Source organism: Bradyrhizobium sp. 132 (genome assembly GCF_023074185.1).
In the GTDB taxonomy this organism is placed as follows: Bacteria; Pseudomonadota; Alphaproteobacteria; order Rhizobiales; family Xanthobacteraceae; genus Bradyrhizobium.
Genome location: NZ_JADPKY010000071.1, coordinates 112,017 through 162,919, shown reverse-complemented (window position 1 = coordinate 162,919; position 50,903 = coordinate 112,017). Strand labels below are relative to the sequence as shown.

50 protein-coding genes and 1 tRNA gene (1 of these 51 only partly in view) are annotated in these 50,903 nt (G+C 64.3%); 25 read left to right on the top strand and 26 right to left on the bottom strand.

Going from position 1 to position 50,903, the window contains the following annotated elements; all coding sequences use genetic code 11:
- Nucleotides 1-1,271: 1,271 nt before the first annotated feature.
- From IVA74_RS11940 to mnmA, 4 genes are all read right to left on the bottom strand, one after another.
- Nucleotides 1,272-1,348 (bottom strand) — tRNA-Met (locus tag IVA74_RS11940).
- Nucleotides 1,349-1,587: 239 nt separating this feature from the next.
- Nucleotides 1,588-1,944 carry a hypothetical protein gene (locus tag IVA74_RS11935; protein WP_247343316.1) on the bottom strand — a complete coding sequence of 119 codons (357 nt, stop codon included), beginning with the start codon at nucleotides 1,942-1,944 and terminating at the stop codon, nucleotides 1,588-1,590.
- 45 nt (nucleotides 1,945-1,989) lie between these two features.
- Nucleotides 1,990-2,628, bottom strand: coding sequence for a class I SAM-dependent methyltransferase (locus tag IVA74_RS11930; protein ID WP_247343313.1), 639 nt, complete (start codon nucleotides 2,626-2,628; stop codon nucleotides 1,990-1,992).
- 238 nt (nucleotides 2,629-2,866) lie between these two features.
- Nucleotides 2,867-4,048 (bottom strand): tRNA 2-thiouridine(34) synthase MnmA, encoded by a 1,182-nt coding sequence (mnmA, locus tag IVA74_RS11925; RefSeq protein WP_247343310.1) that lies wholly within the window; start codon nucleotides 4,046-4,048, stop codon nucleotides 2,867-2,869.
- 343 nt (nucleotides 4,049-4,391) lie between these two features.
- Between mnmA and IVA74_RS11920 the strand changes: the two genes are divergently transcribed.
- The 9 genes from IVA74_RS11920 (at nucleotide 4,392) to IVA74_RS11880 (ending at nucleotide 13,943) form a co-directional block, all read left to right on the top strand.
- A complete protein-coding gene (locus tag IVA74_RS11920) occupies nucleotides 4,392-5,978 on the top strand; it encodes a flagellar hook-length control protein FliK (protein WP_247343307.1) in 1,587 nt (528 codons plus the stop codon).
- A 13-nt stretch (nucleotides 5,979-5,991) separates the two neighbouring features.
- Nucleotides 5,992-6,702 carry a flagellar hook capping FlgD N-terminal domain-containing protein gene (locus IVA74_RS11915; RefSeq protein WP_247343304.1) on the top strand — a complete coding sequence of 237 codons (711 nt, stop codon included), beginning with the start codon at nucleotides 5,992-5,994 and terminating at the stop codon, nucleotides 6,700-6,702.
- A 236-nt stretch (nucleotides 6,703-6,938) separates the two neighbouring features.
- Nucleotides 6,939-7,214, top strand: coding sequence for a DUF1153 domain-containing protein (locus IVA74_RS11910; RefSeq protein WP_002714638.1), 276 nt, complete (start codon nucleotides 6,939-6,941; stop codon nucleotides 7,212-7,214).
- A gap of 182 nt (nucleotides 7,215-7,396) precedes the next feature.
- On the top strand, nucleotides 7,397-9,007 hold the full coding sequence (gene fliF, locus IVA74_RS11905; protein ID WP_247343301.1) for a flagellar basal-body MS-ring/collar protein FliF: 1,611 nt from the start codon (nucleotides 7,397-7,399) through the stop codon (nucleotides 9,005-9,007).
- A gap of 32 nt (nucleotides 9,008-9,039) precedes the next feature.
- On the top strand, nucleotides 9,040-10,131 hold the full coding sequence (fliG, locus tag IVA74_RS11900; RefSeq protein WP_247343297.1) for a flagellar motor switch protein FliG: 1,092 nt from the start codon (nucleotides 9,040-9,042) through the stop codon (nucleotides 10,129-10,131).
- Nucleotides 10,131-10,751 carry a FliH/SctL family protein gene (locus tag IVA74_RS11895; RefSeq protein WP_247343294.1) on the top strand — a complete coding sequence of 207 codons (621 nt, stop codon included), beginning with the start codon at nucleotides 10,131-10,133 and terminating at the stop codon, nucleotides 10,749-10,751. Before fliG ends, IVA74_RS11895 begins: the two co-directional genes overlap by 1 nt.
- A 3-nt stretch (nucleotides 10,752-10,754) precedes the next feature.
- The gene (gene fliN / locus IVA74_RS11890) at nucleotides 10,755-11,105 is read left to right on the top strand and encodes a flagellar motor switch protein FliN (RefSeq protein WP_247343291.1); all 351 of its coding nucleotides are present in this window, start codon (nucleotides 10,755-10,757) and stop codon (nucleotides 11,103-11,105) included.
- Between the two features lie 44 nt (nucleotides 11,106-11,149).
- The gene (locus tag IVA74_RS11885; RefSeq protein WP_247343288.1) at nucleotides 11,150-12,535 is read left to right on the top strand and encodes a sigma-54 dependent transcriptional regulator; all 1,386 of its coding nucleotides are present in this window, start codon (nucleotides 11,150-11,152) and stop codon (nucleotides 12,533-12,535) included.
- A gap of 259 nt (nucleotides 12,536-12,794) precedes the next feature.
- Nucleotides 12,795-13,943, top strand: coding sequence for a M20 family metallopeptidase (locus tag IVA74_RS11880; protein WP_247343285.1), 1,149 nt, complete (start codon nucleotides 12,795-12,797; stop codon nucleotides 13,941-13,943).
- 110 nt (nucleotides 13,944-14,053) lie between these two features.
- Here the strand turns inward: IVA74_RS11880 and IVA74_RS11875 are convergent, their stop codons facing one another.
- The 11 genes from IVA74_RS11875 to IVA74_RS11825 form a co-directional block, all read right to left on the bottom strand.
- Complete coding sequence (locus IVA74_RS11875) at nucleotides 14,054-14,212, bottom strand: hypothetical protein (protein ID WP_247343332.1); 159 nt, start codon at nucleotides 14,210-14,212, stop codon at nucleotides 14,054-14,056.
- A 92-nt stretch (nucleotides 14,213-14,304) separates the two neighbouring features.
- Nucleotides 14,305-14,886 carry a flavin reductase family protein gene (locus tag IVA74_RS11870; protein ID WP_247343282.1) on the bottom strand — a complete coding sequence of 194 codons (582 nt, stop codon included), beginning with the start codon at nucleotides 14,884-14,886 and terminating at the stop codon, nucleotides 14,305-14,307.
- 31 nt (nucleotides 14,887-14,917) lie between these two features.
- Entirely contained in the window at nucleotides 14,918-15,754 is an 837-nt protein-coding gene (locus IVA74_RS11865) for an ATP-binding cassette domain-containing protein (protein ID WP_247343279.1), read from the bottom strand.
- 7 nt (nucleotides 15,755-15,761) lie between these two features.
- Nucleotides 15,762-16,568, bottom strand: coding sequence for an aliphatic sulfonate ABC transporter permease SsuC (gene ssuC / locus IVA74_RS11860; RefSeq protein WP_247343275.1), 807 nt, complete (start codon nucleotides 16,566-16,568; stop codon nucleotides 15,762-15,764).
- A complete protein-coding gene (gene ssuD / locus IVA74_RS11855) occupies nucleotides 16,565-17,731 on the bottom strand; it encodes an FMNH2-dependent alkanesulfonate monooxygenase (RefSeq protein WP_247343272.1) in 1,167 nt (388 codons plus the stop codon). The genes ssuC and ssuD overlap by 4 nt, the downstream gene beginning before the upstream one ends.
- A gap of 8 nt (nucleotides 17,732-17,739) precedes the next feature.
- Entirely contained in the window at nucleotides 17,740-18,693 is a 954-nt protein-coding gene (locus IVA74_RS11850) for a sulfonate ABC transporter substrate-binding protein (protein WP_247343269.1), read from the bottom strand.
- Nucleotides 18,694-18,731: 38 nt separating this feature from the next.
- Nucleotides 18,732-19,694: a sulfonate ABC transporter substrate-binding protein gene (locus tag IVA74_RS11845; protein WP_247343266.1), complete on the bottom strand. Its 963-nt coding sequence runs from the start codon at nucleotides 19,692-19,694 to the stop codon at nucleotides 18,732-18,734.
- Between the two features lie 370 nt (nucleotides 19,695-20,064).
- Nucleotides 20,065-21,234 (bottom strand): cytochrome P450, encoded by a 1,170-nt coding sequence (locus tag IVA74_RS11840; RefSeq protein WP_247343263.1) that lies wholly within the window; start codon nucleotides 21,232-21,234, stop codon nucleotides 20,065-20,067.
- A gap of 95 nt (nucleotides 21,235-21,329) precedes the next feature.
- Entirely contained in the window at nucleotides 21,330-22,184 is an 855-nt protein-coding gene (locus IVA74_RS11835) for a L,D-transpeptidase (RefSeq protein WP_247343260.1), read from the bottom strand.
- A gap of 546 nt (nucleotides 22,185-22,730) precedes the next feature.
- Nucleotides 22,731-23,522, bottom strand: a complete 792-nt coding sequence (locus tag IVA74_RS11830) for a LuxR C-terminal-related transcriptional regulator (RefSeq protein WP_247343258.1) — start codon at nucleotides 23,520-23,522, stop codon at nucleotides 22,731-22,733.
- A 62-nt stretch (nucleotides 23,523-23,584) separates the two neighbouring features.
- Nucleotides 23,585-24,790, bottom strand: a complete 1,206-nt coding sequence (locus tag IVA74_RS11825; RefSeq protein WP_247343255.1) for an LLM class flavin-dependent oxidoreductase — start codon at nucleotides 24,788-24,790, stop codon at nucleotides 23,585-23,587.
- A 419-nt stretch (nucleotides 24,791-25,209) separates the two neighbouring features.
- Between IVA74_RS11825 and IVA74_RS11820 the strand changes: the two genes are divergently transcribed.
- The gene (locus tag IVA74_RS11820; protein ID WP_247343252.1) at nucleotides 25,210-26,325 is read left to right on the top strand and encodes an ATP-dependent RecD-like DNA helicase; all 1,116 of its coding nucleotides are present in this window, start codon (nucleotides 25,210-25,212) and stop codon (nucleotides 26,323-26,325) included.
- Nucleotides 26,326-26,429: 104 nt separating this feature from the next.
- Here IVA74_RS11820 and IVA74_RS11815 read toward each other — a convergent pair whose 3' ends face one another.
- Nucleotides 26,430-28,127, bottom strand: coding sequence for a caspase family protein (locus tag IVA74_RS11815; protein ID WP_247343248.1), 1,698 nt, complete (start codon nucleotides 28,125-28,127; stop codon nucleotides 26,430-26,432).
- A 244-nt stretch (nucleotides 28,128-28,371) separates the two neighbouring features.
- Between IVA74_RS11815 and msrA the strand changes: the two genes are divergently transcribed.
- From msrA to IVA74_RS11795, 4 genes are all read left to right on the top strand, one after another.
- Nucleotides 28,372-29,076, top strand: a complete 705-nt coding sequence (gene msrA, locus IVA74_RS11810) for a peptide-methionine (S)-S-oxide reductase MsrA (RefSeq protein ID WP_247343245.1) — start codon at nucleotides 28,372-28,374, stop codon at nucleotides 29,074-29,076.
- 31 nt (nucleotides 29,077-29,107) lie between these two features.
- On the top strand, nucleotides 29,108-29,527 hold the full coding sequence (msrB, locus tag IVA74_RS11805; RefSeq protein ID WP_247343242.1) for a peptide-methionine (R)-S-oxide reductase MsrB: 420 nt from the start codon (nucleotides 29,108-29,110) through the stop codon (nucleotides 29,525-29,527).
- Nucleotides 29,528-29,635: 108 nt separating this feature from the next.
- Nucleotides 29,636-29,800: a DUF3309 family protein gene (locus tag IVA74_RS11800; RefSeq protein ID WP_211394774.1), complete on the top strand. Its 165-nt coding sequence runs from the start codon at nucleotides 29,636-29,638 to the stop codon at nucleotides 29,798-29,800.
- Between the two features lie 213 nt (nucleotides 29,801-30,013).
- Nucleotides 30,014-30,307 (top strand): hypothetical protein, encoded by a 294-nt coding sequence (locus IVA74_RS11795; RefSeq protein ID WP_247343240.1) that lies wholly within the window; start codon nucleotides 30,014-30,016, stop codon nucleotides 30,305-30,307.
- Nucleotides 30,308-30,405: 98 nt separating this feature from the next.
- On the opposite strand, the gene IVA74_RS11790 is transcribed toward IVA74_RS11795, so the two are convergent.
- On the bottom strand, nucleotides 30,406-30,963 hold the full coding sequence (locus tag IVA74_RS11790) for a DUF4112 domain-containing protein (protein WP_247343238.1): 558 nt from the start codon (nucleotides 30,961-30,963) through the stop codon (nucleotides 30,406-30,408).
- A 62-nt stretch (nucleotides 30,964-31,025) separates the two neighbouring features.
- Nucleotides 31,026-31,451 carry a DUF5413 family protein gene (locus tag IVA74_RS11785; protein WP_247343236.1) on the bottom strand — a complete coding sequence of 142 codons (426 nt, stop codon included), beginning with the start codon at nucleotides 31,449-31,451 and terminating at the stop codon, nucleotides 31,026-31,028.
- Between the two features lie 143 nt (nucleotides 31,452-31,594).
- Between IVA74_RS11785 and IVA74_RS11780 the strand changes: the two genes are divergently transcribed.
- From IVA74_RS11780 to IVA74_RS11770, 3 genes are all read left to right on the top strand, one after another.
- Complete coding sequence (locus IVA74_RS11780; protein ID WP_247343234.1) at nucleotides 31,595-31,840, top strand: hypothetical protein; 246 nt, start codon at nucleotides 31,595-31,597, stop codon at nucleotides 31,838-31,840.
- Between the two features lie 37 nt (nucleotides 31,841-31,877).
- A complete protein-coding gene (locus IVA74_RS11775; protein WP_247343232.1) occupies nucleotides 31,878-32,108 on the top strand; it encodes a hypothetical protein in 231 nt (76 codons plus the stop codon).
- A 260-nt stretch (nucleotides 32,109-32,368) separates the two neighbouring features.
- Nucleotides 32,369-32,644: a hypothetical protein gene (locus IVA74_RS11770; protein WP_247343230.1), complete on the top strand. Its 276-nt coding sequence runs from the start codon at nucleotides 32,369-32,371 to the stop codon at nucleotides 32,642-32,644.
- Nucleotides 32,645-32,725: 81 nt separating this feature from the next.
- Here the strand turns inward: IVA74_RS11770 and IVA74_RS11765 are convergent, their stop codons facing one another.
- On the bottom strand, nucleotides 32,726-34,345 hold the full coding sequence (locus tag IVA74_RS11765) for a hypothetical protein (protein WP_247343228.1): 1,620 nt from the start codon (nucleotides 34,343-34,345) through the stop codon (nucleotides 32,726-32,728).
- A gap of 36 nt (nucleotides 34,346-34,381) precedes the next feature.
- Nucleotides 34,382-35,674 carry an adenylosuccinate synthase gene (locus tag IVA74_RS11760; RefSeq protein WP_247343225.1) on the bottom strand — a complete coding sequence of 431 codons (1,293 nt, stop codon included), beginning with the start codon at nucleotides 35,672-35,674 and terminating at the stop codon, nucleotides 34,382-34,384.
- 426 nt (nucleotides 35,675-36,100) lie between these two features.
- On the opposite strand from IVA74_RS11760, the gene IVA74_RS11755 reads away from it, so the two are divergent.
- Complete coding sequence (locus IVA74_RS11755; RefSeq protein ID WP_247343223.1) at nucleotides 36,101-37,033, top strand: DMT family transporter; 933 nt, start codon at nucleotides 36,101-36,103, stop codon at nucleotides 37,031-37,033.
- Nucleotides 37,034-37,046: 13 nt separating this feature from the next.
- Here the strand turns inward: IVA74_RS11755 and IVA74_RS11750 are convergent, their stop codons facing one another.
- Nucleotides 37,047-37,448 carry a DUF1330 domain-containing protein gene (locus IVA74_RS11750; protein WP_247343220.1) on the bottom strand — a complete coding sequence of 134 codons (402 nt, stop codon included), beginning with the start codon at nucleotides 37,446-37,448 and terminating at the stop codon, nucleotides 37,047-37,049.
- Nucleotides 37,449-37,541: 93 nt separating this feature from the next.
- Here IVA74_RS11750 and IVA74_RS11745 point away from each other — a divergent pair, with 93 nt between their 5' ends.
- A complete protein-coding gene (locus IVA74_RS11745; protein ID WP_247343218.1) occupies nucleotides 37,542-38,477 on the top strand; it encodes a DMT family transporter in 936 nt (311 codons plus the stop codon).
- A gap of 98 nt (nucleotides 38,478-38,575) precedes the next feature.
- Nucleotides 38,576-39,553 (top strand): tripartite tricarboxylate transporter substrate binding protein, encoded by a 978-nt coding sequence (locus tag IVA74_RS11740; protein ID WP_247343215.1) that lies wholly within the window; start codon nucleotides 38,576-38,578, stop codon nucleotides 39,551-39,553.
- 142 nt (nucleotides 39,554-39,695) lie between these two features.
- Here IVA74_RS11740 and IVA74_RS11735 read toward each other — a convergent pair whose 3' ends face one another.
- Entirely contained in the window at nucleotides 39,696-41,381 is a 1,686-nt protein-coding gene (locus tag IVA74_RS11735) for a methyl-accepting chemotaxis protein (protein ID WP_247343211.1), read from the bottom strand.
- Nucleotides 41,382-41,632: 251 nt separating this feature from the next.
- Between IVA74_RS11735 and IVA74_RS11730 the strand changes: the two genes are divergently transcribed.
- The 4 genes from IVA74_RS11730 to IVA74_RS11715 all read left to right on the top strand — a co-directional run bounded on the left by IVA74_RS11730 (nucleotide 41,633) and on the right by IVA74_RS11715 (nucleotide 46,094).
- Nucleotides 41,633-42,676, top strand: coding sequence for a C-terminal binding protein (locus IVA74_RS11730; RefSeq protein ID WP_247343208.1), 1,044 nt, complete (start codon nucleotides 41,633-41,635; stop codon nucleotides 42,674-42,676).
- A gap of 86 nt (nucleotides 42,677-42,762) precedes the next feature.
- On the top strand, nucleotides 42,763-44,106 hold the full coding sequence (locus tag IVA74_RS11725) for an extracellular solute-binding protein (protein WP_247343205.1): 1,344 nt from the start codon (nucleotides 42,763-42,765) through the stop codon (nucleotides 44,104-44,106).
- Between the two features lie 139 nt (nucleotides 44,107-44,245).
- Nucleotides 44,246-45,202: a sugar ABC transporter permease gene (locus IVA74_RS11720; RefSeq protein ID WP_247343201.1), complete on the top strand. Its 957-nt coding sequence runs from the start codon at nucleotides 44,246-44,248 to the stop codon at nucleotides 45,200-45,202.
- A 49-nt stretch (nucleotides 45,203-45,251) separates the two neighbouring features.
- Nucleotides 45,252-46,094 (top strand): carbohydrate ABC transporter permease, encoded by an 843-nt coding sequence (locus IVA74_RS11715; RefSeq protein WP_247343330.1) that lies wholly within the window; start codon nucleotides 45,252-45,254, stop codon nucleotides 46,092-46,094.
- A gap of 252 nt (nucleotides 46,095-46,346) precedes the next feature.
- Here the strand turns inward: IVA74_RS11715 and IVA74_RS11710 are convergent, their stop codons facing one another.
- Together IVA74_RS11710 and IVA74_RS11705 are read right to left on the bottom strand one after the other, a co-directional pair.
- Nucleotides 46,347-48,029, bottom strand: a complete 1,683-nt coding sequence (locus IVA74_RS11710) for a mucoidy inhibitor MuiA family protein (RefSeq protein ID WP_247343199.1) — start codon at nucleotides 48,027-48,029, stop codon at nucleotides 46,347-46,349.
- 179 nt (nucleotides 48,030-48,208) lie between these two features.
- Entirely contained in the window at nucleotides 48,209-48,829 is a 621-nt protein-coding gene (locus IVA74_RS11705) for a response regulator (protein ID WP_247343196.1), read from the bottom strand.
- Between the two features lie 200 nt (nucleotides 48,830-49,029).
- Here IVA74_RS11705 and IVA74_RS11700 point away from each other — a divergent pair, with 200 nt between their 5' ends.
- A complete protein-coding gene (locus tag IVA74_RS11700) occupies nucleotides 49,030-50,046 on the top strand; it encodes an AraC family transcriptional regulator (RefSeq protein WP_247343194.1) in 1,017 nt (338 codons plus the stop codon).
- Between the two features lie 13 nt (nucleotides 50,047-50,059).
- On the opposite strand, the gene IVA74_RS11695 is transcribed toward IVA74_RS11700, so the two are convergent.
- Complete coding sequence (locus IVA74_RS11695; RefSeq protein ID WP_247343191.1) at nucleotides 50,060-50,695, bottom strand: GNAT family N-acetyltransferase; 636 nt, start codon at nucleotides 50,693-50,695, stop codon at nucleotides 50,060-50,062.
- A gap of 23 nt (nucleotides 50,696-50,718) precedes the next feature.
- Nucleotides 50,719-50,903, bottom strand: partial view of a CoA transferase subunit B gene (locus IVA74_RS11690; RefSeq protein ID WP_247343187.1) — the 3' portion only. Its footprint extends 466 nt past the window's final position; the window shows 185 of its 651 coding nt (coding positions 467-651); its start codon lies off the right edge, out of view; it ends in the stop codon at nucleotides 50,719-50,721.

Genomic DNA, 50,903 nt, shown 5'->3' with positions numbered 1-50,903 from the left:
GCGCCAAGCTCGATCTTCTTCAGGCGCGCTTGATCGGCGCTACATGATCACCAATGCACCAAAATTGCGTCAGAGCCAAAGTTGCAAGCCGATTGACACGCAGGGACACCAGGTGTTCGTCCTGGTGCATTCCGTGAAGACCTTGACTGCCACGCTCTTCTTGATCTCGGCCTGAGAGGCACTTCGGTGCGCATATCTCAGCATCGAGGGGAACGACCGTCGAACCTCTTGGCAAGGGAGCGATCAAGCCTTCTTCGACTTCTGCGCCTTGATCGCCCGCTCCACGAAATGCCAGGCGTCCTGATCCCTGAGCGCCTTGATGATCGCCTGTTCCACGAACTGCCAAGCCTTCTGATCGTTCGCGGCCGCGGCGCGCCTCGGGCCGGTACGGCAGAAGCAGATTAGTGCCGAGCGTGCCGTTCCAGAAGCGCTTCGTTCGTTCGATCTCCTCGAGCGAACGCCTCCACTGCGGCGGGGCGCCCGGCTCTTCCGCATGCGCCGCGACCATCTCGGAGTTGAACTCCCCGGCGAGCGCCACGATCTGCCGGTTCGTCAGCTCGTCCGGCGGCGCGCCGACGAGATGGGCGCGCCATTCCCTCTCGAGCCTCAGATTGTGCTCCTAGCAGAGCAGAAGCGCTTCGTCCCGGTCCGTCGTCTCGAGCGAGAACTTGATCTCGGCCGGCATGCCGAATTTTGCGGTACTTCGCGGGGACGCGCCGGCGAAACCAGTAGAAGCGACTGCGGGGATTTTCCCAAGGCTCGATCATGCGAAAACGGCTCACGGTGACCACCTGCGTGTACCACCGGACTTTTTCGGAAAGCCCTATTTTGTAGGTTAAGCTGGAGTTTCAGCGGCTTGGGAGGGTTCATGACGGAGAGGGAGGGATTCCAACCCCCGATAGGCTTGCACCTATGCCGCGCTTCCAATGCGATGCACTCAAATCCTCTGCCATCTCGCAGCCGACGAAATCAGCGCCGATCGCGTCCTGGAGCCGTCTGGTACAAACTCCTAACGCCGGCGGGAAATCACTTACTCAGTAGCTCGGTCGGCTTCGTCGAATTCCGGCGACGTCGGCTCATCGATTAGCGCCGTAAGCCGCTTCTCGACAATGCCGGCGCTGTTCTTTCTTGCGATAGCAGCCGATGGTCCGCCCCGAAGGCGTGGGTCGAAAAACGACGCTCGCTTGTACGGATTTTGTACAGCCCGCTTTGGGAACAAAAGAGCGTTCGGCAAAAAGTCGCTCAAGTTCTTGATATTATGCAAAAATCGTTGGTAGCGGGAGAGGGACTCGAACCCCCGACCCCAGGATTATGATTCCCGTGCTCTAACCAGCTGAGCTACCCCGCCACAGGGTCGCGAGGGCCTGATACGGCCGATCTCGCGAACGCGCGGCATATAAGGGAGGGGGCGGCGGGCTGTCAATCCGCGTTTGCGTAAGCTTCCGCCTTTGCTGAAGCTACGGCGGAACAAGTCCGCTTCGGGGAGCGAATTGGACCTATTTCGGGACCAGATTTCCAGCCACACCCGTGATGGCCGGACTGGTCCGGACAAGCCCGGTCATGACGAGATCGGGAGACAGAATTGGCCTATTTCGGCCTTACCGTCGGGTCACCGCCGGGGCTGCCGGGGGGCGGGATGACAGGCATGGCGCCGTTCGTGCTGGGCGCCGGCGCGTGCATCTCGGGATCGACGCCGGAGGGCGGGCAGAGCACGCCGTCCGATTTGGCGAGCTTGTCGCCGAGCGGTTCCCGGGACTGGCCCGTGGTGGTGCCGTCGGCCTGGCGGTTGGGGCGATCCTGCGGCGTGCAACTGGTGGCGTGCTGCGGGGATGGCGGCGCGGTCGCTTGCGGCGGCGTCGCCGGGGCGGGCGGGGCCTGCGCGATCGCGCTGCCGGAGGCGGCGATCAGGAGGCTGGCCAGAATGATGTTTGATGTCGTGCGCATGGGCGGAAAACGCGCGGGATGTGCGCCCTGTTCCCACCCCGAACATTACGATTTGAGGTAGCGGATCAGCGAAAAGTGTCCCATCGGCGGCATCGGGCGGCGCTCGGCCAGCGTAACGCCGCCGTGTTTTGCGGCCCAGTCGACCAGTCGCTGCCACGGAAATTCCGGACGCCAGCCGAGACGGCGGGCGAGCGGGGCAAACGCGAGTTCGGAGAGTTTGCGAAAACCCGTTTCCGCCCCGATGTGGTTGACGAGGATCAGCTCGCCGCCGGGCTTCAAGACGCGCACGAACTCGTCGAGCGTGCCTTCGGGATCGGGCACGGCGGTAATGACATATTGCGCGACCACCGCGTCGAAGAAGTTTTCGGGGAAGGCGAGATTCTTCGCATCCATCACCGAGAGCACCTCGACATTGCTCAAGCGCAGCGCACGCACGCGCGATTGCGCCTTGCGCAGCATCGGCTCGGAAATGTCGACTCCGCAGATCTTTGTGGTGCGCGCATAGTCCGACAGCGAAAGCCCGGTGCCGACGCCGACGTCGAGGATGCGGCCGCCGATGCGGTCGGCCTCGATGATGGTCGACTGCCGGCCAGCGTCAAAGACCTTGCCGAACACGAGATCGTAGACCGGCGCCCAGCGGCCATAGGCCTTCTCGACCCCGGCCCGCGAGATGTCTGCTGCCATGCCCCTGCCCTTACGCCAAACTCTATCGAGAATTGATTATTGGTGAGATCGAAGTCAGCCCCGCGCGCGGTCTGGCACCTCTCCCGCTTGCGGGAGAAGTCGGCGCGTAGCGCCGGGTGAGGGCTTTATCCGCTCGCGATATATCGCGGGTGGAGAGAGCCCACTCCCCAACCCTCTCCCGCAGGCGGGAGAGGGGGCGCACTTCCGGTGTCGCGAGAGTGCCGCCCGATTTCATGGATTAGCCGCGCACGGCTTCGGCGAGCGGACGTGCCGTGCCGGTCGCAGCCTTCGCGGCGGCGCTTTGAATAAAGCCGCCGCCGAGCACACGCGCCTGGCCCGAGGGCGCGTCGTAAAACACGCAGGCCTGGCCCGGCGAGACACCCTCTTCGCCTGCGACGAGCTCGACCTCGTAATGGCCGTTCGTGCCACGCAGCCATGCCGGCTGGGGGCTGCGGGTCGAGCGCACGCGCACGAACATTTCGAGGCCGGCGCCGATCGCGCGGTCGATGTCGCCGTCGCCGATCCAGTTGACGTCGCGCAGCACGATGCGGTGCATCTTCAGCGCCTCGCGCGGGCCGACGACGACGCGGCGGTTGGCGGCCTCCAGCCGCACCACGAACAGCGGCGCGGCGGCGGCGATGCCGAGGCCGCGGCGCTGGCCGATGGTGAAATTGGCAATGCCGTTATGCCGGCCGAGCACGCGGCCGTCGAGATCGACGATCTCGCCGGGGTCCATCGCGTTCGGCCGCAGTCGGGTGATGATGTCGGTGTAGCGCCCTGTGGGCACGAAGCAGATGTCCTGGCTGTCGTGCTTGTCGGCGACCGCGAGACCGAAGCGCCGCGCCAGTTCGCGCGTCTCAGGCTTGGTCATGTCGCCGAGCGGAAAGCGCAAGTAATCGAGCTGCTCCTGCGTGGTCGCGAACAGGAAGTAGCTCTGGTCGCGATCGGCATCGGCGGCACACACCAGAGCGCGCGAGCCGTCCGCGCGGCGGCGCGAGGCGACGTAATGGCCGGTGGCGAGCGCGGTCGCCCCTAACTCGCGCGCGGTCTTGAGCAGGTCGCGGAACTTGACCGAGCGGTTGCACTCGATGCACGGCACCGGCGTCTCGCCGAGCGCGTAGCTGTCGGCGAAATTGTCGATGACGGACTCGCGAAAGCGGTCCTCGTAGTCGAGCACGTAATGGGGAATGCCGAGCTTGGCCGCGACGTCGCGGGCGTCGTGGATGTCCTGGCCGGCGCAGCAGGCGCCCTTGCGGTGGGTCGCGGCACCATGGTCGTAGAGCTGCAGCGTGATGCCGATGACGTCATAGCCTTCCGCCTTCAAAAGCGCAGCCGTCGTCGATGAATCGACGCCGCCCGACATGGCAACGACGACCCTGGTATCCTCAGGACGGCCTTCGAGATCCAGACTGTTGAGCATGGGCCTTAAAGCGTTGTGACGGCGGCGTTGGGCGATCCGCTGGATGCTTCCGGCGGGACATAAGCGATCCCCGGGAACTTTGGTTCCCGAAGGGCGGCTTGCCCGGTCGAAAGCGGCTGAGAGCTGTCTCTTTAATATAGGCGGCCTTCCGGTGAAGCAATCATGGGGGCGGCCAGTTAGGGCAATTCTTGCCGGGGAGGCAGAAATGACGGGGCTTTGAAAGGCCTTGCAGCAGCGGGGACGATTCTTCAAATCATTGATTTATCTTGATAAAACACCGAGGCGCGGGGCTGGCCCGCTCCTTGCTATCTCTTATGCCGAAGATGTTTCCGAGGGGTCGCCTGTGGTCGGTCGTACGTCAGATGTAGCGGCAAGCGCGCAAGTCCAGAGCGCGCAGCAAAAGCCTGCCCGGTCGCAGGCGTCGAAAGACACGTCCAACGACTCCTTCGGTTCGCTGGTCGACAGCAACACTCAAGCTATCAGCGACAGCGCGTCGTCCCCGGACACCGCACCGCGCCGGACCGATTCCTCGTCGTCCTCGGACAAGAGCCCGCGCGATCATTCGGCGACCGACCCGTCCTCGCAGAGCAAGGCCAGTGACGACACCGACAATTCCGCGCCGGCCAAGAACGATACCAAGAACGACACAACGGCCGATCCGGCCAGGGCGGATAGCAAGACCAAGGACAAGTCCGAGACATCCGACGCCAAATCGGCGGACAAGTCCGACGACACCAAGGATAAGAAGACCGACGGCACCGATGGCCTTGCCGCTGTCGATGCCGCCGCAACCGCGCAGATTGACCCGACGCAGGCCGCCGTGCCCGACCCCAGCATCGTGGTGGCCGCGCCGGTCGTGCCGCTCGATCCGAACGCGGCCGCGAACCAGGCCGCCAGCACCGCCTCCTCGCCGCTGACGATCGCCGCCGCCGGCATCGCCGCCAGCGCATCCACCGCGGCGCAGATTGCCGGCGCCAAGACCGATACCGCGACGCCGGGCGACAAGAGCGCCAAGACCGCGGGCGCCAAGGTCGATGCCGCTACCTCGGCGACGCTGGCCGATGCCACGACCGACGCGACCGCGACCGATGCGAAGCCCAATGGCGGCCTGATCGCCGCCGTCGACCAGGGCACGCCAAAAACTTCGTTCAAGGCCGTCGCGACCGCGCAAGGTGGGAGCGACGTCTCCAATATCGGCCAGGACACCGGCAAGGCGAACGCCGCGCAGACTCCGGCGACGGCAGCGTCCGCCAACGCGGTGCATCCGCAAGCCGACAAGCCGCCAATCGATGCGAACGCGGCCGACGCCAAGGCTGGGACTTCCGACCGCACGGCCGATGCGACACCGGCGACGGCAGCACCGCATGCCCATGCGGGCACGCAGGCCGCTGTCCCCACGACCGACACCAGCGCGCTGGCAGCCTCTGCCGTGCAGGCGCCGCTGACCAATACCACTTCGGCCACGACCGCGACGCTCACCGCGACCGCGGCGAATGCCAACGCCATTCCGATCAGTGGCGTGCCGATCGAGATCGCGGCGGCCGCACGCGCGGGCAAGACCCGGTTCGACATCAGCCTCGATCCGCTCGACCTCGGCCGCATCGATGTCCGCATCAATGTCGACCGCAACGGCCAGATCACCTCGCATCTCACCGTCGAGAAGCCGGAGACGCTGCAGATGCTGCGGCAGGACGCGCCGCAATTGCAGCGCGCGCTCGACGATGCCGGCCTCAAGACCGGCAGCAATGGGCTGTCCTTCAGCCTGCGCGACCAGAATTCGTCGGGCCAGAACTCCGGCCAGAACAACGACAATGGCGGTAATGCCCGCCGGCTGATCATCAGCGACGAGGAAGCAGTTCCCACAGCCCCGGTCGGGCGCAGCTACGGCCGCATGCTCGGATCGAGCAGCGGCGTCGACATCAGAGTGTGAGGAGTATCGAGACATGACCACCACGACTGGCGCCACCGCTCCTTCGGTCGTCTCCGGCACGACCGATCTGACGAAATCCTCCACGTCGAGCTCGAGCCTGGGCTCGACCACCGGCGCGACGCTGGCGGGCAACTTCCAGACCTTCCTGACGCTGCTGACGACGCAGCTGCAGAACCAGAACCCGCTCGATCCGCTCGACACCAACCAGTTCACCCAGCAGCTGGTGCAGTTCGCCGGCGTCGAGCAGCAGCTCAAGACCAACGACTCGCTCTCCCAGCTGGTCACCCTGCAACAGACCACGCAGGCGACCCAGGCGCTCGGCTTCGTCGGCAAAACCGCCCTGGTTGACGGCACTACGGCGTCCATGACGAATTCGTCGGCGACCTGGCATCTCAACGTGCCCAGCGACGCGACGGTCGACATCACCGTCGCCAATGCCAGCGGCCAGACCGTGTTCACCGGCAAATATACCGCCGGCGCCGGCGCCGACGTTCCGTTCACCTGGAGCGGCATGGGCAACGACGGCACGCAATGGCCCGACGGCAAGTACACGATCTCGGCCACGGGCAAGGATGTCGCCAACAACAATGTCGGTATCGCCGCGCAGGTGCAGGGCACGGTGTCGTCCGTCGACCTGACCCAGTCGCCGCCGCTGCTCACCATCGACGGCGCCAGCTACACCCTGAGCCAGGTGAAGAGCATCATCGCCACGGCCAGCAATTAAGGCCTGGGTGCACGGTTGAGAGGCCTTGCGACACCCCGCGCAGGCCTCGTTCGTTAGTAAAGTATTTAAAATACCCCCTCGGCCTGCCTGGATGCACCCTTCCCGCCGGTCGAGACGGCTGCGTTCCAGCCATTTTCAACGAGAATTGTATTGAAGCCTTAGGCTTAGCGGATTTTTAAGCCGCGATGCCTATGGTTGTGGCGTGAGTTCAGTGGTTGAGAGTTTGTGAGTACGCCATGACAGAACCCCATCGCCCGAGGGTAAAATACGTCATCGGGCCGGACGGCAGTCCGCTGACGATTGCAGATCTGCCCGCACCCGGCACCAAACGCTGGGTTATCCGCCGCAAGGCCGAAGTCGTTGCCGCTGTGCGTGGCGGGCTTCTCTCCCTTGAGGAGGCTTGCAGCCGTTATACCCTGACGGTAGACGAATTCCTTTCCTGGCAGTTTTCCATCGACCAGCACGGTCTGGCGGGGCTTCGCACCACCCGCATCCAGCAATACCGCCAGTAGGCAATCCGGAAATCTGCGGCTTTTGACGAAAATCGGGCTCGCCTCGCGAGGCCGATTTTTTTCATGGCGCTACTTTTGTCGCAGCTCTTAACCTTCGTTAACCATATCGAAACCATCACCTAGGCAATAATTGCCCAGTCGGCCTTTCCTGTGAAAGCAGCCGAATCTATCGGGGCGGTTGCTTGCAAGGTCTTGCGGACTTTCTGAAGGGTATCGGAGCCGCCCGGTTCGGGGCGATGATCGCGGTTACCGCCGCGCTTGTCGGCTTTTTCGCGTTCGTCATCATGCGCGTCACCACGCCGCAGATGACGACCCTGTTCACCGACCTCAGCGTCGAGGACTCCTCGGGCATTATCAAGGACCTGGAGCGCCAGGGCATCCAGTTCGAGCTGCGCAACGAGGGCACCATCATCATGGTGCCCAAGGACAAGGTCACCCGCCTGCGGATGAAGCTCGCCGAGGGCGGCCTGCCCAAGGGCGGCGGGGTCGGCTACGAGGTGTTCGACAAGTCGGACGCGCTCGGCACCACCTCTTTCGTCCAGAACATCAACCATCTCCGCGCGCTGGAAGGTGAGCTCGCCCGCACCATCCGCGCCATCGACCGCATCCAGGCCGCCCGCGTCCATCTGGTGCTGCCCGAGCGTCCGCTATTCTCGCGCGAGGCGCCGGAGCCGTCGGCCTCGATCGTGGTCCGGGTCCGCGGCGCGCTCGAAGCCCAGCAGATCCGCGCCATCCGCCACCTGGTCGCCTCGGCCGTGAACGGCCTGAAGCCGCAGCGGGTCTCGATCGTCGACGAGACCGGGCAGCTGCTCGCCGACGGCGCCCAGACCGATCCGGACCAGCAGATCGGCGACGAGCGCCGCACTGCCTTCGAGAAGCGGATGCGCAAGCAGGTCGAGGACATCGTCTCCTCCGTGGTGGGGACGGGGCGCGCCCGGGTCCAGCTCTCCGCCGATTTCGACTTCAACAAGATCACCCAGACCTCGGACAAGTTCGATCCCGAAGGCCGCGTGCTGCGCTCGAGCCAGACCCGCGAAGAGCAGAGCATGACCGCCGACAACAACGGCCAGGTCACCGTCAACAACGAGTTGCCGGGCAACCAGCAGAACAGCGGCGTCGCGGCCAAGGACCAGAGCAAGAAGAGCGAAGAGACCAACAATTACGAGATCTCCCGCACCACCAAGACCGAAGTGACCGAGGCCGGCCGGGTCAACCGGATCTCGGTCGCGGTGCTGGTCGACGGCATCTACTCCAAGAACGACAAGGGCGATCTGGCCTACCAGGACCGCACCAAGGATCAGCTCGACCGCATCGCCACGCTGGTGCGTTCGGCGATCGGCTTCGACCAGAAGCGCGGCGACCAGGTCGAGGTCGTCAATTTGCGCTTTGCCGACGCCCCCTCGACCACCCCGATCGCCGAACCCTCCGGCCTGCTCGGCATGCTCCAGTTCACCAAGGACGACGTCATGTACTTCGTCGAGCTCGGCGTGATGATGCTGCTCGGCCTGATCGTGCTGTTCCTGGTGATCCGGCCGCTGGTCAAGCGCATCCTGGCATCCGACGAAGTCGCAGCCGCCATCTCCGGCGTTCTGACCGGCCCCGCCGCGAGCGACGATGCAGCGCCCAGCAGCCAGCCGCTTCTGCCGGGCGCCGCCGCAAGCGCGATCGACGTCGCTACCATCCAGGGCCAGGTCCATGCCCAGTCCGTCCATCGCGTCGGCGAGCTCGCCGAGCGCAACCCCAACGAAACCGTCGCCATCATCCGCCAGTGGCTGACCGAACCAGCCAAATAATCCGCGTCAAGTGAATCAAGAAGTGATCTGACATGGCCGCTGCCCTGCAAAATGCCAACTCCAACGACATCACCAGCGTGATCTCCACGCTTGGTCAGCGTGCCGGCAGCCGTGGAGGTGCGAAGGTCGAAGCCGTGGTGGGGCCGAAGCGTGCCGCAATCCTGATGCTGGCGTTGGGCGAGCAATATGGCGGCAAGATCTGGTCGCTGCTCGACGACGACGAAGTGCGCCAGCTCTCGCTGGAGATGTCGACGCTCGGAACCGTCGAGGTCGACACTGTTGAGGACATGCTGCTCGAATTCGTCTCGCGGATGTCGGCCTCCGGCGCGCTGATGGGCAATTTCGACGCCACCGAGCGGCTGCTCCAGCAATATCTTGCACCCGAGCGCGTCAACGGCATCATGGACGAAATCCGCGGTCCGGCCGGCCGTAACATGTGGGAGAAGCTCTCCAACGTGCAGGAAGAGGTGCTCGCCAACTATCTCAAGAACGAATATCCGCAGACCATCGCGGTCGTGCTGTCGAAGCTGAAGCCGGAACACGCCGCGCGCGTGCTCGGCATCTTCCCCGAGGATCTGGCGCTCGACGTCGTCAACCGCATGCTGAAGATGGAGGCGGTCCAGAAGGAGGTGATCGAGAGCGTGGAGAAGACGCTGCGCACCGAATTCATGTCCAACCTGTCACAGACCCGCCGCCGTGACGCCCACGAAGTGATGGCGGAAATCTTCAACAATTTCGACCGCCAGACCGAAACCCGCTTCATCACCTCGCTGGAAGAGGACAATCGCGAATCGGCCGAGCGCATCAAGGCGCTGATGTTCACCTTCGACGACCTCGTGAAGCTGGATTCCGGCTCGGCCCAGACCTTGATGCGCAACGTCGACAAGGACAAGCTCGGCGTCGCGCTCAAGAGCGCCAACGAGGACGTCCGCAATTTCTTCTTCGGCAACATGTCCTCGCGTGCGGCCAAAATGCTCCAGGACGACATGGCGGCGATGGGTCCGGTCCGCCTGCGCGACGTCGACGAGGCCCAGGCGCTGCTGGTCAACCTCGCCAAGGACCTCGCCGCCAAGGGCGAGATCATGCTGACCAAGAACCGCGCCGACGACGAGCTGGTGTATTGATGGGCGCTCCGGCAAAATTCCTGTTCGACAACGACTTCGCCGCGCCCGACCGGACGCGCGAGAAGGCCGCAACTGCGGCCGAGATCGCCCAGAAGGTCGCGGAAGCCGAGGCGCGCGCCTATCAGGACGGCTTTGCCGCCGGCCAGCGCGAGGCCAAGGCCGAGAGCGACCGCCGCGTCGCGCTCGCGATGGAAGAGATCAACATCGGAATCCGGGGCATTGCCTCGGGCATCGGCAACATCGAAACCAAGATGGAGACCGAGGCGGTCGACGTGGCGGTGGCGGTGGCGCGTAAGCTGTGCGCCGATCTGGTCGCCGCCGAGCCGCTCGGCGAGATCGTCGCGCTGATCAAGGACTGCTTCTCGCATCTGGTCGCGACGCCGCATCTCGTCATCCGCATCAACGACGCGCTCTACGACGCGGCCCGCGAGAACATGGAGCGGCTGGCCAAGCAGAGCGGCTTCGAAGGCCGGCTGGTGATTCTGGCCGAGCCCGAGATTGCTACCGGTGATTGCCGGATCGAATGGGCCGATGGCGGCGTCGTGCTGGAGCGCGGCGCCATCACAGCCAAGATCGACGAAATGGTGGGACGCTATGTTGCGTCCCGCAGGGGGAGCTAAGCCATGAGCGACACTGACGGACAGGTCCCGCTGCCCGATCTCAACGGCCCGATGCCGCCTGCCGGCACCGACGTCGGCTACAACGAGGACGAATATGCGATGCGCGCCGCCGCCGACCTCGAGGCCGTGTTCGACGTACCGGTGCAGGTCTCGGCCGTGCTCGGCCGCTCCAAGATGGACGTCAGCGAGCTGTTGAAGCTCGGGCCCGGGACCGTACTCGAGCTCGACCGGCGCGTCGGCGAAGCCATCGACATCTACGTCAACAACAAGCTGGTCGCCCGCGGCGAAGTGGTCCTGGTGGAGGACAAGCTCGGCGTGACCATGACCGAAATCATCAAGGCTGAACGCGCTTAAAGCGATGACGCGCGGCAGCGCGACCAGACGGACAGGAGACTGATATGCGGCTTCTCATCGTTGGCACATTGAAGGGCCAGCTCACCACCGCCACCAAGATCGCGATGGCGAACGGTGCCACCGTGACCCACGCCGAGGATCACGAGCAGGCGATGCGCGTGCTGCGTGGCGGCAAAGGCGCCGACCTGCTGCTGGTCGACGTCGCCCTCGACATCCGCGACCTCGTGATGCGGCTCGAAGCCGAGCACATCCACGCTCCGATCGTCGCCTGCGGCATCACCAACGACGCCCGCGCCGCGGTTGCCGCGATCCACGCCGGCGCCAAGGAATACATCCCGCTGCCGCCGGACCCGGAGCTGATCGCAGCCGTGCTGGCCGCGGTCGCCAACGATTCCCGCGAGCTGGTCTACCGCGACGAGGCGATGGCCAAGGTGATCAAGCTCGCCCAGCAGATCGCGGGCTCGGACGCTTCCGTGATGGTCACCGGCGAATCCGGCACCGGCAAGGAAGTGCTGGCCCGCTACGTCCATACCCGCTCGGCCCGCGCCAAGCGCCCGTTCATCTCGATCAACTGCGCCGCGATCCCCGAGCATCTGCTGGAGTCCGAACTGTTCGGCCACGAAAAGGGCGCCTTCACCGGCGCGATCGCCCGCCGCATCGGCAAGTTCGAGGAGGCAACCGGCGGCACGCTGCTGCTCGACGAAATCTCGGAGATGGACGTCCGCCTGCAATCGAAACTGCTCCGCGCCATCCAGGAGCGCGTGATCGACCGCGTCGGCGGCACCAAGCCTGTCCCGGTGGACATTCGCATCATCGCGACCTCGAACCGCAATCTGGTTGAGGCCGTACGCGAAGGTACGTTCCGCGAGGACCTCCTGTTCCGGCTCAACGTCGTGAATCTGAAGATCCCGCCACTGCGCGAGCGTCCCGCCGACATTCTCGAGCTCGCCCAGCACTTCGTCAAGAAATACGCCGAAGCCAACGGCGTGCCGATGCGCCCGATCTCGGCGGAAGCGCGACGCGTGCTTTCCGCCAACCGCTGGCAGGGCAACGTCCGCGAACTCGAAAACACCATGCACCGTTCGGTCCTGATGGCGCAGGGCGACGAGATCGGCGCCGACGCCATCCTCACGCCGGACGGCGACCGCCTCGACCTCGCCAAGACCGCGCCGGCCGTGGCGCATGCCACCATGGCCGCCGAGCAGGTAACGCGGGCCCTGGTCGGCCGCACCGTCGCCGATGTCGAACGCGACCTGATCCTGGAGACGCTGAAGCACTGCCTCGGCAACCGGACCCATGCCGCCAACATCCTCGGCATCTCGATCCGCACGCTGCGCAACAAGCTCAACGAATATTCCGACGGCGGCATCCCGATTACGCCCGCCGGCACGCCGGGTGAATATCCGCGCATGCCGATGGTGGGGGCGTAGGCGCTCTACGCTGATCGAGAGAATGCGAATGCCCGGGCCAAGTCCCGGGCATTTTTGTTTGAATGCAGGCTACCGCCCTCGTCATTGCGAGCGCAGTAAAGCAATCCAGGATCTTTCCGCGGTGACAGACTGGATTGCTTCGCGTCGCTCGCAATGACGGCGTTGAGGGCGGTTCTCGCATAACGGGACCGCGCTACGTGACTAGGCCATCCGCAGGCAACGCCCTATAACCCCGCATGAAAACCACGCGAGGGTAAACATGTCTGAAGCTCAAATCACGGACTGGCTGGCGACGCAGCGGCAGGCGATGATCGACCTGCTGCGCGATGTCGTGAACATCGATTCCGGGTCCTATGACAAGGAAGGCGTCGATGCGGTCGGGGCGCGGTTCGAGCGGCATTTTGCCGAGCACGGCATCCCGTTCCGGCGTGAAAACAACGCCACCTTCGGCGATGCGATCCATGCCGACGTCGCAAAGCCCGGCAGCAACGAGAAGCCGGTGCTGTTGATGGGACATCGCGACACCGTGTTCGGCAAGGGCGAGGCCGGGCGGCGTCCGTTCACGATCCAAGACAAGCGCGCCTATGGTCCGGGCGTTGCCGACATGAAGTCGGGCGTCGTCATGAACATATTCGTGGCGACCGCCTTCCATAAATTCGGCGGCAGCCCGCACCCGATCAAGGTGCTGATCACCTCGGACGAGGAGATCGGCTCGCCCTCCTCCCGGCCGGTGATCGAGCGCGAAGGACGCGCGGCGCGCGCCGTGTTCAATTCCGAGCCGGGCCGCCCGACCGGCAATATCGTCACGGGGCGCAAGGGCGGCATCTTCATGCATGTCGCCATCACTGGCAAAGCCGCGCATTCCGGCGCCAATTTCGTCGCCGGCGTCAGCGCGATCGGCGAGCTCGCGCACAAGATCGTGCAGATCCACGCGCTGACCGATCTCGACAAGGGCATCACGCTGAACGTCGGTCTCGTCTCGGGCGGGCAGTCCGTCAACACGACGGCGCCTTATGCGGAGGGGCAGATCGACATGCGCTACGTCGATCCCGCGGATCGTGCGAGGGTGATGGCCGCGATCGAGACGATCATCGCGACGTCTTTCGTGCCGGGCACCAGCGCGACGCTGACGGTCAAGGGCGAGTTCGTCCCGGTGGTGCAGAGCGCCGATTCAAAAGCGCTGTTCGAAACTTATCAGTCCGCCGCAAAGCAGGCCGGCCTCACCACGCTCCAGGGCGAGTTCTCCGGCGGCTGCGCCGATTCCGGCTTCACCGCCGCGGTCGGCACGCCGACCATCTGCGGCCTCGGCCCCGTCGGCGGGCTCGCGCACACGGCGGAGGAATATCTCGAGCTCGACAGCATCGTGCCTCGCGCACAGGCGCTGGCGCTGGCGATTTTGCGAGGCTAGTCGCACACACTCCGCCGTCATGGCCGGGCTTGTCCCACGCATCCACGTCTCTCCGGGAATCGCGGCTACGCGTGGATGGACCAAGCCCGGCCATGACGAGGAGAGAGCCGTCACGAATAACTCGGCGCGTCCGGCTTGCGGAAGATGTGGATGGGGTCGCCCGGCACGATCGGTTGGCCGCTGAACATGGCATAGGCGTAGAGCGCGAGATAGGCGATCGCGAGCGCGCCGATGGCGTAGAAGGCCCAGGTCGCGACGCGTTTCATCATTGCGCTCCATTGCCGTCCCGGCGGGAGGCCGAGGTGCTTCTAGAGCGATGAAAGCGAAAAGGCCAGCCTGTGCGTCCCTCGTCCGGCGGCGATCAAATGCCGCGCCGGAGGTGGGTGGGAACGCTGACGTCCGCAAGCCTGGCCGCGTCTTCGTCCTGATCGACCGCCACGTACTGGCCGTGCCAATAGGCCAGCGCAGCGTTGCGGGTGGAATTCCTGACATCCCGGACACGGCCGATGACGATGCCATGCGAATGGCGCTCGACGATCTCCTCGACCTCGCAATCGACGGCGGACAATGCGCCGACCAGCAGCGGAACGCCCGAAACCGCCGTTACCCACCGGGCGCCCGCGAAACGATCGACACCCTTGAGCCCTCCCTTGCCGGCAAAGCGCTCGGCGACGTCGAGCTGATCGGCCGCGAGGATGTTCACGCCGAAAGCGCCGTGGCGCCGGATCAGCGGGAAGGACGAGGCATCGCGATTGATGCTGACGATCAGCGTCGGCGGCTCGACCGACAGCGAGGCGACGGAAGTGACCGTCATGCCGGTAATGTCCTTGCCTCGCCCGGCGGTGATGACGCTGACGCCGCCGGTGAGGTGGCGCATGGCGCCGCGGAAATCGGCGGACGTGACGGCAATTTCGGTCATGAGATCGCGGGGCACTACATTCATGGCATCGCCCCCAAACGGGGTCCCTCGCTATTTAGGTACGATCGTCCGCCGACAAAAGGTGGCTCAGGATCGAGCCTTCGAGACCCGCGAGCTCGGCCGAGCCGCGTTCGCGGGGCCGGGCCGTGTTAACCACGACGTCATGGGCGATCCGTCCCTCCTCGATCACCAGCACCCGGTCGGCCAGCGCGACCGCCTCGGCGACGTCGTGGGTCACCAGGATCGCGGTAAAGCCCTGGTCGCGCCAGACGCGCTCCAGCAACCGCTGCATCGAGATCCGGGTCAGCGCGTCCAGCGCGCCGAGCGGCTCGTCGAAGGCGAGCACCCGCGGACGCGAGACCAGCGCGCGGGCAAGGGCAACGCGCTGCTTCTGGCCACCCGACAGCACCGAGGGCCACTGGTCGCGCTTGTCGGTCAGCCCGACCTCGGTCAGCGCCTTCTCGGCGCGCGTGTGCGCGTCACTGGATGAACGATCGCGACCGAGACCGACCTCGACATTGGAGAGAACGCGAGCCCAGGGCAACAGCCGGGGCTCCTGGAACATCACGCGGATATCCTCGGGTTTCACCGCGTCGCCGAGCGAGATGCTGCCGGCGTCAAACTTTTCCAGGCCGGCGATCAGGCGAAGCAACGTGCTCTTGCCGCAGCCGCTCTTGCCCACGATCGCAACGAACTGGCCGGCCGGGATGTGCAAATCAATGCCGCGCAGCACCTCATTGTCGCCGTAGGATTTGCGCAAAGCCCGGATGCTGAGCGGCAAGCCGCTGGTCTGCGCCGGCCGTTCCTCGCGCAGCACACGGGCGTGAGGCGCGAAATTGGCGCGGCTGGCGAGTTCGGTTTCCGGAAGGGAGGTACGAAGGGCTGTCTGCATGTCACTCTCAACGTTTCTGGAAGGCGGGGTGCCAGGAGAGCATCAGGCGCTCCAGCACGCGGGAGGCGCTGTCGGCGAGCTTGCCGAGCAGCGCGTAGATCAGGATCGAGAGCACGACGACGTCGATCAGCATGAACTCGCGCGCCTGCATCGCCATGTAGCCGAGGCCCGAAGACGCCGCGATGGTCTCGGCGACGATCAGGGTCAGCCACATGATGCCGAGCGCGAAGCGGATGCCGACGAAGATCGAGGGCAGCGCGCCCGGGAAGATCACGCGTCGGAACAGCTCGCCATCGCTCATGCCGTAGATGCGGCCCATCTCGATCAACTGGGGATCGACAGTGCGGATGCCGTGCAGCGTGTTGAGGTAGATCGGGAAGAACACGCCGAGCGCCACCAGGAACAACTTCGCGCTCTCGTCGATGCCGAACCACAAAATGACCAACGGGATCAGTGCCAGATGCGGCACGTTGCGCACCATCTGGAGCGTGGTGTCGGTGAGCTTTGAGGAGAGCTGCGACAGGCCGTTGGCGAGACCGAACGCGAAGCCGATACTGCCGCCGATCAGGAAGCCGATCGAGGCGCGCCAGAACGAGACCCAGATGTTGCGCACGAGCTCGCCGGAGAGCAGCAGCTTCCAGCCTGCGAGCATGACGTCGCTCGGCGCCGGCAGCACCCGCGTCGGCACAAAACCGGTGACGCTGGCAACCTGCCAGATCGCGATGATGGCGAGCGGCACGATCCACTGGATCAGGCCGTCGAGGCGCGGCAGGCGAAAACTGCGCGGGAACGAAACGCTGTCGATCAGGCTCATGACTGCGACACCTTGTGCTGCGGACGGAAGTCGCTGCCGACCGTTTCACCAAAGGGGCCGCCGTTGAAGTGAAGCTTGGTCACGTTGCTGGGCTGCTCCAGCGAAAGCAGCGGGAACACCAGCTCGGCGAAGCGATAGGCTTCCTCCAGATGCGGGTAGCCCGACATGATGAAGGTATCGATGCCGATGTCCTGATACTCCTTGATACGGGCCGCGACGGTCTGGGCGTCGCCGACCAGTGCCGTGCCGGCGCCGCCGCGCACGAGGCCGACACCGGCCCACAGGTTCGGAGCGATCTCGAGCTTGTCGCGCTTGCCGCCATGCAGCTGTGCCATGCGCTGCTGGCCGACGGAATCCATCCGCTCAAAGTTCTTCTGCGCCGTGGCGATGGTCTCGTCGCTGACATGCTTGATCAGCTCGTTGGCAGCCTGCCAGGCCGCTTCATTGGTCTCGCGGACAATCACGTGGAGCCGGATACCGAAGGACAATTTTCGGCCACGTGCTGCGGCGACCTCCCTCACCTTGGCGATCTTCTCCGCGACCAGCGCCGGCGGCTCACCCCAGGTGAGATATTTGTCGACGGCGTCGACGGCGACGTCGATGCCGGCATCCGACGAGCCGCCGAAATAGAGCGGCGGCCGCGGCGACTGCACCGGCGGAAACAGCAGCTTGCCGCCTTCGACATGGATGTGCTTGCCCTCGACATTGACGGTCTTGCCGGCGAGCAGGTCGCTATAGACGTTGAGAAACTCGCGGGTGACCTCGTAGCGCTCGTCATGGCCGAGGAAGATGCCGTCGCCCTTGTTCTCGACGGGATCGCCACCGGTGACGACGTTGACGAGAAGACGGCCGTTTGTGATGCGATCGAGCGTCGCGGTCATGCGCGCGGCCACGCTCGGCGATTGCAGGCCGGGCCTGACGGCCACGAGATAGCGCAGCCGCTCGGTGAACGGCGCGACCGAGGAGGCGACGATCCAGGAATCCTCGCAAGATCGCCCGGTCGGCAGCAGCACGCCGAAATAGCCGAGCTGGTCGGCGGCCTGCGCGATCTGGCGTAGATAGTTGAAATTGACCTCGCGGCCGCCGACGCCGGTGCCGAGATAGCGGCCGTCACCGTGGGTCGGCAGGAACCAGAGGATGTTGGCGTTTGCTTGCTTGCTCATGTGCTTGCTCATGATCCTGGCTTCCGCGCCACGTCGGAAATCTTGATGGATTTGGGAATCAGGTTGAGCGCGAAGAACGCGTCGGCAACCTGCTGCTGATCGGCGACGACGGCGTCGGTGATCGGCTTGATGCCGTAGGCCTGCCGCTTCAGCGCCACCTCGACCACGGGGACCGGCAGGCCGATCGCGGGCGCCAGCTGCTCGGCAACCGCGTGGATGTCGCCCTCGGCCCAATCGTCGACCGCGCTCAGCTCGGCCAGCACGGCGTCGACGATCTCAGGATTGGCTTCGAGGAATTTCTTCGAGGAGAAATAGAACTGGTAGTTCGCCACGATGTCGGTGCCGTCGGCGAGCGTACGTGCGCCGGTCGCCGCTTCCGCGGCGGCCTGGAACGGATCCCAGATCACCCAGGCATCGACCGCGCCGCGCTCGAAGGCGGCGCGCGCATCGGCTGGCGCCAGAAATACCGGCTCGATCTCGGAATATTTGACGCCGGCCTTCTCGAGTGCCTTGACCAGGAGATAGTGGACGTTGGAGCCCTTGTTGAGCGCGACCTTCTTGCCCTTGAGATCGGTGACAGACTTCAGCGGGCTGTCTTTCGGCACCAGGATCGCCTCGCCCTTCGGGGCCGGCGGCTCGTAGGCGACATACTGGATCGGGGCGCCGGCGGCTTGCGCGAAGATCGGCGGGGCTTCGCCGGTGTTGCCGAAATCGATCGCGCCGACATTGAGCGCCTCGAGCAGCGGCGGGCCGGAGGGGAATTCGGTCCACACCACCTTGTAGCCGTTGGCCGCGAGCTTCGGCTCCAGCGTGCCCTTGCTCTTGAGCAGCACCAGCTTGCCGTATTTCTGATAACCGATGCGAACCACCTTGTCTTGACCGTAGGAGGTGCCGACCGCGGCGGCGACGATGCCGATCGACAGCACGATGGCCGCGATCAGACGCTGAATGATACGTCTCATGTTCAAACCCTTCTGGATGGGAAGATCGGTCGGCACGATCAGGCTGCCGGGTTGCGCCAGACGATGTCGCGAACGACGATCGGCTTGGGGATCAGGCCGAGCTTGTAGAAGCGGTCGGCAACGCCCTGCTGGGTGACGACGATGTCGTCGGTGACGGGGCCGACCACGAAGTTCGCGCGATTGGCTGCGACGGTCTGGATATCCAGCGGGACGCCGGTGATCGCGGCGAGCGATCTCGCGACCTCGTCGCGGTTCTGTTCGGCCCATTTGCCGGCCGCCGTTGTCACGTCGACGATCTGTTGCAGGATCGCACCGTGGTTCTTCGCGAAATCGCGGTTGGCGATGTAGAAGGAATTGGTCTTGGTGACCTCGCGTGCATTGATCAGGATGCGGCCGCCCTGCTTGGTCTCGCCGATCGCAAAATACGGATCCCAGATCGCCCAGGCCTCGATGCTGCCATTGGCAAAGGCAGGCCCGGCATCCGGCGGCGTCAAATAGACCGGCGTGATGTCGGCGTAGGTGAGACCGGCCCTTTCCAGCGTCTGCACCACGATGTTGTGGGCACTGGAGCCCTTGGTGAAGCCGATGCGCTTGCCCTTCAAGTCAGCGATGGTGCGTATCGGCGAGCCCTTCGGCACCAAAATGCCCTGGCCGTTGGTGATGGGCTGGCCGGCGGCATAGACGATTGCCGCGCCCGCGGCCTGGGCGAACACCGGCGGGGAATCGCCGACCGAGCCGAAATCGACGCTGCCGACATTCATCGCCTCCATCATCGGAGGCCCCGAGGAAAACTCGACCCATTTCACCTCGATGCCTTGCGGATTGAAATGTTTTTCCAAGGACGCCTGCTGGCGCGTGATGACGAGCACGCCGGTCTTCTGGTAGCCGACCCGAATTTCCTTCACCGCGCTTTGTGACGTTCCTTGCGCTTTGGCGCGCGAGGCGAATGCAGCGACTGCCGCAGTTCCAACGGATAATTTGAGAAAGTCGCGACGCTGCATTCCGCACTCCCGGCCGCACGTGGCCGTCATCATTCGTCTTGCACAAATGATGGTGCGACTTATCGGAGGTGTCGAGACGCGCGAGAAAATAGCGATGCGAGCACTGCGCCCGGTGCCGCGCGCACGATTAATCTTTCAAGCGGTGGAGCGAATGAAGATGGAATTTTTCTGCACGCGGATGTGAGTCCCGAGCGCGTTGGGTCTCACGACGCGTGACCGGACCAAAAACCGCGAAAACAACCCCATGCACAGTAGCCGGGGCGTGCGAAAACAATGACTTACGTATATCCGAAATTCGTTTGACTCGCCGGGCAAAACGGGGGCAAGATGAGACCGTGGCGGCGTTCGGGATGGACCCGCCTCTGGCGGGCTAATGCAGCCACCTCACCGGCAAATTCTGCAGCCCGCGGAACGCCCAGCCGCCGACCCGCACCGGCTCGTCGTCGGCCAGCTCGAGCTTTTGGGCACGCGCGAACAATGTCGGCAACGCGACATCGGCGATCATGGCGCGCGAGGCCCAGGCGCCGGCGCAAAAATGCGGACCGGCGCCGAACGCGACGCTCTTGGCGGTATCACGCCGCACGTCGAACTGGTCGGCGCGCTCAAAATGCTGCTCGTCACGGTTGGCCGAGCCGAACATCAGGAACACACGCTCATCAAGTTCGAACGAGACGTCGCGGATGCTCCACGGCTTTGCGATGCGCCGCGGCGACATGCCGATCGGCGAGATCCAGCGGGCATATTCCTCGAAGGCCTGGAGCCAGGTCACCTCGCCTTTGCGCACCAGATCGAGCTGCTCGGGATGGGACAGCAGCGCCCACACCGTGCCGGCGATCGCCTTGCGCGGTTCGTTCTGGCCGCCTGATATCGCGAGTTTGACGTTGGCGCGCACGCTCTCCATCGACATGCCCGAAGCAAGCAGCACGCCAAGGATGCTCCGGTCAGGATGCTTGCGCATCACCGGCAGGATGTCGTCGATCGCCGCATCGATGCCTGATGTCGCCGCATGGCAGCGCGCCTCGACGGCCGTATCGCCGCTGTAGTTGGCGATGCCCTCGATCATGCCCTGCGACCATGCATCCATGTCCCCAAAGCCGATATTGGTGAGGCCGGTAATGGACTTCAGGCATTCGCCGGAGAACGGCAGCGCGAAGTCGCGCATGAAGTCGATCCGGCTGCCCGGAACGATTGCATCGATGATGCGGTCAGCATGCGCCTGGAATTGCGCGGTCCAGTGCGCCTTCACTGTCTTCGGCGACACCGTCGGAAACATCGCGCGGCGCTCGACCTGGTGCGCCTCGCCGTCCTTGCGCATCATGTTGTGGCCCATCAGCCGATTCATCAGGCCTGCGGGCTGGTGCGAGGAGAACACGTCGATCTGCTTCTCGGAGATCGAGATGTCGTCGCGGCGCGTCAGCAGCGTCGAGCCGAGCTGCGGTACGAAGGCGATCGGCGCCTCTTTACGCATTGTCGCGAGCATCGGGTAGGGGTCGGCCCAGAACGCGACAGGGTCGATGTCGATGCGCGGCGCGGTGCTCAAGACGGCCTCCCCTGAATTCTCCTGTGCTTCAGGACAGACTAGCGAACTCCGCGGCCCGGGTCTGTCCCTAGCGATAGGGACGTACGGAATTGGAGTTACTGGGCCTCGGCAATCTTCGGTCCAGATGACTGCATCTGCGCGTTAGTTGCCGAGGGTCGGTTCGACAGCGATGCCGGGTCCGGCGATCGGGAAGCGGCGTCGGGCGGTGCTCCCTCGGATGGTCGACGGGCAGCGGTAGTTGGAAGCACGATCACTTTCGCTCCGATCTTCACCCGCTCAAAAAGGTCCACGACGTCTTCATTGGTCAGGCGGATGCAGCCGGACGAAACCCGCTTCCCGATCGTATCGGGCTTGTTGGTGCCGTGAATTCTATACTCGGTTTCGCCTAGATACATCGCCCGAGCGCCGAGCGGGTTGCCGGGGCCGCCCGCCATAAACCGCGGCAGATAAGGCTGACGCACAACCATCTCCGCAGGCGGACGCCAATCCGGCCATTCTGTTTTACGGGCCACAGTCTGCTCACCGGACCACGTGAAACCTTCGCGGCCAACACCGATGCCGTAGCGCATCGCTTGCCTGTCGTTCAGAACGAAATAAAGGAACGTGTTTCCGGTATCGATGATCACGGTGCCCGGCGCCTGGTGGCTGGTGTAGTCAATGACCTGCCGAACAAATGCTCCGGGACCGTCAGCAGCTTTTGGTGGTTCGACTTGAGGCGCCCGGGCCGGAATCGGAGCCGGCGCTGATGCATGAACTGGAGTTGACACGTAAACCGGAGTTGACGACGCCATGGCTTGGTTCGCAGACGGTTTTCGGATCGGTTGTACGCTCGCCGGGCGAGACAGCAAACTGTACCCCAATGCTGCGATGGCCACGGCGCCAATCGCAACTCTCCCGGCCATTGGAAGTGCGAGCGTCTCCGCCTTTCCACGTTTGGCCCGCTTACTCATGTCTCTCCCCAGGTCACCATGCCCAAGAGAGTTACCCAGCAAAATTTAAGAAACTTCGAAGCGATCTCGCTCAGACTGGAACCGTGAAGATGGTTAACGCCGAACTTTTGTCGGGCCATGAACGGACAATATGCGGTCCGTCACCCAGGTTTTGCTAGACGGGGTAGCGCCACCGCAGAGCGCGGCGGACGACAACCAGCGCCAATATATTTGCTGGGAAGCTAAACCACAGGATCGTCGGGACCGCCAACGCGATGCATGCATGGATCAGGTAAATAACCTGCCCGATAAAACCGGCAAGCAGCCCGACTCTGGTCCAGCCCAATAGTGTTCGCGGTACCCAATCATCGGACTCGCCGATTAGATAGGCTGCGATCCATTCCGACAAGAATTCCATGCTCTGCTTTGACACCCGGCCCTTCGCGGGCATTTAAGAACTCGCTTCAATATCGATCAAGTCCACTTCGGGTCAACAGTCGACGATCCCGGCGGGCGAACTGCGCGCCGCTTTGCTCGGAAGCAGATACCGCGGACTTAGCGTCTCCCTCAATTCAGGCTGCGGGGGCCAGCCAGCAGGCGGAGCACGATGGCAAACAGCTCGCTCTGCGAGGAGATGCCGAGCCGCTCATAGGCGCGTTTGCGGTAGGTCAGCGTCGAATGCAGGCTGATGCCGAGGGCTTGCGATATCGCCTCGGAGCTGAAGCCTGCGAGGATGCGACGGCAAACGTCCTGCTCGCGCGGGGTGAGGCTGGCGAGCGGCGTGCACGTCGCAAACAGCGTGGCGAGAGTCTGGTCGGTGGTCGCCGCGCCTTGCTGGAAATGGCGCGCCACGCTCGCGCCGATGGCCGGTGCAATGGCTCGGAGCCGCTCATGCTGCGCGGCGCTGAAACGGCCCTGGGCGGCGATGCGATAGAAATTGACGTAGAAGCAGGTGTCGTCGACCCAGATCGCGGTCGCGCATTTGTCCACGATGCCGGAATCCACAAAGAACATTTTTCGGTAGCGCGCGCCGTACATGCGGGGCGCGAAGGCCGGCAGTACGATCGGCGCGCGCCCCTTCCCTTCGAACAGCGCATCGCGGTTGGGGTCGGATTCGTGGAACTGCCCGGCATAGGCCGCGCCCAGATCGCCGCCGATCGGGATGTTGCCGGCATCGAGCAGGCAGTGTGCGGCGCCGGCACGGCTCAACGCGAACACCATGCAATGCCCGACATCGGCCTGCCGACGCAGCGTGTCGATCAGGACATTTGGAAAGTCGGGGCGGCCGATCGCGAGCACCGCGGGCGCGATGTCGCCGGCCGCCAAGCTTGAGCCTGAGCCTGTCCCGCGGGACCGCATCGTTCTCTCCCTGCCGCGTTTTGCCGAAGCCTATCAGCAAAGATCGCGGGCCGGAAGACGCCCTACCCCGCCGCCGCCTTCGCTGGCGCGACGGTGACGGCGAGCTTGCCGTAGCGGTCGGTGAAGGCCTCCGTGTCGATCTCTTCCAGCTTGATCTCACCGCTCATCACGCCCTGCTTCCAGGTTTCCTGCGCGGGATCGTTCTGGAACTCCGGCATCACCTCGCGGCCGAACAGCTCGAGCGATTCGCAGATATGCTCGTGACTGTTCTTGCCCGCTTGATTAAGCAGGATCACCTGGTCGATATGCGAGCTCTGGAAGCGCTTCAGCTTCCTGCGGATGGTCTCGGGCGAGCCGATCAGGCCGCCGCGCAGCGCGGCCTCCTGCGCCTCGGGATTGTCGCGCTTCCACTTGTTGTACTCGTCCCACATGTTGACGATGTAGGGCGCGGGACGCTGGCGGTTCTGCGAGGCGCCGTAGAAGCGCAGCGCGAACTGGAAGAAGGTGGCGCCGTCGGCGCGGGCGCGGGCCTCCTCGTCCGTCTTGGCGCACATGAAGAACGACACCAACGCCATGTTCGGGTTGATCTCATAGTCGGCGAGCTTTGCCAGACGCTTGGTCATGGCGTTGTAATAGGCGTGCACCCAGGCATGCGCGGCGTCCGCGCTGACGAACTGGAAGCCGAGCGCGCCAAAGCCGTGACGGCCGGCACGTTCGATAGTCGGCAGCTGCGAGCAGGCCATCCACAACGGCGGATGCGGCTTCTGCACCGGTTTCGGCACGACATTGCGCAATGGGATGTCGAAGTACTTGCCGTGATGCTCGGAGCCCGCGTCCTTGAACATCGGGAAGATCGCACTGACCGCTTCCTCGAAAACTTCTTTCTTCGTTTCCATGTCGCGTCCGAACGGCGTGAGTTCGGTAATGGACGCGCTCTCGCCCATGCCGAACTCGCAGCGGCCGTTGGAGAGCAGGTCGAGCACGGCGACGCGCTCGGCAACGCGGGCGGGATGGTTGGTGGTGAGCTGAAGGATGCCGTGGCCAAGCCTGATGTTCCTGGTGCGCTGGCTGGCCGCCGCGAGGAAGGATTCCGGCGAGGGCGAATGCGAGTATTCTTCGAGGAAGTGATGCTCGACAACCCACGCATGGTCGTAGCCGAGCCGGTCGGCGAGTTCCATCTGCGACAGCGCATTCTGGTAGAGCCTGAGCTCGTCGCCGGCCACCCAGGGCCTTGGCAGTTGCAGCTCATAGAAGATGCCGAACTTCATGACGCCGTCTCTCCCAAGTTTTCTTGCCCACTTATTGTTCTTGCGCTCATCTTAATGCGCGAGGCGGCGCTGTCTACGGAGCAGCAATTCCGTCGTGCGGGAGAACGATTCCTCGGCCGCAAGTAGCAGTGTGCGCCATAAGTGCATGTTTGGGCCGCTTGGCCTGAGCGAGCGCCTCGTCCTTCGAGACGACCACTTTGCGGTCTCCTCAGGACGAGGCTGAGCGGCATCTTTGCCTGTCGAAAGCGCTGCCACGCACTCCGTCCTCATCCTGAGGGCCCGCCAAAGGCGGGCGTCTCGAAGGATGGGCGGCAGGGAAACGGCAGTTAAATGCGATTGTCCTGCGCTTGAACCGGCGGTGCGAATGGTTAGTTTTGGGGATTGCGAATCGCTCCGTTTCGCCCCTCCTCAAGACAGACATGGCCACATTCACCCCGCATCAGGATGCCGCGCTCAAAGCCGTTGGCGATTGGCTGAAGGCAAAACCCGGCCGCAACGGCACGCCGCCGGTATTCCGCCTGTTCGGCTTTGCCGGCACCGGCAAAACCACGCTGGCGCGGCACATTGCCGACGGCGTCGACGGCGAGGTGAAGTTCGCTGCGTTCACCGGCAAGGCGGCGCTGGTCATGCGCAACAAGGGTTGCGACGAGGCCTCCACCATCCATTCGCTGATCTACCGCACCCGCGAATCCGGCGAGGAACAGCCGAGCTTCGAGCTGTGGGACGACGCCCCGGCCTCGAAGGCCAAGCTGATCGTGATCGACGAATGCTCGATGGTCGATGCCGAATTGGGCCGCGACCTGATGTCGTTCGACTGCCCGCTGCTTGTGCTGGGCGATCCCGCGCAGCTGCCGCCGATCCAGGGCGCCGGCTTCTTCACCAATACCGAACCCGACGCGATGCTGACCGAGGTGCACCGCCAGGCCCAGGACGACCCGATCGTGCGAATGTCGATGGACGTCCGCGAGGGACGTGAGCTCGACATCGGCCGCTATGGCGAGAGCGAGGTGGTGTCGCGCAAAGAACTCGATCCCGATCGCGTGATGGCCGCCGACCAGGTCCTGGTCGGCCGTAACAACACGCGGCGCGCGTACAATATGCGGGTGCGTCAGCGCCAGAATATCGAGGACACCTTTCCGGTCGCCGGCGACAAGCTGGTGTGCCTGCGCAACAACCGCAAGAAGGGCCTGTTCAACGGCGGCCTGTGGCGCGTGAAATCGCGCAACACCACGCGCTCGAAATCGCGCATTCTCAGCATGCGGCTGTCGCCGGACGAGGATCTTGGCCACAAGGTGACGAAGGTCTCGGTGCGCGCCGACTGCTTCGAAGGCGGCGTCGAGGCGATCGCCTGGGAGCAACGCAAGCCCTATGACGAGTTCGACTACGGCTATGTGCTGACCGTGCACAAGTCGCAGGGCTCGCAATGGGACGACGTCGTGCTATTCGACGAGAGCTTTGCGTTTCAGGAGAGCCGAGCACGGTGGCTGTACACGGGGATCACGCGGGCGGCGAAGCGGCTGAGCATTGTGGTGTGAGACCGTGGGGTGGGTTAGCCGAAGTCGTAACCCACCATGCTTCAGCGAATGCGGAACGAAGTTCGCGGTTACGCTTCGCTAACCCGCTACGCACGTACGATCTCTCACTTCCCAGCAACGAAATAAAAATCCTCGCGCCCCGGCGGCGAGCCGTACGAAAACGGCTGCTGCTCGTGCTTGGTCACAACCCAGACGTCGTCGCGGACGATGTCGAACAGTTTTCGGATCTCGACGCGCGGCACCTTGATCTCGCGGGCGAGCGCGGTGGCGAAGGGGCTGTCGGCGCCGCCATCGCCGTCCATCGCGGTCTCGCCGTGCTTGGCGGCGTAGACCACCATGAAGCCGGCGCCGGGCTCGATGTTAGAAAAGCCCTTGTCGACCAACTTGAGCGACAGCGTGCGCTGCATGGTCGGCGCGAACGGATTGTCACGGCAGGCATCCAGCATCACCAGACGCACCTTTCGCGCGGCGCCGACGGCGGCAATCACCTGCTCCAGCGCAACCGCCTGGGTCTCGGCGTCCCTGTCCGCGGCGAGCTTGGCGTCGACAGGAACGAGATAGTTGACGCCGCCGATCTCGAAACCGTGGCCGGCGTAATAGACCACCGCCCAATCCGCCTTCTCCGCCTCGGCGGCAAACGTCTGCAACGCTTCGAAGAATTTGTCGCGGGTCAGGTCGCTGACGGATATCACGGTCTGGAAGCCGACATCGCGCAGCACGCTTGCGATCATTTTCGAGTCGCGGGGCGGGTTGGGCAAGGCGTGGACGTTCTTGTAGGCGCCGTTGCCGATCACAAGCGCCACACGGCGCCCCGTTGATCCGGCCGGCGCCTGCGGTGTCAGCGCGGCGAGCCGTTCCCGCGCGATCGCGCGGGCGCGCGCGACGTCGAGCTCGTCGAACTTCGTCAGCGAATAGGCTGCCGCGCGATAGTCGGCGCGGGCCTGGGCGAGATCCTTCTTGCGCTCGTAGATCTGGCCGCGGCCTGAATGTGCCCGGACATTGTTCGGGTTGATCTGGATTGCCGTGTTGTAGTCCTTCAGCGCGGCGTCGAAATCGCCCTTCAACATGTTGACGTCGGCGCGATTGTTGATCGCGTAGGTGTTCTTCGGCTGCTTCTCGATCAATCCGTTGCAGTCGGCGAAGGCCTGGTCGTACTTGCCCATCATGCCGTAGGTGATGCAGCGGTTGCCGGTGATCTGCTGCGCGGCCGGGTCGATCTTCTCGGCCTCCGCGAAATCGGCGATCGCGCCGTCAAAATCCTGCATCAGCGTGCGCACGCGGGCGCGGTTGGTGTAGCCGAGCAGGAACTTGGGCGCGTATTTGATCGACAGGTTGAAATCGTCGAGCGCGCTTTGCAGCGCACCCCGGCGCAGCTGGATGATGCCGCGGTTGTTGTAGGGCACACCGTAGGTCGGGCGCTTTTGGAGCGCGAGGTTGTAGTCCGCCATCGCAAGGTCGTCCTGGCCCGTCCGCTCATGGGCGAGGCCGCGCAAATTGAGCGTGACGACGTTGTCGGGATCGAGATCGACGGCCATGGACAAGGTCTCGATCGCGTGGATGTAGTCGCGCTTGTTGATCAGCGTATTGCCGCGCACGGAGAGCGCGATGCCCTTGTCCTTGCCGGTGACACGGTCGGCGTTGAGCAGATTGTCGCAGGCCTGCGCCCTGGCCTGCGCATCCGCCTGGCGGTCGCGGCAAATGGCGAGGTCGTCGCCGGATTGCGGACCGGCCGCCGCGATCGAGCTCCAGGCGGCCAAGCCGGCGAGCACGACGACGAGGGTCAGGGATATGACGCGCAACATGTTGTCAGGTCAGCTCCAGCCATCACTCTTTAGGTCGATCACCGATCGCGCGGGTTCATCTAGCGCGGAGTTCCGGTCCTCGCCAAGCCGGTCTGTCCCAAGGCACGTTTTTCACAGACTCGTGTCAGTCCGGCCGTAACAATCGCCCGGCCGGCCCGTATCTCGAATGTCTGTAAATGCCGGGCAGGCTGTTCGCCCGGCTCCAACCGCCCTAGACTGTCAGACCTTCCGAAAGAGGATCGCCATGCGCCGACCTGCCATCCTGTCCCTGCTCGCCGCAACCACCGCCCTGACGCTGGCTTTTGCCGCGCCGACCCGGGCCGCCGAGGATGCGGTCGTGATCCCAACTCCCGCAGTGGATGCGGCCCCCGCAAGCGGGACCCAAACCGCCGTGATCGCCGGAGGCTGCTTCTGGGGCGTGCAGGGCGTGTTCCAACACACCGCAGGCGTCCTCAACGCGGTTTCCGGCTATGCGGGCGGCACCAAGGCGACGGCCGACTACCAGACTGTCTCGAGCGGCCGGACCGGCCATGCGGAATCGGTCGAGATCAAATACGACCCGAAGAAGATCTCCTACGGCAAGATCCTGCAGATCTACTTCTCGGTGGCGCACGACCCGACCCAGCTCAACCGGCAGGGTCCCGACAGCGGCACGCAATATCGCTCGGCGATCTTCACCACCTCCGACGAGCAGAAGAAGGTGGCCGAGGCCTATATCGCCCAGCTCAACGGCGCCAAGGTCTTCAGCAAGCCGATCGCGACCAAGGTCGGCGCGCTGGAGGCGTTCTATCCGGCGGAGGCCTATCATCAGGACTATCTGACGCTGCACCCGAACCAGCCCTATATCGCCTACAACGATCTCCCGAAGGTCGAGAACCTGAAAAAGCTGTTCGCGGATAACTACATCGAGAAGCCGACGCTGGTGAGTGCCAGCAAGGCTACCAACTGATCGCGAGATCACCAAAAAAGACGGGAGACCCATGCCCGACACCAAGACGAAAACCACAGACGACAAGGTCATCAAGAGCGAAGAGCAATGGCGCAGCGAGTTGTCGCCGATGCAGTATGCGGTACTGCGCGAGAAGGCGACCGAGCGTCCCTTCTCCGGCGAATATGAGCACGACCACCGCGCCGGCACCTATACCTGCGCCGGCTGCGGCAACGAGCTGTTCGAATCCGATGCGAAGTTCGATTCCGGCTGCGGCTGGCCGAGCTTCACCCAGCCCGCGGTCGAAAGCCATGTCGACGAGGAGCGGGACGTCACCCACGGCATGATCCGCACCGAGGTGCTGTGCTCCAAGTGCAGCGGCCATCTCGGCCATGTCTTCCCTGACGGCCCCGGGCCGACCGGCCTGCGCTACTGCATCAACTCGGCGGCGCTGAAGCTCGAGCCGAAATAATCGTTGCGTGTCCTCCGGTTCCGTCATGGAACCGGGGGACGCGATGTGCTTTTCTTCTTTGGCGGTGCGGCCAACCATCGTGTTTCAGCGGCCGCCAGGGAGGATGCCATGACGCTTGGGACCATCCTGATCATCCTGGTGATCATTTATCTGCTCGGCGGCCTGTCGGGCCGCTTCGGTGGCTACGGCTACGGGATGGGCCATTCCGGCATGGGGATCGGCGGCCTCGTGCTGGTGGTGCTGCTCGTGCTGCTGCTCCTCGGTAAGCTATAAACCAATCAAGCCATTGATATTATTTCGACTTTCCAAGTCGCGGACCTGCCATGCGTGGATTCATCATCTCTCATCGCAGGGGTCGCAATTTTGTCAAAACGGCCTATATTAGAGAACGAAAATGACATGTGCGGCGGGCCCACCTGATCGTGGCCTCCGCCCGTCCAAATCCCACGCGCTTAAAGCCCCAGAGCGATCACGAGGTCTTTGACCATGCGTCCACTGCGTCCGTTCAACTTCAACACCTCCGCCGAACTCTTTCCCGCCGCGATCCGCAAGAAGAAGCGCGCGGGCTTCACCTATCGGCGGTTTGGTACCGCGGCCGAAGCCGTGCAGTTCGCAATGGAGCAGCTGCCGACGGATTCGCTGAACGGCGCCTATCTCCAGGTCGAGGAAGCGCGCTTCGACCAGAACGGGATCCGCTCGCTTTACGAGAGCGAAGCCTTCCCGCTGCCCCGTCACCGCAAGCCTGAGCCCGTCGAGAACGCCGACGCCGACGCGGCGTAAGCTTTCTTTATTGCAAGCCTGCTTTATCGCAAGTCTCCGATGTGCGCTGAAGGCGCGATGGCCGAAAGGTCGTCGCGCTTTTTGCGTTTTGGGGAGTGTCAGGTGCGCGGCTGCTTGTCGAGCCAGCGGCGCAACAGGCGCACGTTGCGCATATTGGCGCGGAACATGACGTCGAAGGCGTCGCCCGCGAACGGGACGATGCCGACGACGCCGTCGACGGCGACATTTCCGAGCATGCGCGCGGTGAGGTACCAGGGCGCGCCGAGCGCGCGGGCCTCACGCACCAGCCACAGCGAGATCGCGGTCGTGATGATGTCGCCGACGATGGGGATCAGTCCGATCAGCCCGTCGATGCCGTAGCGGATATTGGTGCCGGGCAGGACGAAAGCGACGTCGAGCAGCTTTGCGATCGCCTCGATCCGCGCGATCCGCTGCTCGCGCGTCAGATTGCCGAACGGGCTGCCAGCAAATGGATTATCTTTGCCGAATTCGAAGCGAAATTCGCGAAAGCCTTGCTCCAGCGTTTCGGGCCGGATCTCGCGACCGTCCTGGTCGATGATCGGCCCACGCCCCTCGGCGCCCGAAGAAGCCGCGCCCGAGCGGCTTCCCGAACGGGATCGGCGTGGAGCAAGAATATCGTCATCGGACATGGTCATGATCTCAAGGCAACGCGCCAGCGCGGCTGAGGTTGCTGCGGCCTGATCAAGGGGTCGTGCGCTCAGCTCCGCGCCGCCGCCGGCAGCGGCTCCTCGACATATTTATGCACGAGCCAGGATGAAATCACCGCCGGCACGAACCCGACGAGGCCGTACAGGATCAACTGCACCGCGCCCGAATCCGGCCCACGCGAACTGTAAGTCAGGGAGGCCAGGATGAAAGCGAACACGCCGACCAGCAGCATCCGCAGCACCGGGCCGATCCGGCGGACGTGGACCAGAATATCGTCGACCGCGCCGAGCATCAGCGAGGGCAGGAAGCCGAACAGATAACTGTATTGCAGCGATTTGAAGAACACTGCGAACAGCTTGCCGACCTCGCCGAGGTTGGTCTGGGCCCAATAGCCGGACTGATAAGTCGTCGTCAGCAGCAGCAGGAACCCGCCCACGAACGGGCCAACCAGCGCAAACACCAGATAGCGTTTCATCAACCACCCCCATCCTTCGCCCTGTTATAGCAGTGCCGCGGGAACCTTGAATAGCGGGATGCGGGCTCTGCCCTTGGGAACAAGCGGCATAGCGACGAGTTCAGACAGGACTTGAAAGTCACCTGTCAGATTTGGAGCCGCAGATGTCCCGCGAACTGTTCTTTCTGACGACGATCGCGCTGACGGTCCTGACCGGCCTGTCGAGCCTGCCTGCGCGCGCGCAAGGTCATGGCGGCACCCCGCAGGAACAGCAGGCCTGCTCGCGCGATGCTTCGCGGCTGTGCCGAAAAGAGCTCGGCAACGACACGGCGGTACAAGGCTGCTTGCAGGCCAACAGAGCCAAGCTGTCGCGCTCTTGCAAAAAGGTGTTTCAGAGCCACGGCATGTAAGGACCGGAACCATTCCGCTCGAACGGAGAGTGAAGCCATGTTGCGCGACGAACAGCTCTCGATCCTCAGGGACATCAGTCAGTCCGTTGCCTTCGCCGACGATCGGCAAGGCAAGGTGGGACAGCTGATCGCCGACGGTTACGTGATGAAAGATGGCGATTTGTTCGAACTCACAGCAAGAGGTGTCACCGCCGTCGAGGAACACGCCGCAGGGCTTGGCGCGGGCGACGCGGAACAAGCGCGCGTATCCTCCGATCGGTTGATCTGATCGCGCGCGCCGTTTTTGTGCGTGACGTGCACGCAACAATTGCGAATTCCTTTTTGCGTCCCATTGCGGCCGCGTGACAATGGCGCATACTTGGCTCGGGCGGCGCAGCACTTTTCGATTCGCACATCACGAGAGATCGAGCGACCACATGCGGGATTGAGGTCCCGGCGTGAAGGCTGTGACATGCGGCAGATCAAGCCGCGTGCGGCGCCCCAAAAACCAAGTGGCTCAAGCCCACGGAACTCGGGGACGCATTCTGCATGACACGCTATCAGACCATCGCAACTCTCTTCGCCATCGCCACCACCGCCGTCGCATTCCAGACATCGCCCGGCCTCGCCTTCTCGTCCGAAGCGCAACAGATGTGCTCCGGCGATGCCATGCGGCTCTGCTCGAGTGAAATCCCCGACATCCCCAGGATCAGGGCCTGCATGGTTCACAAAAAGGCGCAGGTCAGCCCCGGCTGTCGTGCCGTGATGGACCGCGAGCACGCAGCCGCGACAGGATCGCGCAAACGAGAAGCTGCTGCTCAATAGCGCCGGTTCAATTTCGGTTGGATCGTTGAATGCCCGGTTCACCTCTCCGGAGGGAAAGGTGAACGACAGTCAGGCGCGACCTCAGTCGCCCCACTGCGCGAAGGCGTCGTTGAAGGCGCGCTCGCCGGGAGCACCCTTCTCGATGGCGATGATTGCGCGGCGCTGGTTGGCGTAGACCAGGGGCACGTCGAACCAGGAGCGCTCCTTCAGGAGCTGGACGTTGCGGCTGCGGTCGGCATCGACGTTGGAGAGGCCGACCAGGAAGAAGCCGTCGGTGACCTTGACCGCGAGACCTGCGAGCGGCGTGCCGCGGGCTTGCTCGTTCGACTTCATCAAAATGCCGGGCACGTTGGAGACGCTGCCGCCCGGGAAATCTGGCGGCAGGATGAAGGTCAATTCCGCGGTGTGACTCGCCGGCAGCGACGAGTCGGTGTTGCGGCGGAACGACATCGTCATCTTGAACTTGCGATCGGGGATCTCGATGTCGGCGCGCACGGCGACGTCGGCCTTCTGGTTGCCGGACGCCTTGATCGGCTCGAGCCGCCACACCACCGAGCCGACATATTGCTTGCCCTTGGGATCGGACGGATCCTCGTCATAGAGCACGACCTTCTGCGCCACCGGCGCGACCGGCTGGTCGCTGGCTGAAGGCTGGCCGACGCGATCCGGAATCTTCGGCTTGCTCTGCGGCTGCGACGAATCCCTCGGCGCCTCCACCACCTGCGTCGGCGAAGACTTGAACAGGCCGCTCGCGGTCTGGACCAGCTGCTTGCCCCAGAGGATGCCGGCACCGACCAGGATCAGCACGATGCCGACGGCGATTGCGCTCTTGAACGGAAAAACGGAGCCGGTGCGGGCGCGCTTCTTCTTGGTATTGCGGTCGAGAACCGGGATGTGCGGACGCTGCGATGGCGACTGCGACTGCGGCGCGTAGCGCTCCGCTTCCTCGATCGATTCGTCGTAGGAATAAGGCGCCTCCCCGGCGGCGCGATTTTCCAGGCTCGGCTCGAGTCGGTCGAATTCCGGAGAGGGCGAAGGCACGTTGGCGTAGGTGCGGCGCGCGGCACGGTTGGCCTGCGCGGCGGCGCCGCCGAGATCATTGGCGTCGGCCGTGATGTCACGGAAGCCGCGTACGCCCGGTGCAGGCGGCAACGGCGGCCCGACGTCCGGCTGACGGCGCCCACTGGCGCGATCACGTCCGGCCGGCGGAGGCGGCTCCGGCATCGGCGGCGGTGCCGACGGACCCGACTGGCGCGGCGCGTCGAAACGCGGAGCCCGCGGCGCACGCGGGGCGTCGCCCTGGTCATCGACGTTGAAGGACGGCCGGTCGGCGCGCGGCGGCGGCGGAGCCGGACGGGTGCGCGGCGGGGCAGCGGCTTGGGGCGCGGGCGAGTTGCCCTCGGTGGCGCGGGTGCTGGCGCGGCGGAAGGCATCGCCGCTGCCGCTGCTGCGGGCACCGCCACCGGGGCGCGAGGCCTCGCGGGCACGCTGGGCAGCTTCCGATTCGACCTTGCGGACGGCCTCTTCCAGGGACAGCCGTTCGCGGGTGATCTCGGATTCGGAGAGCGGCGGCTGCACGCTGCGGAGCTGCGCGATCAGCGCCGTGCGCGCCCGCTCGTAGAGCGCGCGACGGCTCTCGCCGGGAGCGTTGGGGTCCAGGGCTGCAATAGCGCGGGCGATCAGCGGATAGTAATCAGCCATTTCAACTCAACTAGCGCACGTCCCGGTAAGATATCGTTAAGCCTCAAACGGATTTTGCACCAGAATAGTATCCTCGCGTTCGGGGCTGGTGGAAAGCAGCGCGACGGGGCACCCCACCAATTCCTCGATCCGGCGGACATATTTGATGGCCTGGGCCGGCAGGTCGGCCCAGGAACGGCCGTTTGCGGTCGGCTCCTTCCAGCCTTCGATGGTCTCGTAGATCGGCTCGACCCGGGCCTGGGCGCCTTCGCCCGCCGGCAGATGGTCGATTTCCTTGCCGTCCAGCATGTAGCCGGTGCAGACGTCGATCGAATCGAAGCCGTCGAGAATGTCGAGTTTCGTCAGCGCCAGACCGGTGATGCCGCAGGTGCGGACAGTCTGCCGGACCAAGACGGCATCGAACCAGCCGCAGCGGCGCTTGCGGCCGGTGTTGACGCCGAATTCCTTGCCGCGGCGACCGATCTCCTCGCCGATCTCGTTGTTGAGTTCGGTCGGGAACGGACCCTGGCCGACGCGCGTCGTGTAGGCTTTGCAGATGCCGAGCACATAGCCGACCGCGCCCGGGCCCATGCCGGTGCCGGTCGCCGCTTGCGCCGCCACCGTGTTGGACGACGTCACATAGGGATAGGTGCCGTGGTCGACGTCGAGCAGCGCGCCCTGCGCACCCTCGAACAGGATGCGTTTGCCCTCGCGCCGCTTGATGTCGAGCAGCCGCCACACCGTCTCGGCATAGGGCAGCAGCTGCGGCGCGAACGCGGTCAATTCGTCCTGGATGGCCTTGCCATCGAACTCCGGCAGATTGAGGCCGCGGCGTAATGCATTGTGGTGAGCAAGCAGCCGGTCGATCTTGTGCGGGAGCGTGTCGAGATCGGCGAGGTCCATCAAGCGGATGGCACGGCGGCCGACCTTGTCTTCGTAAGCCGGCCCGATGCCGCGACGGGTGGTGCCGATCGCGGTCGCGGCGTTGGAGGATTCGCGCAGGGCGTCGAGCTCGCGATGCAACGGCAGGATCAGTGTGACGTTCTCCGCGATGCGCAGGTTGTCCGGGCTGATGGCGACGCCCTGTCCCTTCAGTTTTGCAACTTCGTCGAGGAAAGCCTGCGGATCGAACACCACGCCATTGCCGATGACGGCGAGTTTCGACGGCCGCAGCACGCCGGACGGCAGCAGCGCCAGCTTGTAGGTCTCGCCGTTGATTACCAGCGTATGGCCGGCGTTATGGCCGCCCTGGAAGCGGACCACGATGTCCGCCTGCTCCGACAACCAGTCGACGATCTTGCCCTTTCCCTCGTCGCCCCATTGGGCGCCGACGACGACTACATTGGCCATTCGCGGGTAATCCTTCGAAGATTTCTCTGTAAGCGGCATGATCCAAACGGAAAACCGGTACCCACTTTTCCGGGACCATGCCTGCGCCCAGCCTGATTCCCGACCAGAGGCCGTTCGCACGCGAGGCAGCCCAACCGGATAAAGGAAGCAGCCTCTCTAGGCAAGCAAGAACGGGGCTTTTTCGAGGCCCGAGGCCCATCCCAAGCCTTTGATATCCCCTGAAAATCCAGAAATATTCCGAGGCCGTGCGATAGCTTCGACCAAAGCGTAAGGCGCCGCATCTGCCGCTGCATGGTCGCGATGCATCCGCCCCCCGTTGATGCAGCCTCGATTTCCGTGTCTTTGAGAGGAGCCGGGCCACGCGCCGGCCCGGACAACGCCGGGCCGGAAGGCTTCGGCGCATGACGCGGGGCCATAACAATCACAATGTCCGCCACCGGCCAGACCACAAGCGCGGAAACATCCGGTCACGGCTGGATCGCCAACCAGCCTTACCTGCTGCTCAGCATCACCGCGCTGTGCTGGGCCGGCAATGCCATCGTCGGGCGGCTCGCCGCCGGCCACATCCCGCCGGTCACGCTGTCCTTCCTGCGCTGGTTCTTCGCCTTCCTGCTGGTGCTGCCGTTCGCCTGGAAACATCTGGCGCAGGACTGGCCCGCGATCCGCGGCAAGCTCGGCCTGATGGTCACGCTCTCGATCACGGGCATCGGCGCCTTCAACACTCTGCAATATTGGGCGCTGGAGCATACGCAGGCGCTCAATACTCTCCTGTTGCAATCGGCCGCACCGCTGGTCGTGGCGCTGTGGTCGCTGGCCATCCTCGGTATCAGGCTCACCGCGGCGCAGGCTTTTGGCGTGCTGCTCTCGATGTGCGGCGTGCTGATCATCCTGCTGCATGGCGATTTCACCACGCTGTCGAACATCGATTTCAACAAGGGCGACCTCATCTTCATCGTCGCGCTAATCATCTTCGCGCTGTATTCGGTGCTGACACTGAAGCGGCCGCCGATGCACGGCCTGTCGTTCCTCGCCTTCACTTTCGGCTGCGGTGCGGCCTGTCTCATTCCGCTGGAGATCTGGGAGCTGTCCGCACGTCCCGTGATGAAGCTCGACGGACCAAACCTCCTGACCCTGTTCTATGTCGCGGTGTTCCCCTCGACGCTCGCCTATCTCTGCTTCAACCGTGGTGTCCGCCTGATCGGCGCCAACCGCGCCGCACCGTTCTTCCATGTCGTGCCGGTGTTCGGCTCGATCATGGCGATGGCGTTCCTCGGCGAAAACCCGCGGGCGTTCCACTTCATCGGTTTTGCGCTGGTCCTGGCCGGCGTGTTCGTGGCGTCGCGGAAGCAGACGACATAACTGACGCCCAACGTCAGCCGATCTTGAACTTGCTGTACGCCTCGCTCGTCGCAATGATGACGTGCTCCGCGCAGCCGTTGACGCGATGCGGGTCGGCCTCCGTCTCATAGGCTTCTGACGTCATCATGGCGAGGAAAGCCGCGACGGTGGGATAATAGACCAGCGCCGCGAAATCCCAATCGTTGCCCCGCTGCGCGCCGAGCGCGACCGCCTTGGCGTCGCCGGTCCAGAGCAGCGTGCCGCCGCACGCCTTGATCATGGGCACTGTGACGGCGCTGTAGCGCAAGTAGGCGTCCCAGCCGGATCCGTCGCCGTCGCGCGAACGCTCGTGGAAGCGCATCAGATTCAGCATCACCACCGGGGCATCCTGATCGAGCCGCCCCAGGCCGTCGATGTTCAACATATTAACCGCCAATGCCGCCTCCTCTGGTCATGCCTGCATTGTAGCATTGCGGCGACGTGACTTGTGTCACGACGCAAATCCGGCGCAAGCTTGTATCCAACACCAATGACGATCGCTTCGCCCGCGCCAAAGCCCCCCAATCCGGCCAGTTGGCTCAACAACCAGCCTTATCTGCTGCTCAGCCTGAGCTCACTGTTCTGGGCCGGCAACATCGTGCTCGCGCGCCATGTCGGCGCGCATGTGCCGCCGCTGACGGTGACCACGATCCGCTGGTTCGGCGTGTTCCTGATCCTGTTGCCGTTCGCCTGGCCGCATCTGAAGCGCGATTGGCCGAATTTGCGCAAAAGCCTGCCGCTGATGCTGTTCCTGTCGCTGGTGGGCTTTGCCTTCAACAACGCGATTTCGTACTGGGCGATGCAATACACGGAAGCGCTGAACGCGCTGCTGATCCAGTCGGCCGGACCGCTGTTCGTGGCGCTATGGTCGCTGGTGCTGTTCGGCGTCCGGCTGACGGGTGCGCAGCTCGCCGGCATCGCGATCTCGCTGCTCGGCGTGCTCGTCATCATCCTGCACGGCGATTTCGCGGCGCTCGCAAGCATCAGCTTCAACCGGGGTGACATCATGTTCGCCTCCTCGCTGGTAGCGTTCGGGATCTACTCCGCCTTCATTCCGCGGCGACCGAAGATCCACCAGCTCTCGTTTCTCTCCTTCACCACCTGCTGCGGCGCGACGATGCTGCTGCCGACCGCGATCTGGGAGGCCTGGAGCGGCCATGTCATGCAATTCGACACGGTGACGCTGGCGACGCTGGGTTACATCCTGATCTTTCCCTCGACGCTGGCCTATCTCTTCTTCAACCGCGGCGTGGCGCTGATCGGCCCGAATCGCGCCGCGCCGTTCTTCCATCTGGTGCCGGTGTTCGGCTCAGCGATGGCGATCCTGCTGCTCGGCGAAAAACTCCAGCCTTTCCATTTGATCGGCTACCTGCTGGTGCTCGCCGGCGTCGTGATCGCCTCGCGCCAGGGCTCTGCGGTGAAGTAATTCCGCGGTGCGGAGACAAGGCGACAAACTCGCGCCTTCCGATTTCAACGAGGAGACGCTAGGTTCCCCGCCAACGAAAAAAGAGGGAACGACCAGACATGCTTTCAGCGTTGATCCGAAACCTGCGTGCCGTCGGCATCGCCGCTCTTTGTCTCGCCGCCGCAGCCGCTGCGCAGGCCGACAATTATCCGAGCCGCAACATCACGCTGGTGCTGCCGTTTGCGGCCGGCAGCGGCACCGACACCACGACGCGGCTGATCTCGCAGCATTTGTCGCAGGCGCTCGGCGTCGGCATCGTCATCGAGAACAAGGCGGGCGCCAACGGCATGATCGCCGCGACCTATGTCGCGCGCGCCGCCCCCGACGGCTACACGCTGCTGGTGACCACCAACACCACGCATTCGGCCAATCCCTATCTGCTCAAAAGCCTGACCTACGATCCGGTCAAGGACTTCACCCCGATCGCGCGCACCGGCGACCTGCCCTTCATGCTGGTGATCCACCCGGAGGTGCCGGCCAAGACCGTCGGCGAGCTGGTCGCCTACGGCAAGGCCAATCCCGGCAAGCTGAGCTACGCCTCGGGCTCGTCCTCGGCGATCGTGTCAGGCGCGACCTTTGCGCACAATGCCGGGCTCGACCTCCTGCACGTGCCCTACAAGAGCTCGCCGCCGGCGCTCAACGACGTCATGGGCGGCCGCGTCTCGATGATGTTCGTGGATATCCTGACTGGCCTGCCCCACGTCCAGGGCAACGCGCTACGAGCGCTCGCTGTCACGACCAAGGACCGCTCATCGCTGGTGCCGACCCTGCCCTCGATGCAGGAGGCCGGCGTGCCGGACTTCGACATCTCGTCGTGGCAGGGCTATTTCGGTCCCGCCGGTCTGCCCAAGGACATCGTGACGCGGCTCAACGCCGAGATCCGGAAGATCGTCGAGAAGCCGGAGATCAAGGCCCAGCTCGCCACCCTCGGCATGGACGCATTTTCGGGCACGCCGGAGCAGCTTGGCACGTTCGTGAACGAACAGCTGGTGTTGTGGGAGAAGCTGATCCGGGAAGCGGGGATCGAGAAGCAGTAGGACGGTCTCGTGTCCCGGACACGGCGCTGCGCGAAGCGGTGCGACGCAGAGCCGGGACCCAGAATGCGACAGGCATGGGCCCCGGCTCTGCAACGCACCGCTGAAGAAGCGCTGCGCTGCGTCCGGGGCACGAGAATCTGTCTTACGCTGCGCGCACCTTGGCCAGGAAGCCGTCGACGGCGCTGCGCAGTGCGCCGGACTGGTTATCCAGCTCGCGGGCATTGGTGAGCACGTCGGTGGCTGCCGTACCGGTCGCTTCCGCGGCTGAGGTGACGCCGCCAATATGGGTGTTGATCTCGCTCGAGCCGGCCGCGACCGACTGGATGTTGCGGGCGATCTCGCGGGTGGCCTCGCCCTGCTGCTCGATCGACGCGGAAATGCCCGCGGTGATCTCGCTCATCTCGGCGATGGTCTGAGTGATACCGCCGATGGCTGCGACCGCATCGCTGGTCGAGGTCTGCATCGCCGCGACCTGGGCGGAGATTTCCTCGGTCGCCTTGGCGGTCTGGTTGGCAAGCGCCTTAACCTCGGAGGCGACGACGGCGAAGCCGCGACCGGATTCACCGGCACGGGCCGCCTCGATGGTGGCGTTGAGAGCGAGCAAATTGGTCTGCGCGGCGATCGAGTGGATCAGCTTGACCACCTCGCCGATCTTCTCGGCGCCGGTGGAGAGCCCCTGCACCGTGGCGTTGGTGCGCTCGGCGTCGTTGACGGCGCGGCTCGCCACCTCGGTCGAGCGCGTCACCTGGCGGGAGATTTCCGCAACCGAGCTCGACAGCTCTTCCGCGGCCGCAGCAACCGTGCCGACATTGCCCGACGCTCTCTGTGAGGCCGCGCCGACAGTCGCCGCACGCGTAGAGGCGTCGCTGGCGGTCGCGGTCATCGACTGCGCCGTGGCTTGCATGCCTGTCGCGGCCGAGGAGACCGAGCGGACGATGCCGTTGACGCTGCGTTCGAAGTCGCTGGCAATGCCCTCCATCGTACTGCGACGTTCCGCCGCGGAGCGATCCTTGGCATCCGCTTCGGTCCTTTCCAGACCGCGAATGCGAACGGCGTTGTCCTTGAATATCTGGACGGTCGAAGCCATCGCGCCGACCTCATCGCTGCGGCCGACACCGGGGATGTCGCCCTCGAGCTTGCCGTCGGCGAGATCCTTCATGCGGGTACCGAGCAGCGCGAGCGGACGGCTGATGCTGCGGCCGATCAGCCAGGCAACGCTGCCGGCGACGATCATGATGCCGAGCATGGCGAAGCCAAGCAGCCAGTAGACCGGGCCCATCTTGGCGTCGATATCGTCGAGATAGGCGCCCGTGCCGATGAACATGTCGAGACCGGGGACTGCCATCGCATAGCCGATCTTGCGGATCAGCGTGTCCTGACCGGGCTTCACATATTCATAATACAGCATCGTGTCGCCGTTGGCCTTCACGCCTGCCATCAATTCGCGGTTCAGCTTGCGGCCGTTGGTTTCGACGTCCATGCGATCGATACCGATCTGCTTGGGATCGGGCGCGAGCTGCGTGATGCCATCATAGGAGGTGCCGAACAGATAACCGGCGCCCTTGTCGTAGGTCATCGCGTTGCCATAGCGCCGAAGCTCCGTCATCGCGGCGTCCTTCGTCAGCTCGCCGGCGTCGATGCGCTTCTTCAGCGTAATCGCATAGTTGCGACCCATCTCGACGATGGCCTTGGCCTGGTCGATGCGCGCATTCACCATCTCGCGCTTCATCAGATAGCCGGCAAGAACCCCGGAAATACACAGGCCAAACAAGGTGACGCCGACAAGAATGCCGAGCTTGGGGGCGATCTTCAGATTGCTCAATTTCACGGGAGGCTCCGGCAACAAAGGGATAAGGACGCGCGAGTGAGTCGGTCGAAATTAAATCAAGTTTTAGTGGGGACCCCTTAGCAACCTGTTACGGGACGCCCCGTAGAAGCCCGGAGAAGGCGTCGAACCGGTCGTATAAATCACCTCAACGACAACTGGGAATTGTACGCGACCTGCCCGATTTCGCGTAAAAGGCGCGAAGGCCCGCGCGAAGGCCGGGTCCCAACAAGAAACCAAATCGGGAGCAGGACATGCCGAAATACAGGGTGGTGACGCCGAAGGGCGCGAGCTTCACCGTCGCGAGCAGCGATTATTCCTACGAGCGCGAGGCGCTCGATCCGATCGATGCCGAGATCGTCGAAGCTCCTGCCGACGAGGCCGGGTTCATCGCCGCCGCGAAGACCGCCGACGCCATCTACGCCAAGGGCATCCCGATCACCAAGACCATCATCGACGCGCTGGAGACCTGCAAGGTCATCACGCTCGGCTCCGTCGGCGTCGACAGCGTCGACATCAAGGCCGCGACGGCGCGCGGCATTCCCGTCACCAACATCCCCGACACCTTCATCGAGGAGGTCGCCGACCATGCCATGATGCTGCTGCTCGCCGGCTTCCGCCGGCTGGTCGAGCAGGACCGGATGGTGCGCAGCGGCCGCTGGGCCGAGGGCCGGCCGGCGCTGTCGAAGATTCCGCGGCTGATGGGCCAGACGCTCGGCTTCGTCTCGTTCGGCCGCGTCGCGCGTACGGTTGCGAAGCGCGCGGCGCCGTTCGGCCTGCGTATGATAGCCTACGATCCGTTCATCCAGGAAACGCTGATGTCCGACCACGGCGTGATCCCGGCAACGCTGAACGAGGTGTTGTCACAATCCGATTTCGTCTCGATGCACGCCCCCGCCCGGCCGGAGGTGCACCACATGCTCACCGAGAAGCACTTCCGGCAGATGAAGAAGGGCTCGATCTTCATCAACACCGGCCGCGGCGCCACCGTGGACGAGGAGAGCCTGATCAAGGCGCTCCAGGAGGGCTGGATCGCCCATGCCGGCCTCGACGTGCTGGAGAAGGAACCGCCCTCGCACAACAATCCGCTGCTCGGCATGGAGAACGTGACCCTGACCGCCCATGTCGCCTCGGCCTCGGCACGGTTCGACGAGGCGCGCAAGCGCCGGGTGGGCTACGAATTGTCACTGGTGCTTCAGGGCATGTGGCCGGTAAGCTGCGTCAATCCGTCGGTGCTGCAAGACACCGCGCTCCGCCGCTGGCAGCCTGTCAGCATGGACCGCGGTCCGAACAGCTAGGCGGCCGGCCGCCAGGCGCGCCGGAAACCGAAAAGACCCTTCACCGGCGATCAACGCCGGGAAGGGAAACATATAGGGAGAAATCGATGAGGAACGACATCACACGTCGTGATGCCTTGGCGCTGGGCCTGTCCGCTGCCGCGATCGCCGCAACCGGTGCTCCGGCGAACGCCCAATCCGCGATCAAGGCCGCCGACGTCCCCGCACCGAAACTGCCGATCGAGAAAGGCGCAACCCTGCGCATGCTGCGACCGGTACGCTTCGTCCAGGCCGACGAAGACGTGTTCCGCGCCAATGCGGCAAAATTCACCAAGGAGACGGGTGTCGAGGTCAAGGTCGATTTCGTCGGCTGGGAAGACATCAACCAGCAGACTGCGGTGACCTCGAATTCCGGCGCCGGTCCCGACATCATCATCGGCTTCTCCGACGCACCGCACATCTATGTCGACAAGCTGGTCGAGCTGACCGACGTCGCCGACTATCTCGGCAAGCGCTACGGCGGCTGGCTGCCGCTAGCGCAGCGCTACGGCAAGAAGAACAAGAGCCCCACCTGGATCGGGCTGCCGTTTGGCGCCACCGCGGGGCCCCTGATCTACCGCAAATCGATCCTGCAATCGGTGGGCTTCGACAAGGTGCCGGAAGACCATGCCGGGATCCTCGACCTGTGCCGGAAGCTCCAGAAGGCCGGCAAGCCGGCAGGCTTCGCGCTCGGCAATGCCAAGGGCGACGGCAACGGCTTCGCGAGCTGGGCGCTGTGGTCGCACAACGCGGCCCTGCTCGACGAAGAGGGCAACGTGGTCATCAACAGCAAGGAGACGATCGCCGCACTGAACTGGGTCAAGCAGCTCTACCCGACCTTCATCGCCGGCACGACGTCATGGAACGACGTCAGCAACAACCGCGCCTACGCCGCGCAGGAGATCGCGCTGACCGCCAACGGCGTCTCGCTGTATTTCTCGCTGAAGAACGATCCCGCGACCAAGGCGATCGCCGACGACAGCGAGCATCAGTTGCTGCCAAAGGGCTTGGCCAAGGTCTCTCCGATGGCGGGCCTGACCCTGAACGCCATGGTGTTCAAGCACAGCCAGTACCCCAACGCCGCAAAGGCCTTCCTGCAATACATGCTGGAAAAGGACCAGTACGAGCCTTGGCTCAACGCCAACTCCGGCTACTGGTCCCAGCCGCTCGCCGCCTATGGCGAGGCCAGCGTGTGGGCGCAGGATCCCAAGGTGAAGCTGTTCAAGGACACAATGAACAGCACCTATTATGACGGCTACGCGGGCCCGATCTCGACGGCGACCGGTGCCGTCAGCGCCGACTACGTGCTGATTCAGATGTTCGCGTCCGTTGCGACCGGCGCTGCCACGCCGGAAGCCGCGGCCGCGGAAGCCGAGCAGCGCAGCAAGCGGTACTTCCGCCGCCAGAAATAACGCCCGACGATAAAGCGACCGTCATTGCGAGAGCGAAGCGACTAAGCAATCCAGACTGTAACTGCGCAGACAGACTGGATTGCTTCGCTTCGCTCGCAATGACGGATGTGGTGACAGCCTAGAACAGGACGCCTGACCGATGTCCGTGACCACCCTCTCCTCCCCCGTACTCGCACAGCGGCAGCCATCCTGGCTGGTACGCCTGTTCGACTACAAGCCGTTCCTGATCGTGATGTGCCTCGCACCCGCGATCGGGCTGCTCGCGGTGTTCCTGACATATCCGCTGGGCCTCGGCATCTGGCTCGCCTTCACCGACACAACGATCGGCAGAAAAGGCGTCTACGTCGGCCTGGAGAACTTCCAGTATCTGCTCACCGATTCCCTGTGGTGGAACGCGGTGTTCTACAGCGTGGTGTACACGGCGATCGCGACGTTCGGGAAGTTCGCGCTCGGCTTCTGGCTCGCGCTGCTGCTCAACAACCATTTTCCGCTCAAGAGCCTGTTGCGTGCGATCATCCTGATGCCCTGGATCGTGCCGACGGTGCTCTCGGCGCTGGCGTTCTGGTGGATCTACGATCCGCAGTTCTCGATCATCTCCTACCTCCTGGTCGACGTGCTGCATTGGCGCACGACCAATATCGACTTCCTCGGCTCGCCCTGGCCGGCGCGATTCTCGTTGATCGCCGCCAACATCTGGCGCGGCATCCCCTTCGTCGCGATCTCGCTGCTGGCGGGCCTGCAGACCATCTCGCCCTCGCTCTACGAAGCGGCGATGCTCGATGGCGCCACCGCCTGGCAGCGCTTCCGCTATATCACCTTCCCGATGATGATGCCGATCCTCGCCATCGTCATGACTTTCTCCATCATCTTCACCTTCACCGACTTCCAGCTCGTCTATGCCATCACCCGTGGCGGCCCCGGCAACTCGACCCATTTGCTGGCAACGCTGGCCTTCCAGCGCGGCATTGCCGGCGGCGAACTCGGTGAAGGTGCGGCGATCGCGGTGTCGATGATCCCGTTCCTGGTGTTCGCGACGCTGTTCTCATATTTCGGCCTGGCGCGCCGCAAATGGCAGCAGGGAGAGAACAATGACTGATATTGTCGCTCAACCGGCCACCGCCGACGCGAAGGCCGCGCCCGACACCATGGCCTGGGATTCCGGGCTGCGGCGGCTGATGATGATCTACCTGCCGCTCGGCTGCTTCGTGCTGATCCTGCTGTTTCCGTTCTACTGGATGGCGATCACGTCGTTCAAGCCGAACGCCGAACTGATGAACTACAAGGAGCACAATCCGTTCTGGATCTCCTCGCCGACGCTTGCCCATATCAAGCATCTCTTGTTCGACACCGCCTATCCACGCTGGCTGTGGACGACAATGCTGGTCGCGATCGGCTCGACCACGCTGTCGCTGATCGCGAGCACGCTTGCCGCCTATGCAATCGAACGCCTGCGCTTCCGCGGCAGCGCCTATGTCGGTCTCGGCATCTATCTCGCCTATCTCGTGCCGCCGTCGATCCTGTTCATTCCTCTCGCAACCGTGGTCGTGCAGTTCGGCCTGTTCGACAGCCCGCTTGCCCTGATCCTGGTCTATCCGACCTTTCTGGTGCCGTTCTGCACCTGGCTGCTGATCGGCTATTTCAAGTCGATCCCCTACGAGCTCGAGGAATGCGCGCTGGTGGACGGCGCCACGCGGCTGCAGATCCTGCGCCGGATCACGCTGCCACTGGCGGTACCCGGCCTGATCTCGGCCGGCATCTTCTCCTTCACGCTGTCCTGGAACGAGTTCATCTACGCGCTCGCCTTCATCCAGAGCGGCGCCAACAAGACCGTGCCGGTCGCGATCCTGACCGAACTCGTCACCGGCGACGTCTACCAGTGGGGGGCGTTGATGGCGGGATCGCTGCTCGGCTCGCTGCCGGTCGCGATCTTCTACTCGCTGTTCGTGGATTATTACATGTCGTCACTGACCGGCGCGGTGAAGGAGTAACCGCGGCGGCGGCGTTGGGCCCGGTTTCACAAAACTGCAACACGCGATCTGCATAAGACGGCATCCGCTAACAGGAGACGCATAACAATCTGCCGTTCTCGTCCAGCCGCGATCCCAACAAGGCCGACGACGACGAGTTCATGCTGCTCGACGTCGCGGATTTCCTGAAGGCGAAGCAGGGCTCGGCTCTCTCGAAACCGAACCGGCTGGACGTGACCTGTCGATGCGCGCGGCGCCGCCAGTGGCCGGACTCTAGCCAGCCGGCACGATCACCATGCTCTTGTCCTTTGGCCAGCGGATGCGCCAGACGAAGTTGATGTCCTTGACCTCGGCGGGTTTGGCGTCGAACGACCATTCCAGCACGCCGCGGCGGTCGCGGATATTGCTTGCGGTCGGCGGCGTGGTCGCCGGCAGCATCTCCACCACGATGTCCTCGTTCTCGCTGACCGGCAGCTGATCCTCGATCGCAACCCTGATCGGGAAGTCGTGGCCGTTGCGGACGGTGGTTTTGAATGCGCGCTCGTCGGTCTTCGACGTTGTCACCAGGAGACCGGCCGAACCTTCGTTGCGCTTGAGCACGGCGCGCTCGACCTTGATCTTGTCGTCGGCGCCGAAGCCGAGCCGCACGATGTCGTCTTTGGCGGAGGCCGAGAGCTTGCCGCGGCCGACGAAGACGCCGTCGCGATAGATCGCGACCTTGCCCGGCAGCAGTGTCGCGTCATCAGTCTGCTTGAAGCTCGCTTCGAGGAAGGCGGTCGGGTCCATCACCGGTGCCGCGCGCACCATGAGATCGGCGGGCACGTTCATCGAAGCGACGCGCAGGCTCTTGGCGCCCTCGGCGGCGCCGAGGCTGACGCGGCCGGGAATCCTGAAGGTGGCCTGGAAATCGCCGATTTCGGCAACGGCCTGCTGTTCTTCGGCGCGTTCCGCAAGATCTTCCCTGGATCTGCCAGCGTAGGCGGGGGCTTCCACCTTTCGCTGCATCGGTGCCGCCGCAGGCATTGCCGTATCGGAGACTGAACCCAACGCGCGCGGCTTCGGCACTTGCAAATACTGCGCGACCAGCGAGTTCAGCTCCGGCGCGCTGCCGCCACGACCGAGGCGAACCGTGGAGACGCCAAGCGTCACGTTCGACCAATCCTCGCCGGTCGATTGCGTGACCTCGGCGCGGCGGACCAGTTCGAGTTGCGGCTTGCGGTCCTTGGCGCCGGTATCGAGCCGGGCGTCGTAGAGCGGCAGCCAGCGCGCGTTGCGCACGGCATAGGTCACACGCAGCGTTGCCTTGGTCGCGGCCGCCGAGGCGACGTCAATGCGCACCTCGAGCTTGCTCGGCGGTTTGGCCGAGCGCTCGGCTTCGAGTTGCGCGATCTGGCGATCGATCTCGCGCTGTTTCCGCGTGGCATCTCGGATCGCGGTGTCGGCGGTCGCGATCTCCTCACCGACCGCGCCAAACGCCGCCCGCCATTCGGTGATCGGGCGCGCTTCGCCCTTTTCACCGAGCCCGGCGGGGGACGCTTCGGCAAACCGCTGCGCGAATTTGCGCCGCGCAACCGCCGCATCGATTGCTCCTTGCAAATCGGAGCGCTCGTCCTTGAGCGTTTCGATGCGCTTGTCGAGTTCGGACAGGTTGACCGGCGGCGCCGCACGCGGCGGCCGCGCATCGATCGTGCCGATGGTGAGTTTTGCGCCCGCCTCGCCTTCGACGCGGAGGGAGGACGGATCGAGCGAGAGCGGAAAATCCTTGGCGACCAGCGTGCTGTCGCCGGAGGCAACGTCCAGCGCGATGATACGGGTGACGGTGGCGCCATCGGGATAGACGGTGACGGTGTCGATCGCCGATGTGGCGTCGACGTCTGCGGCCCATGACGGCAACGCGGCCGCACTGGTCACCAGCACCAGACTCGTCGTCGCCAGATATTTTGCGATGATGCGCATAAATTTCCTCCCTGCCGATATCGCCGCGCCGCAGCCGGACGCGCGAAAAGATGCCGCGCCATGTGATGAGACGCGGCAGGGAAGGAACTGGTTCGATTGGGGTTTCCGTGGGGCGCGGCCGCGGCGGCACCAAGGCCGCGGAACGTGCCGTCCCGCGGCGAAGCTTTTGACTTGAGACTTTAGACTTGGGTGGGCGAACCCTGGCCGAAGATGCGGCGGAGCAGATCGGTGACGTTCTTGGCTCCGGCCTTTTTCAGGATGCCGGCGCGATAGCCCTCGACCGTCCGTGCGCTCAAATGCATGCGTCGGGCGATCTCCTTGTTGGTGAGGCCGGCGGCGAGATGTTCGAGCACGTCGCCTTCACGGCCGGCCAGGGGTTCGCAGCCGGGCAGCCAGCGCTGTCGGTGAGAGCCGGGCTGTGCGAATTCGTCGATGGCGGCATCGATCCGGTCGACGATATCGTGGGTGCGGAACGGTTTTTCGATAAAATCGGCCGCGCCGCTCTTGATGGCGTCAACCGCCATGGCGATGCTGCCATTAGCCGCAGTCACCAGCACCGGCGCCATGCAGTTTTCCTCACGCAGGCGCTTGAGCACGTCCAGGCCGGAGCGATCGGGTGGCATTTCCAGCAGCACGCAAGCCGGCATCCGCGCCTTGGCTTCCGACAGCAGAGACGCACCGTCGGCGAAGCAGATCACGTCATAGGCGCTGTGTTGGAGCGCGGTGGAAAGTTGTTCTCGGGAGGCGGCGTCGGTGTCGATGACGAATACCTCACCCTTGGAAAGCATGTTTCCCGGCATGATCCCGATCCAATAATGTCTTGCTCAAATGATCCGAGACGACCGAGGGCCTCATAGCGCCCCGCGTCGTGAGCACGGCATCCGCGCCAGTGCTTCGGTTTCACTTATGTATGTTCCACCCTGTTTCCGGATTTGACGGATCGGGACAGAAACTTTACATTTCGGGACATCTGCGGGAATGGCTGACTGGAACGGGTCGCATGACCGACCTCATTCGCAGCGCAGGCTTGAGCTATTACCCGGAGGTCGCCCGGTCGGTCGGGCTCGACCCCAAACAGATGATGCGCAAGGTCAGGCTGCCGCTGGCCTGCCTCGAAAAGCCCGACACGCCCATTGCCGTCACCGGTCTCCGCCGCCTGCTCGAATTGTCGGCAGAAGCTTCCGGGGCCGAAGATTTCGGCTTGCGGCTCGCCGAGCGCGGCGGGCTGACCAATTTCGGCGCGGTCGGCCTGATCGTGCGCGAACAGGCGACCGTCGGCGAGGCCATCGAAGCCTTCTCCCGCTTCATCCCCATCCATCACGACGGCATGAAGCTCGACGTCACCCGCAACAAGCAGACCGTGACCGTCACGCTGCATCTGCGCGGCCGGCAACCGACCGCGCCGCGCCAGTCGATCGACATGGCGCTCGGCAGCGTTCACCGCATCGTCCAGTCATTGTTCGGAAGCGATTGGCGGCCGCAGGAAGTGCACCTGCATTATCCGCCACCGCGCGACCGCAAACGCTACCGCGAGTTCTACGGCTGCCGTGTGACTTTCAATGCAGAGGACGATTCGATCCTGTTGTCGGCACACGATATGGAGCGCCGGATCCCGAGCGCGCATCCGCTGATCGCGAGCTATCTGCGCAAGCGGATCGAGGCGATCGAAACGCGGCCGGCAAGCTGGGAGGAAAAGGTCGACGAGGTCGTGCGTCTCCTGCTCGCCAGCGGCGACTGCACGGTCGAGCGCGTGGCCGAGCACCTCGCCTGCACCCGCCGCACCATCCACCGCCACCTTGCCGAAGCCGGCACCAGTTTCTCGGCCATTCACGACGCGCAGCGCGCCGATCTCGCGGTCCAGCTGATCGACGACCCCGGCCGGCCGCTGGCTGACATCGCCGCGCAACTCGGCTTCTCCGCGCAAAGCGCGATGGCGCGCTGGTTCCGCGACCACTTCGGCTGCACCATCACCGCGTGGCGCAAGGGCGTGCGGCCACCGGCGGCGGCCGCAGCCTGAATTTCAAGGCCGATCACATCGTCCGCACGAACATGCGAAAGCCCGGCGCGCCGATGATCGCCTCGAAGGCGGGATCGCGCTTCTCTTCCGCAAAGACAAATCCGGCCTTGGCGTAGGCGCGCTCGGCGGCCTCGTTGCCGATCAGGAACGAAATTGTCGCCCGGGCAAATCCAGCCGCACGGCCCTTCTCCAGCGCATGCGCGATCAACGCCTGCACCAGGCCGCGGCCGCGATAGGCGGGATCGGTCGCGACATACTCGATCATCCAATCGCCCTCGCCGCCCTGAACCCAGCAGGCGTGCGTGTAGGCGCCGCGTTGGCGGATGGCGTCCAGGTCCGAAGCGGGGAGCCCGGTCGCAGCACCGACCTCCTCGATCGCACGCCACGCCGCGGGTCCCGTGCCTGCCGCAGGCACGGCGCAGAGCGCGGCGCCCGGCCGCCCGTCGATCTCGGCGACCAGAAATTGCGACACGTGCCACATCGACACCGCGCGGGCGGTTGCGACGCGGGCGATGAAATCGCGGCACTGTGTTTCAGGCCAGCCGAGCGCAACGTCGAACCAGCCGCGCGGCCGGTAGCCGCGCTGCGATGACAGGATGGTTTGTGCGATAAAATCGGCGTCTTCAGGACGCGCAGACCTTATCGTCATGCGCGCCCCCTTTTGCCAAGATCTTACGTGTTCTTCAGCGCGACGCGGAATTCGGCTTCGGTCTTGGCCTTGACCTCGTCGAGCGAGACGCCGTCGGCGAGCTCGATCAACGCCATGCCGCCGTTGCCATGCTTGTCGATGGTGAAGACGGCCAGGTCAGTCACCACCATGTCGACCACGCGCTCGCCGGTCAGCGGCAGATTACACT

Excerpts from the sequence above, each read along its gene's own strand:
- IVA74_RS11935 (WP_247343316.1), bottom strand. The coding sequence starts at position 1,944 with ATGCGCACGACATCAAACATCATTCTGGCCAGCCTCCTGATCGCCGCC.
- IVA74_RS11930 (WP_247343313.1), bottom strand. The coding sequence starts at position 2,628 with ATGGCAGCAGACATCTCGCGGGCCGGGGTCGAGAAGGCCTATGGCCGC.
- mnmA (WP_247343310.1), bottom strand. The coding sequence starts at position 4,048 with ATGCTCAACAGTCTGGATCTCGAAGGCCGTCCTGAGGATACCAGGGTC.
- IVA74_RS11915 (WP_247343304.1), top strand. The coding sequence starts at position 5,992 with ATGACCACCACGACTGGCGCCACCGCTCCTTCGGTCGTCTCCGGCACG.
- IVA74_RS11910 (WP_002714638.1), top strand. The coding sequence starts at position 6,939 with ATGACAGAACCCCATCGCCCGAGGGTAAAATACGTCATCGGGCCGGAC.
- fliG (WP_247343297.1), top strand. The coding sequence starts at position 9,040 with ATGGCCGCTGCCCTGCAAAATGCCAACTCCAACGACATCACCAGCGTG.
- IVA74_RS11895 (WP_247343294.1), top strand. The coding sequence starts at position 10,131 with ATGGGCGCTCCGGCAAAATTCCTGTTCGACAACGACTTCGCCGCGCCC.
- fliN (WP_247343291.1), top strand. The coding sequence starts at position 10,755 with ATGAGCGACACTGACGGACAGGTCCCGCTGCCCGATCTCAACGGCCCG.
- IVA74_RS11885 (WP_247343288.1), top strand. The coding sequence starts at position 11,150 with ATGCGGCTTCTCATCGTTGGCACATTGAAGGGCCAGCTCACCACCGCC.
- IVA74_RS11880 (WP_247343285.1), top strand. The coding sequence starts at position 12,795 with ATGTCTGAAGCTCAAATCACGGACTGGCTGGCGACGCAGCGGCAGGCG.
- IVA74_RS11875 (WP_247343332.1), bottom strand. The coding sequence starts at position 14,212 with ATGATGAAACGCGTCGCGACCTGGGCCTTCTACGCCATCGGCGCGCTC.
- IVA74_RS11870 (WP_247343282.1), bottom strand. The coding sequence starts at position 14,886 with ATGAATGTAGTGCCCCGCGATCTCATGACCGAAATTGCCGTCACGTCC.
- IVA74_RS11865 (WP_247343279.1), bottom strand. The coding sequence starts at position 15,754 with ATGCAGACAGCCCTTCGTACCTCCCTTCCGGAAACCGAACTCGCCAGC.
- ssuC (WP_247343275.1), bottom strand. The coding sequence starts at position 16,568 with ATGAGCCTGATCGACAGCGTTTCGTTCCCGCGCAGTTTTCGCCTGCCG.
- ssuD (WP_247343272.1), bottom strand. The coding sequence starts at position 17,731 with ATGAGCAAGCAAGCAAACGCCAACATCCTCTGGTTCCTGCCGACCCAC.
- IVA74_RS11850 (WP_247343269.1), bottom strand. The coding sequence starts at position 18,693 with ATGAGACGTATCATTCAGCGTCTGATCGCGGCCATCGTGCTGTCGATC.
- IVA74_RS11845 (WP_247343266.1), bottom strand. The coding sequence starts at position 19,694 with ATGCAGCGTCGCGACTTTCTCAAATTATCCGTTGGAACTGCGGCAGTC.
- IVA74_RS11835 (WP_247343260.1), bottom strand. The coding sequence starts at position 22,184 with ATGAGTAAGCGGGCCAAACGTGGAAAGGCGGAGACGCTCGCACTTCCA.
- IVA74_RS11830 (WP_247343258.1), bottom strand. The coding sequence starts at position 23,522 with ATGCGGTCCCGCGGGACAGGCTCAGGCTCAAGCTTGGCGGCCGGCGAC.
- IVA74_RS11825 (WP_247343255.1), bottom strand. The coding sequence starts at position 24,790 with ATGAAGTTCGGCATCTTCTATGAGCTGCAACTGCCAAGGCCCTGGGTG.
- IVA74_RS11820 (WP_247343252.1), top strand. The coding sequence starts at position 25,210 with ATGGCCACATTCACCCCGCATCAGGATGCCGCGCTCAAAGCCGTTGGC.
- IVA74_RS11815 (WP_247343248.1), bottom strand. The coding sequence starts at position 28,127 with ATGTTGCGCGTCATATCCCTGACCCTCGTCGTCGTGCTCGCCGGCTTG.
- msrA (WP_247343245.1), top strand. The coding sequence starts at position 28,372 with ATGCGCCGACCTGCCATCCTGTCCCTGCTCGCCGCAACCACCGCCCTG.
- msrB (WP_247343242.1), top strand. The coding sequence starts at position 29,108 with ATGCCCGACACCAAGACGAAAACCACAGACGACAAGGTCATCAAGAGC.
- IVA74_RS11800 (WP_211394774.1), top strand. The coding sequence starts at position 29,636 with ATGACGCTTGGGACCATCCTGATCATCCTGGTGATCATTTATCTGCTC.
- IVA74_RS11795 (WP_247343240.1), top strand. The coding sequence starts at position 30,014 with ATGCGTCCACTGCGTCCGTTCAACTTCAACACCTCCGCCGAACTCTTT.
- IVA74_RS11790 (WP_247343238.1), bottom strand. The coding sequence starts at position 30,963 with ATGACCATGTCCGATGACGATATTCTTGCTCCACGCCGATCCCGTTCG.
- IVA74_RS11785 (WP_247343236.1), bottom strand. The coding sequence starts at position 31,451 with ATGAAACGCTATCTGGTGTTTGCGCTGGTTGGCCCGTTCGTGGGCGGG.
- IVA74_RS11780 (WP_247343234.1), top strand. The coding sequence starts at position 31,595 with ATGTCCCGCGAACTGTTCTTTCTGACGACGATCGCGCTGACGGTCCTG.
- IVA74_RS11775 (WP_247343232.1), top strand. The coding sequence starts at position 31,878 with ATGTTGCGCGACGAACAGCTCTCGATCCTCAGGGACATCAGTCAGTCC.
- IVA74_RS11770 (WP_247343230.1), top strand. The coding sequence starts at position 32,369 with ATGACACGCTATCAGACCATCGCAACTCTCTTCGCCATCGCCACCACC.
- IVA74_RS11765 (WP_247343228.1), bottom strand. The coding sequence starts at position 34,345 with ATGGCTGATTACTATCCGCTGATCGCCCGCGCTATTGCAGCCCTGGAC.
- IVA74_RS11760 (WP_247343225.1), bottom strand. The coding sequence starts at position 35,674 with ATGGCCAATGTAGTCGTCGTCGGCGCCCAATGGGGCGACGAGGGAAAG.
- IVA74_RS11755 (WP_247343223.1), top strand. The coding sequence starts at position 36,101 with ATGTCCGCCACCGGCCAGACCACAAGCGCGGAAACATCCGGTCACGGC.
- IVA74_RS11745 (WP_247343218.1), top strand. The coding sequence starts at position 37,542 with ATGACGATCGCTTCGCCCGCGCCAAAGCCCCCCAATCCGGCCAGTTGG.
- IVA74_RS11740 (WP_247343215.1), top strand. The coding sequence starts at position 38,576 with ATGCTTTCAGCGTTGATCCGAAACCTGCGTGCCGTCGGCATCGCCGCT.
- IVA74_RS11730 (WP_247343208.1), top strand. The coding sequence starts at position 41,633 with ATGCCGAAATACAGGGTGGTGACGCCGAAGGGCGCGAGCTTCACCGTC.
- IVA74_RS11725 (WP_247343205.1), top strand. The coding sequence starts at position 42,763 with ATGAGGAACGACATCACACGTCGTGATGCCTTGGCGCTGGGCCTGTCC.
- IVA74_RS11720 (WP_247343201.1), top strand. The coding sequence starts at position 44,246 with ATGTCCGTGACCACCCTCTCCTCCCCCGTACTCGCACAGCGGCAGCCA.
- IVA74_RS11715 (WP_247343330.1), top strand. The coding sequence starts at position 45,252 with ATGGCCTGGGATTCCGGGCTGCGGCGGCTGATGATGATCTACCTGCCG.
- IVA74_RS11710 (WP_247343199.1), bottom strand. The coding sequence starts at position 48,029 with ATGCGCATCATCGCAAAATATCTGGCGACGACGAGTCTGGTGCTGGTG.
- IVA74_RS11705 (WP_247343196.1), bottom strand. The coding sequence starts at position 48,829 with ATGCCGGGAAACATGCTTTCCAAGGGTGAGGTATTCGTCATCGACACC.
- IVA74_RS11700 (WP_247343194.1), top strand. The coding sequence starts at position 49,030 with ATGACCGACCTCATTCGCAGCGCAGGCTTGAGCTATTACCCGGAGGTC.
- IVA74_RS11695 (WP_247343191.1), bottom strand. The coding sequence starts at position 50,695 with ATGACGATAAGGTCTGCGCGTCCTGAAGACGCCGATTTTATCGCACAA.